At 70.5% G+C, this 56,618-nt stretch carries 47 protein-coding genes (2 of these 47 running past the window's edge); 21 read left to right on the top strand and 26 right to left on the bottom strand.

The annotated features are described in order from the left end of the window. The 10 genes from ABDW61_RS09515 to ribA all read right to left on the bottom strand — a co-directional run. On the bottom strand, positions 1-9 hold the beginning of the coding sequence (locus ABDW61_RS09515) for an FAD:protein FMN transferase (RefSeq protein WP_343638212.1). Its footprint begins 1,005 nt before the window's first position; only the first 9 of its 1,014 coding nucleotides appear in the window; it begins with the start codon at positions 7-9; its stop codon lies beyond the left edge, outside the window. Positions 10-18: 9 nt separating this feature from the next. After that, on the bottom strand, positions 19-1,182 hold the full coding sequence (locus ABDW61_RS09510; RefSeq protein WP_343638211.1) for a DUF3570 domain-containing protein: 1,164 nt from the start codon (positions 1,180-1,182) through the stop codon (positions 19-21). Beyond that, complete coding sequence (locus tag ABDW61_RS09505) at positions 1,169-1,420, bottom strand: DUF4266 domain-containing protein (protein WP_343638210.1); 252 nt, start codon at positions 1,418-1,420, stop codon at positions 1,169-1,171. The genes ABDW61_RS09510 and ABDW61_RS09505 overlap by 14 nt, the downstream gene beginning before the upstream one ends. Before the next feature lie 51 nt (positions 1,421-1,471). Beyond that, the gene (locus ABDW61_RS09500) at positions 1,472-2,029 is read right to left on the bottom strand and encodes a TlpA disulfide reductase family protein (RefSeq protein WP_343638209.1); all 558 of its coding nucleotides are present in this window, start codon (positions 2,027-2,029) and stop codon (positions 1,472-1,474) included. A 22-nt stretch (positions 2,030-2,051) separates the two neighbouring features. Next, entirely contained in the window at positions 2,052-4,124 is a 2,073-nt protein-coding gene (locus ABDW61_RS09495; protein ID WP_343638208.1) for a choice-of-anchor D domain-containing protein, read from the bottom strand. An 11-nt stretch (positions 4,125-4,135) separates the two neighbouring features. Further along, the gene (locus ABDW61_RS09490) at positions 4,136-4,537 is read right to left on the bottom strand and encodes a CPBP family glutamic-type intramembrane protease (RefSeq protein WP_343638207.1); all 402 of its coding nucleotides are present in this window, start codon (positions 4,535-4,537) and stop codon (positions 4,136-4,138) included. Between the two features lie 101 nt (positions 4,538-4,638). Continuing rightward, on the bottom strand, positions 4,639-5,889 hold the full coding sequence (gene yjjJ, locus ABDW61_RS09485) for a type II toxin-antitoxin system HipA family toxin YjjJ (protein WP_343638206.1): 1,251 nt from the start codon (positions 5,887-5,889) through the stop codon (positions 4,639-4,641). A gap of 5 nt (positions 5,890-5,894) precedes the next feature. Next, positions 5,895-6,383, bottom strand: coding sequence for a hypothetical protein (locus tag ABDW61_RS09480; RefSeq protein WP_343638205.1), 489 nt, complete (start codon positions 6,381-6,383; stop codon positions 5,895-5,897). Between the two features lie 42 nt (positions 6,384-6,425). Further along, positions 6,426-7,394 (bottom strand): XRE family transcriptional regulator, encoded by a 969-nt coding sequence (locus ABDW61_RS09475; RefSeq protein WP_343638204.1) that lies wholly within the window; start codon positions 7,392-7,394, stop codon positions 6,426-6,428. A gap of 161 nt (positions 7,395-7,555) precedes the next feature. Further along, positions 7,556-8,179 carry a GTP cyclohydrolase II gene (gene ribA / locus ABDW61_RS09470; RefSeq protein ID WP_343638203.1) on the bottom strand — a complete coding sequence of 208 codons (624 nt, stop codon included), beginning with the start codon at positions 8,177-8,179 and terminating at the stop codon, positions 7,556-7,558. A 216-nt stretch (positions 8,180-8,395) separates the two neighbouring features. Between ribA and ABDW61_RS09465 the strand changes: the two genes are divergently transcribed. Then, positions 8,396-10,132 (top strand): M14 family metallopeptidase, encoded by a 1,737-nt coding sequence (locus ABDW61_RS09465; RefSeq protein WP_343638202.1) that lies wholly within the window; start codon positions 8,396-8,398, stop codon positions 10,130-10,132. A gap of 70 nt (positions 10,133-10,202) precedes the next feature. Here ABDW61_RS09465 and ypfH read toward each other — a convergent pair whose 3' ends face one another. Genes ypfH through ABDW61_RS09445 form a run of 4 tightly spaced genes read right to left on the bottom strand, consistent with a single transcriptional unit; the run spans position 10,203 to position 14,181 of the window. Further along, positions 10,203-10,904 (bottom strand): esterase, encoded by a 702-nt coding sequence (ypfH, locus tag ABDW61_RS09460; protein ID WP_343638201.1) that lies wholly within the window; start codon positions 10,902-10,904, stop codon positions 10,203-10,205. Between the two features lie 16 nt (positions 10,905-10,920). After that, positions 10,921-11,259, bottom strand: a complete 339-nt coding sequence (locus ABDW61_RS09455; RefSeq protein ID WP_343638200.1) for a thioredoxin family protein — start codon at positions 11,257-11,259, stop codon at positions 10,921-10,923. A 35-nt stretch (positions 11,260-11,294) separates the two neighbouring features. Then, positions 11,295-13,460, bottom strand: a complete 2,166-nt coding sequence (locus tag ABDW61_RS09450; protein ID WP_343638199.1) for a HAMP domain-containing sensor histidine kinase — start codon at positions 13,458-13,460, stop codon at positions 11,295-11,297. Positions 13,461-13,470: 10 nt separating this feature from the next. Then, positions 13,471-14,181 carry a response regulator gene (locus tag ABDW61_RS09445; RefSeq protein ID WP_343638198.1) on the bottom strand — a complete coding sequence of 237 codons (711 nt, stop codon included), beginning with the start codon at positions 14,179-14,181 and terminating at the stop codon, positions 13,471-13,473. 166 nt (positions 14,182-14,347) lie between these two features. Between ABDW61_RS09445 and ABDW61_RS09440 the strand changes: the two genes are divergently transcribed. Both ABDW61_RS09440 and ABDW61_RS09435 read left to right on the top strand, forming a co-directional pair. Then, positions 14,348-15,658 carry an SPFH domain-containing protein gene (locus tag ABDW61_RS09440; RefSeq protein WP_343638197.1) on the top strand — a complete coding sequence of 437 codons (1,311 nt, stop codon included), beginning with the start codon at positions 14,348-14,350 and terminating at the stop codon, positions 15,656-15,658. Continuing rightward, complete coding sequence (locus ABDW61_RS09435) at positions 15,655-17,352, top strand: hypothetical protein (RefSeq protein ID WP_343638196.1); 1,698 nt, start codon at positions 15,655-15,657, stop codon at positions 17,350-17,352. Before ABDW61_RS09440 ends, ABDW61_RS09435 begins: the two co-directional genes overlap by 4 nt. 223 nt (positions 17,353-17,575) lie before the next feature. On the opposite strand, the gene ABDW61_RS09430 is transcribed toward ABDW61_RS09435, so the two are convergent. The 3 genes from ABDW61_RS09430 to pyrF all read right to left on the bottom strand — a co-directional run bounded on the left by ABDW61_RS09430 (position 17,576) and on the right by pyrF (position 23,860). Then, a complete protein-coding gene (locus ABDW61_RS09430; RefSeq protein ID WP_343638195.1) occupies positions 17,576-19,420 on the bottom strand; it encodes a HipA domain-containing protein in 1,845 nt (614 codons plus the stop codon). A gap of 129 nt (positions 19,421-19,549) precedes the next feature. After that, positions 19,550-22,801 (bottom strand): PAS domain S-box protein, encoded by a 3,252-nt coding sequence (locus tag ABDW61_RS09425; RefSeq protein WP_343638194.1) that lies wholly within the window; start codon positions 22,799-22,801, stop codon positions 19,550-19,552. Positions 22,802-23,011: 210 nt separating this feature from the next. After that, a complete protein-coding gene (gene pyrF / locus ABDW61_RS09420) occupies positions 23,012-23,860 on the bottom strand; it encodes an orotidine-5'-phosphate decarboxylase (protein ID WP_343638193.1) in 849 nt (282 codons plus the stop codon). 143 nt (positions 23,861-24,003) lie between these two features. Between pyrF and ABDW61_RS09415 the strand changes: the two genes are divergently transcribed. From ABDW61_RS09415 to ABDW61_RS09400, 4 genes are all read left to right on the top strand, one after another. Further along, positions 24,004-24,771, top strand: coding sequence for a GNAT family N-acetyltransferase (locus tag ABDW61_RS09415; RefSeq protein WP_343638192.1), 768 nt, complete (start codon positions 24,004-24,006; stop codon positions 24,769-24,771). A gap of 75 nt (positions 24,772-24,846) precedes the next feature. After that, positions 24,847-25,554 (top strand): response regulator transcription factor, encoded by a 708-nt coding sequence (locus ABDW61_RS09410; protein WP_343638191.1) that lies wholly within the window; start codon positions 24,847-24,849, stop codon positions 25,552-25,554. Then, entirely contained in the window at positions 25,554-26,870 is a 1,317-nt protein-coding gene (locus tag ABDW61_RS09405) for an ATP-binding protein (RefSeq protein WP_343638190.1), read from the top strand. The genes ABDW61_RS09410 and ABDW61_RS09405 overlap by 1 nt, the downstream gene beginning before the upstream one ends. Before the next feature lie 198 nt (positions 26,871-27,068). Further along, the gene (locus ABDW61_RS09400) at positions 27,069-27,644 is read left to right on the top strand and encodes a porin (protein ID WP_343638189.1); all 576 of its coding nucleotides are present in this window, start codon (positions 27,069-27,071) and stop codon (positions 27,642-27,644) included. 156 nt (positions 27,645-27,800) lie between these two features. On the opposite strand, the gene ABDW61_RS09395 is transcribed toward ABDW61_RS09400, so the two are convergent. The 3 genes from ABDW61_RS09395 to ABDW61_RS09385 form a co-directional block, all read right to left on the bottom strand. Next, the gene (locus ABDW61_RS09395; protein WP_343638188.1) at positions 27,801-29,273 is read right to left on the bottom strand and encodes an MFS transporter; all 1,473 of its coding nucleotides are present in this window, start codon (positions 29,271-29,273) and stop codon (positions 27,801-27,803) included. Positions 29,274-29,284: 11 nt separating this feature from the next. Next, a complete protein-coding gene (locus tag ABDW61_RS09390; RefSeq protein ID WP_343638187.1) occupies positions 29,285-30,388 on the bottom strand; it encodes a porin in 1,104 nt (367 codons plus the stop codon). A 168-nt stretch (positions 30,389-30,556) separates the two neighbouring features. Beyond that, positions 30,557-31,480 carry a dihydrodipicolinate synthase family protein gene (locus ABDW61_RS09385; RefSeq protein ID WP_343638186.1) on the bottom strand — a complete coding sequence of 308 codons (924 nt, stop codon included), beginning with the start codon at positions 31,478-31,480 and terminating at the stop codon, positions 30,557-30,559. A 188-nt stretch (positions 31,481-31,668) separates the two neighbouring features. On the opposite strand from ABDW61_RS09385, the gene ABDW61_RS09380 reads away from it, so the two are divergent. Together ABDW61_RS09380 and ABDW61_RS09375 are read left to right on the top strand one after the other, a co-directional pair. Next, positions 31,669-32,583 carry a LysR family transcriptional regulator gene (locus ABDW61_RS09380; protein ID WP_343638185.1) on the top strand — a complete coding sequence of 305 codons (915 nt, stop codon included), beginning with the start codon at positions 31,669-31,671 and terminating at the stop codon, positions 32,581-32,583. Positions 32,584-32,784: 201 nt separating this feature from the next. Then, a complete protein-coding gene (locus ABDW61_RS09375) occupies positions 32,785-33,057 on the top strand; it encodes a hypothetical protein (protein WP_343638184.1) in 273 nt (90 codons plus the stop codon). A 477-nt stretch (positions 33,058-33,534) separates the two neighbouring features. Here the strand turns inward: ABDW61_RS09375 and purB are convergent, their stop codons facing one another. After that, on the bottom strand, positions 33,535-34,902 hold the full coding sequence (gene purB / locus ABDW61_RS09370) for an adenylosuccinate lyase (RefSeq protein WP_343638183.1): 1,368 nt from the start codon (positions 34,900-34,902) through the stop codon (positions 33,535-33,537). Between the two features lie 146 nt (positions 34,903-35,048). On the opposite strand from purB, the gene ABDW61_RS09365 reads away from it, so the two are divergent. Then, on the top strand, positions 35,049-37,901 hold the full coding sequence (locus ABDW61_RS09365; RefSeq protein WP_343638182.1) for a polysaccharide deacetylase family protein: 2,853 nt from the start codon (positions 35,049-35,051) through the stop codon (positions 37,899-37,901). 125 nt (positions 37,902-38,026) lie between these two features. Then, positions 38,027-38,536: a GNAT family N-acetyltransferase gene (locus ABDW61_RS09360; protein WP_343638181.1), complete on the top strand. Its 510-nt coding sequence runs from the start codon at positions 38,027-38,029 to the stop codon at positions 38,534-38,536. Between the two features lie 46 nt (positions 38,537-38,582). On the opposite strand, the gene ABDW61_RS09355 is transcribed toward ABDW61_RS09360, so the two are convergent. From ABDW61_RS09355 to ABDW61_RS09345, 3 genes are read right to left on the bottom strand one after another with little or no spacing between them, the layout of a single operon-like run. Further along, positions 38,583-39,233 carry a glutathione S-transferase gene (locus tag ABDW61_RS09355; protein WP_343638180.1) on the bottom strand — a complete coding sequence of 217 codons (651 nt, stop codon included), beginning with the start codon at positions 39,231-39,233 and terminating at the stop codon, positions 38,583-38,585. A 43-nt stretch (positions 39,234-39,276) separates the two neighbouring features. Further along, positions 39,277-40,404: a M48 family metallopeptidase gene (locus tag ABDW61_RS09350; RefSeq protein WP_343638179.1), complete on the bottom strand. Its 1,128-nt coding sequence runs from the start codon at positions 40,402-40,404 to the stop codon at positions 39,277-39,279. Beyond that, the gene (locus tag ABDW61_RS09345) at positions 40,404-41,600 is read right to left on the bottom strand and encodes a YjgN family protein (RefSeq protein WP_343638178.1); all 1,197 of its coding nucleotides are present in this window, start codon (positions 41,598-41,600) and stop codon (positions 40,404-40,406) included. Before ABDW61_RS09345 ends, ABDW61_RS09350 begins: the two co-directional genes overlap by 1 nt. A gap of 247 nt (positions 41,601-41,847) precedes the next feature. On the opposite strand from ABDW61_RS09345, the gene ABDW61_RS09340 reads away from it, so the two are divergent. The 4 genes from ABDW61_RS09340 (at position 41,848) to metW (ending at position 46,408) form a co-directional block, all read left to right on the top strand. Continuing rightward, positions 41,848-42,480 (top strand): glutathione S-transferase C-terminal domain-containing protein, encoded by a 633-nt coding sequence (locus tag ABDW61_RS09340; RefSeq protein ID WP_343638177.1) that lies wholly within the window; start codon positions 41,848-41,850, stop codon positions 42,478-42,480. 99 nt (positions 42,481-42,579) lie between these two features. After that, positions 42,580-44,451 (top strand): signal peptide peptidase SppA, encoded by a 1,872-nt coding sequence (gene sppA, locus ABDW61_RS09335; RefSeq protein ID WP_343638176.1) that lies wholly within the window; start codon positions 42,580-42,582, stop codon positions 44,449-44,451. Positions 44,452-44,639: 188 nt separating this feature from the next. Further along, complete coding sequence (locus ABDW61_RS09330) at positions 44,640-45,827, top strand: homoserine O-acetyltransferase (RefSeq protein ID WP_343638175.1); 1,188 nt, start codon at positions 44,640-44,642, stop codon at positions 45,825-45,827. Next, on the top strand, positions 45,824-46,408 hold the full coding sequence (gene metW / locus ABDW61_RS09325) for a methionine biosynthesis protein MetW (RefSeq protein WP_343638174.1): 585 nt from the start codon (positions 45,824-45,826) through the stop codon (positions 46,406-46,408). The genes ABDW61_RS09330 and metW overlap by 4 nt, the downstream gene beginning before the upstream one ends. Positions 46,409-46,435: 27 nt before the next feature. Here the strand turns inward: metW and ABDW61_RS09320 are convergent, their stop codons facing one another. Next, positions 46,436-47,461: a succinylglutamate desuccinylase/aspartoacylase family protein gene (locus ABDW61_RS09320; protein WP_343638173.1), complete on the bottom strand. Its 1,026-nt coding sequence runs from the start codon at positions 47,459-47,461 to the stop codon at positions 46,436-46,438. Positions 47,462-47,487: 26 nt separating this feature from the next. Between ABDW61_RS09320 and ABDW61_RS09315 the strand changes: the two genes are divergently transcribed. From ABDW61_RS09315 to ABDW61_RS09305, 3 genes are all read left to right on the top strand, one after another. Next, positions 47,488-48,336, top strand: a complete 849-nt coding sequence (locus ABDW61_RS09315) for a lysophospholipase (RefSeq protein WP_343638172.1) — start codon at positions 47,488-47,490, stop codon at positions 48,334-48,336. 99 nt (positions 48,337-48,435) lie between these two features. Next, positions 48,436-49,911, top strand: coding sequence for a M20 family metallopeptidase (locus tag ABDW61_RS09310; RefSeq protein WP_343638171.1), 1,476 nt, complete (start codon positions 48,436-48,438; stop codon positions 49,909-49,911). Between the two features lie 82 nt (positions 49,912-49,993). Continuing rightward, positions 49,994-51,016, top strand: a complete 1,023-nt coding sequence (locus ABDW61_RS09305) for a LysR family transcriptional regulator (RefSeq protein WP_343638170.1) — start codon at positions 49,994-49,996, stop codon at positions 51,014-51,016. On the opposite strand, the gene ABDW61_RS09300 is transcribed toward ABDW61_RS09305, so the two are convergent. Then, a complete protein-coding gene (locus ABDW61_RS09300; protein ID WP_343638169.1) occupies positions 51,017-52,153 on the bottom strand; it encodes a phosphotransferase in 1,137 nt (378 codons plus the stop codon). 178 nt (positions 52,154-52,331) lie between these two features. Here ABDW61_RS09300 and lptD point away from each other — a divergent pair, with 178 nt between their 5' ends. The 3 genes in view from lptD to rsmA are tightly spaced (at most 18 nt apart) and all read left to right on the top strand, a layout consistent with a single transcriptional unit that may run on beyond the window. After that, the gene (gene lptD / locus ABDW61_RS09295; RefSeq protein ID WP_343638168.1) at positions 52,332-54,704 is read left to right on the top strand and encodes an LPS assembly protein LptD; all 2,373 of its coding nucleotides are present in this window, start codon (positions 52,332-52,334) and stop codon (positions 54,702-54,704) included. Positions 54,705-54,714: 10 nt separating this feature from the next. Continuing rightward, a complete protein-coding gene (locus ABDW61_RS09290) occupies positions 54,715-56,109 on the top strand; it encodes a peptidylprolyl isomerase (RefSeq protein ID WP_343638167.1) in 1,395 nt (464 codons plus the stop codon). A gap of 18 nt (positions 56,110-56,127) precedes the next feature. Continuing rightward, a protein-coding gene (gene rsmA, locus ABDW61_RS09285) for a 16S rRNA (adenine(1518)-N(6)/adenine(1519)-N(6))-dimethyltransferase RsmA (RefSeq protein WP_343638166.1) crosses the window boundary here: on the top strand, positions 56,128-56,618 show its 5' portion. Its footprint extends 277 nt past the window's final position; the window shows 491 of its 768 coding nt (coding positions 1-491); the start codon lies at positions 56,128-56,130; its stop codon lies off the right edge, out of view.

Raw genomic sequence — 56,618 nt, 5'->3', positions numbered from 1 at the left:
GCGCAGCATGGCCGTGGCTCAGAACTTGTGCGAGAGGCCGATCTGCAGCCAGTCGGCCTGGAAGCGATCCAGACCGGGTGAGCCGCTGCCGCCCAGGCGCCAGCCGGCGCGCTGTTCGTAGTGCTCGAGGCTGAAGTCGGCGGTCCAGCGCGGCGCGAACTCGTAGGCGACCTTCAGCCCGGCGGTGATCGCGCCGAAGGCCGACAGGCGCTGGTCGCCGGAGAGGTACTGCGGCGAGGTCGCGGTGTAGCCGGGTGGGAAGGGCGCGCCGAGCGCGGGGTCGTAGACCGGGTCGTAATAGAACTTGGCCGCGCGCTGCGTCGTGTAGCGCAGCATCGGCGTCAGCGTCCAGCCGCCGGAGAGCGGCTGCACCCACGCCGTCTCCAGCGTATTGGCGCGCACGCCGAAGCTGTCCGAGTAGTAGCGCCAGCTGCTGCGCAGCGTCGCCTTCCAGTCGCTGAAGTGGTGGTTCCAGCGCGCCATCACCGTGTACTGCTCGCGGCGGTCCGGCCGGCGGTCGGGGAACTTGTACGGGTCGGAGTACATGCCATGGCCCCAGCTCGCGCCGACGTTGAGCTGCACCAGGTCGTTCGCCGTCCAGGCCTGCGTCACGCCGGCGATCAGTTGCGTGGTGTTGCGGCCGCGGCTCAGCGTCGGGTCGTTCGACGAGCCGATCCAGTCGTCGCCGAAGGCGGCGCCGATGTTCCAGGTCGTGTTGTTGTCCTCGCTGGAGCGGCGGTAGTCGGCGGAGATCGTGCGCGAGCGGTAGTCGTGCTCGGTCGAGTAGGCGGCGCCGATGGACCACGCGTCGCGGTCGTTGTAGCGCGTGACGCGGACATCGCCGGCGGTGCGCTCCTCGTCGAGCCGCGAGGCGCCGGACACCGCGCTGTGATAACGCGGCGACGCGCCCGAGACGCTGTCACTGACCAGCGAGCCTTCGACCGACCAGCGGCCGGCGACCGGCACCATCAGGTAGACCGAGGGCGCGGTGACCTTGATGCGGTCGAAGCCCGGCTGGCGATCGCGGTAGGAGAGCACCTTGACGGCAATCTCGGCCTGCTCGGGCGCGGTCTCGGCCTGCACGGTCGCGTGCAGTCCGGGCAGCAGCAGCGCGGCGGCGAGCACGCCTCCCCAGCCGCCGGCCCTGGACGCGTCGGCGGTCTCGAACTCAGTTGCAGCCACAGCCGCCTCCTCCCACGCCGTTGCCGCCGGAGGCGTTCTCCTTGCTGGTGTAGATGTGCTGCGCGAAGCGGTCGCCGAGCACGTCGCCGCCCATGGTCATCTCGGGACGGGCGAGCGCGCCCTTCTCCCAGGGCTGGGGCGGCGTGATCGCGCAGCCGGTGGTGGCGAGCGCCGCCAGGGCGAGCGCCGTGGTCATCGCGGCGCGCGCGGCGCGGCGTGGCATCGGAGGTGTGGACATCGGGATTCCTCGATCGGAAGGGAAGTCGGGCGGGCCTGGCTCAGGGGGGCGTCAGGGCGTCTTCAGCGCGGCGGCGATGCGGGCTTCGAGCTCGGCCTCGTCCTCGGCGCGGAAGCCGGCGTGCTGCGCCAGCACGCGGCCATCCGGGCCGAGCAGCACCGAACTGGGCATCGCCCGCACGCCGACGCGGCGGGCGGAGTCGCCCTTGCCGTCGAAGGCCAGCGAGACCTTGGCTGGCACTTCCTTCAGGAAGTTCAGCGCGTCGTTGCGGTTGGCGTCGAGGTTGACGGCGACGATGCGCAGGCCCTGCGCGCCGTACTTCTCCTGCATGCGGTTCATCCAGGGGAAGGACTGGCGGCAGGGACCGCACCACGAGGCCCAGAAGTCGACGTAGGTGAGCTTGGCCTTGCCGTCGTACAGCGCGACCGGAGCGCCGTCCGCGCCGGGCACGCTCGCGACCGGCAAGGGCTGGCCGGCATCGGCGGCGCGGGCCGGCGACTGCGCCGCGAAGACGGCGGCGCCGATCGCGGCCATCGTGGCAAGCGTGCTCAGGACGTGGCGGCGTGTGCCGCGGCGGGCATCGGTGAGGGAGGAACGGAAGAGGGACATCGAAACTCCAGGACGTTGGGGGTCAGGCGGTGCGCACGCGCTCGGCGCGCGCGCGGCGGCGCCACAGGATCAGTCCGGACAGGCCGGCCATCAGCAGCAGCAGCGGGTCGGCCGCGCCGGTGCCCGCGCCGATCGAGCAACCGCCGCCGCCGCTGTTGGCGGGGGCGGTGGCGCCAGTGGCACCGCTCAGCGCCACGGCCGCCGTGGCGGGGGACATGTCGCCTTGCAGCGTGAGCGTGGCGGTGTCGGTGCCCGCGGCATCCGAGGCCGCGCCGTCCGCGCCAAGCCAGCGCACGGTGATCTGGCAGGTCGCGCCGGCGGCGACGGTGAACGGCGCCGTGCCGCAGCTGTTGGCCCCGCTCGTGTCGACCGCGAAGCGGGCCGAGCTGACCGTCATCGAGGCGATGCGCAACGTCGCGTTACCGCTGTTGGTCAGCGTCAGCGGACGGCCCGCGGCATCGGCCGAGCTGAGGTCGAGCGAGGTCGCGGACAGTTGCAGCGCCGGCTGCGGCGCGCCCTGGCCGGTGCCGCTCAGCGTGAGCGCCGCGGGCAGCGAGGCGTTGTCGGCGGCGACGTTGGCCGTCGCGGCGCGCGCGCCCGTGGCGCGCGGGCTGAAGCCGATGGCCAGGTCGCAACTCGCGCCCACCGCCAGCGACGCGCCGGCGACGCAGGTGGAGGCCGTGTCGACGCGGTAGTCGGCGGCCGCGTCGCCGGCCAGGCTGAAGCTGCCCAGCGTGGCCGCGGCGGTGCCGGTGTTGTTCAACGTGAAGTGCTTGAGGCCGCCATCCGCGCCGACGGTGACGGTGCCGAAGTCGGCGCCGGCCGCGGGGCTCCAGCTCAGGATTGCCGTGTTGGCGAGCGCGCCGGTACCGGCGAGCGGCACCGATTGCGGCGAGCCGGTGGCGTTGCTGGCCAGCGTCAGCGCGCCGGTGGCGGGGCCGGCGGCGGCCGGCGTGAAGCTGACCGACACGGTGCAGGTGCCGGACGCCGGCACGCTGGTGCCGCAGGTGTGGGTCGTGGAGAAGGGACCGGTGGCGGTGATCGCGCTGAAGCTCAGCGCGGCGCTGCCGGTGTTGGTCACGGTGAGCGTTTGAGCGGCCGTCGTGGTGCCGACCGTGGCCGTGCCGAACGACAGGCTGGTGGCGGACAGGCTGGAGACCGGCGTGGCGGCGATCTGGCCGGTGCCGCTCATCGCGATGCTGACGTTGGCCGCGGCGCCGCCCGCCGCGGGCGCGGTGGCCGCGACGGCGAGTGTCGCGGCGCGGCTGCCGGCGCCGGCGGGCGCGAAGGTGGCGGTCACGGTGCAGGTCGCGCCGACGGCCAGCGGCGTGCCGACGGCGCAGCTGCCGCCGCGCGTGAAGTCGCCCGCGTTGGCGCCGGTGATGGCGATGCTGCCGAAGTCCAGCGAGGCGGTCCCGCTGTTGGTCAGCGTGACGGTGCGCGCGGCGGAGGCCGTGCCCACCGACTGCGTGCCGAAGGCCAGCGTGGAGGCATCGGCGGACAGGCCGGCCTGGAGCGACGCGTTGGCGGTGCCGCTCAGCGCGATGGGGATCGGCGTCGAGATGCCGTTGTGGGAGAGGGTCAGCGCGCCGGTGCGCGAGCCCGCCGCGGTCGGCTGGAACACGACGCCGACGGTGCAGCTGGTGCCGGCGGGGACGCTGGCGCCGCAGGTGCCGCCCTGGATGGCGAAGTCGCCGCTCGCCGTGGCGGTGAGGCTGCCCAGCGCGGTGAGGCGGCTGGCGCTGATGGTGACGGTGGAGACGGCGCTCGACTGTCCGACCGAGGTCTGCGCGAAGCTGATGGAGCCCGGTGAGTTGCCGAGGTAGGCGGCGATGTCGGCGAGGTCGGACGCGCTGATGTTGCCCGACAGCGTGCCGGTCATCGCCGGGATCGTGTTGATCGCGTTCTGGATCATCGCGGGGTTGTTGCGGCCGCGGTCCACGACGGAGGTGGAGGCCACCGAGTGGCAGGCGGCGCAGGACTGCGAGAACTTGCTCTGTCCGGCGATCGGATCGGCGGCGAAGGCCGGAGCGGCCAAGGTGGCGGCGATCGCGGCGATCGCCACGGGCAGGGCGTGGCGGAAGGGAGGGGTCATGACGCGGGGCCTCATGGGGATGAAGAGAGAAGCGGGAGCAGCACTGGCGCGGCGAACAGCAGCCAGCAGGCGTTGAAGGCGGCGTGCCACGCGATGCAGCGCGGCAGCGAGCGATGGCGGCGATAGCCGCGGCCGATCCACCAGGCGGGCAGGGCGGTGGAGAGCGCGAGCAGCAGCATCGGCGCCGCGGGCATCGGACCGGGCCGCGTCGCGGCGATCAGCGCGGCCGCGTGCGCGGTGCCGAAGGCCAGGGCCGTCAGCGCGGCCGCATGACGCCGCATCGCGATGAAGCGCGAGCTCGACAGCAGGTCCTGCAGGCCGAGCCGGAAGAGGATCTCTTCGAGGCAGGGCGCGAGCAGGAGCTGCCGGAGCACGGCATCCCAGGAGGGCGCGATGAAGGCGAAAGGCGGCATGGGCGCGAGCGGAACTCAGGCAGTGGATGAGCGTGGGTTCCGGCGCGCATGGAAATGGTTGTGGGTCCGTCGCAATCTGTTGCGAAGACGTTGGGGGCGGCTCAGGCGAGGCTCGAGAGCCGTTTGTGGTTCAGCGCACAGAGGCGGCGGAAGGCGGCGCTGATGCGGGTGTCGTTGGCGGCGTCGCGCCAGAAGGCCGTGGCGGCGTTCAGGGCGCGGTGCCACTCGTTGGAATCGCCAGATGCGGCGCGGCTCGGGGCGAAGGGCGGGGCCGGCAGGTCGTGGCCCCGCCGCGGTGCATAGGCCATCGGAAGCATGTCGTAGATGGGCGCGAGCTCGAACGCCACGCCGCCATCGCTGCGAGCGACGGGGCGGAATGACAGGTTGCCGTCATGCATGTCGTTGTTGGCGATGAGGCGGCCGAAGTGCCAGATCCGCTCGATGAGAGAGAGCTCGCGCCGCGTGAGCCAGCAATCCTCGAGCAGGGCCTGCGCGGCGTGGTGCCAGGGCTTGCCCGCGGCGCCGACGAAGGCCGCGTTGATCGCGAACCACGATGCAAGCGGAGACCGGCCCAGCGCGCCATGACGGTCGAAGCGGTCGATTTCCAGGAAGGTGCGTCCCTGATGGTGATGAAGGCGTGTCGTCGCGGCGGAGATGCCCAGGTGCGAGGTCACCGCTTGGGCGGCGAGGTGCTCGCAGGCGAGCAGGTCGCGCCAGCGCTGGGTGGCGGGGGAGTCGTCGGCATGGGTGAACTTGACCAGCACGTGCTGCTGCGTGCCGCCGGGATGGAAGCGCAAGGCGGTGAACTTCGGGAACTCGCCGCCGGCCGATGAGCCGGGGATGCCCTCGGTGAGGATCAGCTTGGCGAGCGCGGGGAAGGCGCGGGGGATGTCGTCATTGGCGACGCCGCGCGCGGTGCGGCCGGCGGCCACCTGGCGGACGTGCTCACGCCAGAGGTCGCAGGCGTGCTCGCCGACGATGAGATCGCCGGGTGCCTCGGCGCCGAGCAGCGACATCGCATGCAGCGCGTCGTCGTCGGACCAGGTGTTGGGATCCTCGGAGGATTGCAGCAGCGGCGCGTAGTAGCGCGCGAAGTGGCGGCCGAGGAAGCCCTGCGGACGCATGTCCTGCAGCGGATAGGGCAGGCCGTCGAAGCGGCCGGCGCGCATGTCGGCGTCGAGCGGCCAGCCGAAAGGCTCGAGGAAATCCATCGACACGCCCTGCGGATGAAGCAGGCGCATCCAGGCGATCAGGCGCGGCTCGCCGCGCAGGTCGATGCGGTAGAGCGGGAGTGGCGAACCGGAACCGCGGAGGTGGCGGAACTGGCTGGAGGGGGGCGGAAGCTGCGTCATGGGGATCAAGCCGCCATTCGTTCCGCGAAGGACGCGAAGTTCATCTTGTAGCGCCTCGCCTCCAACTGCGACTTGAACGCATCCGCCTCGGGGATGGACACCAGACCTGCGTGTATGCAACGGTCGATCACGTCCTCTGTGCGGAGCAGCCGGCACTCGCCCAGCAATTGCTTGGCGATCCGCTCAGCTTGGCGCCGTTCATCGGTGGCGACCGAATGTCCTGCGGTGAACGCGATGGCGATGCAGGCGGCCTCACCAACGTCGATCCTCAGACACAGACGCGAGAACAGCTCGAAGGTCGCCCTCTCGCCTGTGTCGCAGCGATCGAGTTGACCATTGACCAGCGACTCGGAGAGTGCATTCGCCTGATCGGGACGAGTGACCTCATCCACAACCTGCTCGGGGACCGAGAAGCGGTGACGCGGAATGTGATTCAGCAGCGGGAGCCGTTCGAGGTGAATGAAGTTGATGAGAACGTTGGTGTCGGTGACCACTACGTGGTCGCGAGAAGTTGGCATCGTCCCTGTCATCGACCATCACCCCAGTCCCAATGCACGGATGACGCCCGCGACGGTGTCGCGCTCGATGCCGAAGGTGCGGCCGATCTCGAACAGTTTCCTTCGTGAGATCTCGTCCCGGCGGAACGCCTCGCACGCCAGGCTCAGCAGTCGCCCGAGGCTCGCGCTTCGGCCGTCGCTCTGCTGATGCCCCTCGCAGGGATCGGCATCATTGGCGGAGCCCCGGCCCCACGGCGTCAGGAACTCCGCAGCGAAGGCGTCCGCGCGCAACTCGGTCAGATCGCCCTCGCGTCGCATGGCGCTGAGCGAGCCCAACAGATGGCGGTCCATGAGCACATGCCCATACTCGTGCGCGAGCGAGAAGCGCCGCCGGGCCGGCGATTGCGCGGCGTTGAACAGCACGAAGGCGCCAATGCGCGGCTCGCAGAGCATCAGGCCCGACACGTCCTCGGGCAGATCGACGGCAACGCTGCCCACGCCCTGCGTTTCGAGCAGGTGTTGCATTCGATCGAACAGCAGGCCATGCCGGTCAAGCCGAGCCCGTTCGTCCGACGCGACGCCCCGTCCTTGCGCAACGGCCTCCTCGCGGTCCAGTGGCGCCGGCAGATCGACGGCCGCGGGCAGAGCCGCGGCGCGGTCGATGCCGAGCATGTTCTCCAGCGACGCGAATTGCAGTGCGAAGGCAATGCCCTGCTGGAGGGCCATCGTCAAGGCGCGCCGATCCCTGATCTGCGCATTCGCGAGAAAGAGCGCGGAGAGGGCGCCACTGTCGGCGAATCGTTCATCGAAGAACTCGCTGGCGTGCCGGCCGGTCGCGAAGGCGATTCGCAGCAGCTCGCGGGACTCTGCCCGGCGGGCGCCTTGCTCGATGGCTTCAATCGTCGACGCCGCCAGATCGACGAATTCCCCAAGCTCCTGTGGGGTCAGGTGGAAGCGTTCCCGCGCGATCCGGATGCGCTGCCCCAGTTGCTGTTCCGTCACGGTCATCACGGCTCCCCATCGAAGTGGAAAGCCGCAGATGCTGAACTTCGGCGGTCGCCTTGTGGATGGCTCGACATGGAGGTGCGCGCGCGCGCCTTCCACCTCTTTGAGGTGGCGACTGCGCAGCGCGGGTCAGCGCATGCCGGTGCAGCGGCCCGGCCTCCGCCTCACTCCAGGTAATGCCCCATGCGCTTGCGCTTGGTCTCGAGGTAGCGCTCGTTGTGCGGGTTCGCCGCGATGCGCAGCGGCACCAGCGCCTCGACCTCCACGCCGCCCTCGACCAGCGCGTCGCGCTTCTGCGGGTTGTTGGTGATCAGCCGCACGCTCTTCACGCCCAGCAGGCACAGGATGTCGATCGCGTCGGCGTAGTCGCGCTCGTCCTCGGCATGGCCCAGGCGCAGGTTGGCGTCGATCGTGTCCACGCCGGCCTCCTGCAGCGCGTAGGCGCGCAGCTTCTCGACCAGGCCGATGCCGCGCCCTTCATGCCCGCGCATGTAGATGACGATGCCGCCCTCGTCCTTGAGCAGATCCAGCGCGCCCTGCAGCTGCGGGCCGCAGTCGCAGCGCAGCGACTGGAACACATCGCCGGTCAGGCACTCGCTGTGGATGCGCAGCAGGCCGCCGCGCTCCTGAAGCGGACCCACCGACAACACCAGGTGTTCCGATCCGGTGGCCGGGCTGCGGAACGCCCGGGCCTGGAAATCCCCCAGCGACGACGGCAGGTGCACCACTTCCCACTCGGTCGCCCCTTGCGTCCCCAACGGGATCTTCTCGCAGTGATTCACAGCCATCTCTCCAGCTCACCTCGGCGACCTCGCGGGCGCCTTGTCGTTCAAGTCGTTCACGTCGTGCGAGCCGCGCCCGCCGGATCTCCGCCGCGCACGTCTCAAGGGACGCAATTTAACCGCTCTCAGGGTAAACGCGCTGTCGCGGGCTGGAGAGCCCTCTCGGACGCCGGGGCCGCCCCATGCAAAATCGCCCGCACCGCCACCGTCCCTGGGATGCCCATGACCGCTCTCCCGCCCGCCGCCGAGCCCGCGCCCACCCCCGCGCTGCCGAGTCCGCGCTTCGACGAGTTCCCCCGCTACGAGGCGCTGACCCAGCTGCTCTTCGGCTATGCGCAGGCCCGTCCCAACCTGGTGTCGGTGCGCTCGATCGGGCGCAGCTTCGAGGGGCGCGAGATCTGGGCCGTGATCCTGACCAACACCGCGACCGGCGCCGACGTCGACAAGCCCGCGTTCTGGGTCGACGGCAACATCCACGCCGCCGAGCTGACCGCCTGCACGACCTGCCTCTACTACCTGCACGAGCTGCTGAGCAAGTACGGCAGCGACGCGCAGGTCACGCAGCTGCTGGACACGCGCACGATCTATCTGGTCCCGCGCCTGAACCCCGATGGCGCCGAGCTCGCGCTGGCGGACCGGCCGCGCCACATCCGCTCCTCGACGCGGCCTTATCCGTTCGACGAGGAGCCGGTCGAGGGGCTCAGCGTCGAGGACATCGACGGCGACGGCCGCATCCTGACGATGCGGGTGCCCGATCCGCATGGCGGCTACAAGAAACACGCGTCCGATCCGCGGCTGATGGTGCCGCGCGAGCCCGGCGAATTCGGCGGCGAGTACTTCCGCCTGATGCCCGAGGGCCTGGTGATCAATCACGACGGGCTCAGCATCAAGGTCAACCGCGACAGCGAGGGCCTGGACCTGAACCGCAACTTCCCGGCGGGCTGGCGGCAGGAGTTCGAGCAGGTCGGCGCGGGGCCGTATCCGACCAGCGAGCCGGAGGTGCGCGCGATGGTGGACTTCATGGTCGGCCATCCCAACATCGGCGCGGCGATCAGCTTCCACACCCACAGCGGCGTGATCCTGCGCCCCTGCGGCACGCGCAGCGACGAGGACATGGCGCCCGAGGACCTGTGGACCTACCAGCGCTTCTCGAAGCTCGGCGAGCAGCACACCGGCTATCCGGCGGTGAGCATCTGGCACGAGTTCAAGTACCACCCCAAGGAAGTCATCACCGGGACGCAGGACTGGGTGTACGAGCACCTGGGCGCGCTGTTCTGGGTCGTGGAGCTGTGGTCGCCGAACAAGGAGGCGGGCATCGAGGGCTACAAGTGGATCGACTGGTTCCGCGACCATCCGGTCGAGGACGACCTCAAGCTGCTCAAGTGGAGCGACGAACACTGCGGCGGGCAGGCGCATGTCGAGTGGACGCCGTTCATGCATCCGCAGCTGGGACCGGTGGAGATCGGCGGCTGGGACAAGATGAACTACTGGCGCAATCCGCCGCCGCATCTGCGCGAGCGCGAGGCGGCGCGGTTTCCTGCGTGGATGAACCAGATCGCGCTGAGCCTGCCGAAGCTGGAGTTGCTGAGAACGGAAGTGCGCGCGCTCGGGCCGGATACCTGGCGGGTGAGGATGGCCGTGGGGAACAGCGGATGGCTGCCGGCTTACGTCACCAAGCAGGCGCTGGCGCGCAAGCAGACGCGCGGCGTGATGTTCGAGATCTTCCTGCCGGTGGATCCGGAGGTGGGGCTGGTCAGCGGGAAACCGCGGATGGAAGGGCCGCAGTTGGAAGGGCATGCGCCGAAGCAGACGCAGCTGGCGTTTCTTCCGGAGCGGAATATCACCGGGGATCGGGCCTATGGGGAGTGGGTCGTGCGCGCGCCGCAGGGGACGAGGCTCAGCCTCGTGGCATGGGCGGACCGGGCGGGCACGGTGAGGACCGAGGTCACGCTCGATTGAGTAAACCCCCTCTCCCCTGCCCTCTCCCCCCTCGCGGGGGGCGAGGGAGTTCTTGTCGAGGGAGAGCACGTCAGTGCTTGGGCTCGCCCTTGTCCTGTTCCGCCGCGGCCAGGACCGCCTCGCGCCACAGGCGCGCCGGGATGAAGGTGCGCAACTGCTCCATCGCGCGCTCGATGAGTTCCGGATGCAGCTCGTGGCCGACGCGCGGCAGCACGTCCGCCGTGATGTCCGCGCCCAGCGCCATCAACTCGCGCGCGGCGTTCAGCAGCGCCGGGTAGGGCAGCTCCGTGTCGTCCTTGCCATGCAGCAGATGGATCGACACGTCCTTCGGCGCATGCTGCGGCCAGTACGCATACGCGCCACCGAAGGCCAGCACCCGGCCCGCGAGCTGCGCCTCCTGCTGCAGCGCCTCCAGCGCCAGGATCGCCCCCTGCGAGAACCCGCCCAGCGCGACCCGCTCCCAGCTCAGCCCCAGCTTCTCCGCCCAGGCCCGCACCAGCGCGATCAGCCCCGGCACCGCCGCCGTCAGCCGCTGCGCCTTGAACGCGTCATCGCCCTGTTCGGAGTACCACTGGTGCCCCGCCCCGCCGCCCGGGATCGCGTCGAAGGGCTCGAAGCCCTCGGGCAGCACCAGCGCGGCGCGCGGGTACTGGCGGTGCAGCGCCTCGGCGAGCGGGCGCATCTGTTCGGCATCCCCGCCCGCGCCGTGCAGCAGCACGAACAGCAGGTCGGGCGCTCCGTCCTTGGGGAGCAGCACATGGGCTTCAGTCATGGCGCCGGATTGTCCGTCAGCCGCCATCGATCCGCGTCAGCGCCGCCCGGATGTCCTCAACCGACGTGGGCCTGACCAGGCGCTCCACCTCCTGCCCATCCTTCATGAAGATCAGCGTCGGCCACAGCTTCACCTTGAACGAGCGCCCCAGCGGCTGCCCCTTCCCGTCCTCGACCTTGATGTGCTGCACCCGCTCGTGCCCGCCGCCGAAGGCCTGCTCCAGCAGCGGCTGCGCGGCATTGCAGATCGGGCACCACGAGGCGCCGAACTCGACCAGCAGCGGGTGATCCTTGGACAAGGTGTCGACCGCGTCGCGGATCGGCTCGGTCAGCGCGTAATGGGGATTCATCGGCATGGAGACCTCCTGAAGCGAAAGGGGCGCGGCGCGCGTCAGGCCGCGGCGCGGCGCAGCGTCATCTCGAACACCACGCCTTCCGGCACGTTGAATGCCCGGATGCCGCCATCCATCTTCGCCAGATAGGTCTTGGCGACGAACAGCCCCTGTCCGCGGCGCTCGCCGGCCGCCTGCGGCGCGGTGTCGGACACACCGTACTCGAAGATCTTCTCCAGCATCGCCTCGTCGATCGCCGGCCCCTGGTTGCGGATGCGCAGCAGCAGCGTGCCGGGCTCGCCTGCCTCCAGCGTGAGGGCAATGGGCGTGCCGCGCGGCCGGTAGCGGTCGGCGTTGCGCAGCACGTGCGTGACGGCATCCTCCAGCGCATAGGCCTCGGCATGCACCGGCTGCGGGCCGGACAGCTCCGTCGCGAACGTCACGTCCTCGATGCCCGCGTAATGCGCATTGCCGGCCACCTCGCGGCAGAAGGCCGCCAGGTCCAGCACCTCCGGGTGGAGGTCGGCCGAGGCCAGCGCCTCGCTCGGCGGCGCGCTGCCGTAGAGCACCTTCACCGCCTGCTGCATCCGCTGCACGTAGCGGTGGCTGGGATCGTCCGGCGCGCCGTGCAGCAGCATCAGCGACTGCAGCGGCGACATGATCTCGTGGCCCACCGCGTGCCACATCTCGCGTTCGCGCTCGGCGCGCAGCTGCTCGCGGCGCAGCCCGTCCTTCACGCGGCTCAGCGCGTCGGCCAGGCTGCCGGCCAGGATGCCGAGCTCGTCCCGGCCGCGCAGGTCGGCCACGTCCAGCTCGCCGATGCGCTGGTCCGCCCGCGCGTCCTGCATGTTGTAGGAGACCGCCGCCGCGCGCCGGGTCAGCACCGCGATGCCGCGGATCAGCCCCAGCTCCACCATCAGCCAGGCCAGCGCCACCGCCGACAGCATCGCCGCCGCGAGCCAGGCCAGCGGCCGCGCCTCGAGCGCGAGCTGCCGGTCCAGGCTGCGCAGGTCGCCGCGCAGGTCGAGCCGGTAGCGCCCGCTCGGCGTCGCGACCTCGTCGGAGGCGGTCAGCCAGCGCACCTCGGCCGCATCGGTATCCGCGCCCACGCCCAGCACCTCGCCGCGCACCGGCAGCCGGCGCATCACGTGGATCAGCCACGGCAGCGCGCGCTCGGACAGCTCCGGCCCGCGCCGCTCGGCGATGGTCTGCGGCTGCCGGCCCTGGCGCTCGATGCGCAGCGTCTCGCCGGGCTGCAGCGAGGCGCCGATGCGGTCCAGCGACTGCGCCAGCGAGGCGCCCGGCCGGGCACTGTCGAACAGCACCGGTGGCGGTTCGCCATTCGCGGCGTTGGCCGGGCCGAGCAGTTCCACCCGCACCCGCGCCTGGTCGAGGTCGGCCGGCGGCCACACCGGCCGCGCGCGATGGCCGTCGCCATCGAACAGCGCCTCCTGGAAGGCCTCCACCGGCAGCCGGATCGAATAGAACGTGCGCCGTGCGCAGAACGGACCGCTGCTGCCTTCCGCGCAGGGACCCTCACGCCAGAGCCAGCCGCGGAACTCGCGCACCGGCCGGGCCTTGCCGGGCAACTGCGGCCCGGCGCCGATGAAGCCGGTCAGCCGCCCGCGCTGGGTGCCGTCGGCCGCGGCCGCGCCTTCGAACGGCGCGATCCAGGTTTGCGTCTGGCCGCGCAGCGTCAGCGTGACGCGGGCGCGATGCACGCCGGCCAGGTCCAGCGCGCCATGCTCGCGGCCGGTCAGCGGACCGCTCTCCAGGCTGCCGACCAGGTAGAGGAAACCGCCCGCATAGGCGCTGGCGCCGACGGCGGCGCACAGGCTCGCGCCATCGGGCCAGCGCAGACCGCAGCCGGCCATCTCCACGGCGCGCTGGGCCTTGTTCTGGTCGTCGAAGTCGATCGCCGAGAACGGCAGCAGCACCGGCGCCTGGCCGTCGCGGCCGCCGGCGCTCATCGTCGGATTGAGCAGCGCGAGCTGGCCGCTCGGATGGCGCAGCTGCAGCACGATCTCCGCCAGCGACTGCCGGAAGCCCTGCGCGTAGCGCTGGTAGGCGCGCTGCTTCTGGTCGATCAGCACCGTCAGCACCAGGCCGACCGTCGCCAGCGCCAGCAGCAGGAAGGCCAGGTGCACCACCGCGCGGCGCCGGAACGCCGCCGGGCCCAGGCGCGGCACGGCCAGCGCCGGCAGCTCGACCGGCCCGAGCTTCAAGGGGCCGCCTTCATCGCGGACCGTGCCACCTGAATCCCCGCATCGGCACGTTCTCGATCGCGTCGAAGGCCGGGTCGACCTCCTTGATCGCCTCGCGCAGCGTGGACACATGCTTGCGCACGTTGTCGCGGGTGCGGCCGCTCTTGACCACGTCGTAGAGCTCCTCGTACGACACCACCTCCGGTGCGCGCTGATGCAGCGTGGCGAGGATGCGCTGCGCCGTCAGCGGCAGGTTGATGCGCTGGCCCTTCCACAGCGGGCTGCGCTGCCAGAGCGGGTCCAGCTGCAGCGCGTGCGGCGCGGCGCCGGCCGGCTCGGCGCTGGCGCGGGCCCGCGCGGCGCGCAGGATGTCGAGGAAGGTGTCGATGAATTCGGCCTCGTCGAAGCTGGTCTTCTGCAGGTAGTCCCAGGCGTCGAGCGCCTTCATGATCCCGCGATAGATCGCCGCCGGCATCGCCGACACCACCAGCACCGGCGTGCCGGCGCCGAGCTTGTTGATCTCGTTGATCAGCGCGATGCCGGCGTTGCGTTCGCGGCCGAGCTCGATGTCGAGCACGACCATCTCGTAGCGCTCGCGGGCGAGCGCCGCCTCGGCGGCGTCGCGGTCGAACCATTGATCGACCTGCAGCTCGGGCCGCGCGGCGCGGATCCAGCCGGCCAGTTGCTCGCTGGTGGGGCGGTCGTCCTCGATGACGGCGACCTTGTTCCTGGGGATGACCATGGCGCCGGATTATGGACAGCCCCGGCCGGCCGCGCGCCGCCGGCCCGTGAAGGTTTCTTCCGGACCGTGAAGGGAGGCGCCACGCGCCCGCATTGAGGCTTCCGCGCCGTCTCCGGACCATGAGCGACATCCCAACAGCCCGTGAGCGGGCACCCCGGAGGACCTCATGAACGACCGCCTGCAATCGATCCGCAACGCCGCCGCACGGCTGAAGGCTCGGCTGCCCGGCTTCTCCCGCCGCCAGGACGGTGACGGCGGCAGTGATCTTGGCGACCTGGGCTCCGGCCACTCCGGCCAAGCGCTGAAGCGCGCCGGCGCCGGCCTGGTCCGCTGCCTGCCCTGGCTGGCCGGCCTCACGGCCGTCGCCGGCGCGGTGGCGCTGCTCGTGGCCCATCCACCGTTGCATGAAGTGCCGCGCGGCGCCGTGAGCCTGCGCACCAACCAGCTGACCGGCGGCGTGACCGAGGCGCGCTCGGGTTCGCTGCTGCGCATCCCCGGCCTGCACGATGTCCGCGACCTGCCGCTGCGCGACCGCAGCTATCACCCGACGCGCTTCGCCCGCGCCGATGGCGAGGCACCGCTGCAGTCGCTCGAAGGCCTGTCGCTGGGCCTGGACCTGACGGTGCGCTGGACCGTCGATCCGGCCCGGCTGGCGCAGCTCGCCGCCACGCTGCCCGACGACATCGAGGGCGACGTCATCGCCCCGGCGCTGCAGGGCATCGTCTATCGCCAGATCGCCACGCACACGGTGCGCGAGATCTTCTCGACCCAGCGCGGCCCGATCCAGGCGGCGCTCGAGGGTGAGCTGCGCCGCAAGCTGGCGCTGGACGGCATCGTGCTGCGCGGCCTGGAGATCGGCAACGTCGACCTGCCGCAGGAGTACCGCGCGGGGCTGGAGAACCTGCTGTCCGAGGGACTCGCGAGCGAGAAGATGCGCTACACGCTCGAGCTCAAGGAGAAGCAGGTCAAGCAGACCGAGCTCGAGGCCGCGGCGGAGAAGGTGCGCCGCGAGACGGCTGCCGAGGCCGCTGCGCGCGAGCAGGTCATCGCCGCCAAGGGCCAGGAAGAGGCGATGAAGCACGTGCTGCCCTTCAAGCAGCGCCAGGTGGAGCAGCGTCAGCTCGAAGCCGAGGCGGAGCGCGTCGCGCGGGTGCGCATGGCCGAGGGCAACGCGCAGGCGCGCGGCATCGAGGCCGACGGCGAGGCCAAGGCGCGCGAGAAACTGGCCGACGCCGAGGCCTATCGGCAGACGCGCATCGGCAAGGTTGCCGTCGACCAGATGGCCGCCGAGGGCGCGTTGCTGAGCCGCCATCCGCTGCTGATCCAGAAGGCGATGGCCGACAAGCTGTCCGACAAGGTGCAGGTGATCATCGCGCCGCCGCCGGCCGACGGCGGCTTCATCGGCAAGACGCTGCTGGGGGCGAAGACGGACGCCGCGCCGGCCACGTCCGCCGCCCAGGATCAGGCCGCGCAATGAAGGCTGGGATCAACGTCGTGATGAACGTCCTGATGAACGTCAAGGAACCCGTCAAGGAAATCGCCATGTGCCGCATGAAGCTCGTGATGGCTGCCGCCATCGCTGCCGTCGCCGTGCAACTGCTGTGTGTCCATGCCGCCGAGGCGGCCACCGACGACACCGCGCCCAAGCCGCCGATCAAGCGGGCCGGTGTCGCTGACGGCGCCGCGCCGGTGCGCACGGCGCTGGTGGTGCAGGACAACGTCGCGCTGCGCGCGGCGGCGAAGGAGGGCTCGCCCGCGCAGGCGCAGCTGTGGCGCGGCGAGGCGCTGGAGATCCGCGGCGAGCGCCCGGATCACTTCCAGGTCTACGACTACCGCCGCGAGCGCGGCGGCTTCGTGCGCAAGGCCGCGCTGCTGCCGCTGGCCGGCCCGGCCGCGCAGCCGCAGGCGCTGCTGGCCGCGCTGCGCGTCGTGCGTCAGCAGCCGGGCGCGGAGTCGCTCGGGCTGGGCCTGGCCGCCGCCTACGTGCAGGCGGCGAGCGCGGAGCAGATCAACGGCGCGGACGGCGCCGAGGCGCTCGACGCGATGGGCACGCTGGCCGAGCGGCTGGCCGATCGCGCCTCGCGCGTGCAGCCGAAGGCGGATGGCTCGACGACGGCGGCGGAGACGCAGGTGGCCGCGCAGCTCGACGTGGCGGCGCGCTATGGCCTGCGTTTCCGCTCGCTGGAGCGCGAGGCCGGCGCGATGCAGCTCTGCTACGACGGCGAGGCGTTCCGGCGCGTGCTGGCGATGCCGGCCTCGACGCCCGAGCAGAAGGCGCGCGCGGCGCTCGCGCTGACGCGTGTCGACTGCCTCGATCCGGCCGCAACGCCGGCGCGGCGCGAGCAGATGGACCAGTGGCGCGCGGACGTGCTGGACAAAGTCGACCTGCGCGATCCGGCGCTCGCGACGCACTGGCGCAATCGCGTGCTGATGCGCCAGTCGGGCGTGTGGAGCAGCCTGGCCTTCATCCGCGCGCGGCGTGCCGGCGCTGGCGAAGGCGAAACAACTGTGAGCCTTCAGGTTGATGCGTCGTCGGCGGCCTCGCGTCGCGCGCTGGAGGCGTTCGCGCGCATCGTGCCGGCCGAGCTGTCGGAGGACGACCAGCGCGACTACAACGACGCGGCGATGCGCGGCAACGCGATGCGCTGGGCGGCGCTGCCCACAGGGCCGTCGACGCAGACGCTGGCCGGTGTGACGTTGACGGTGCTCCCGGGCCAGCCGGGCGAGACCTGCCTGACGCTGGCCACGAATGGCGCGAAGGAGGGCAGTCCGGCGCTGCTGCGTCACTGCGCCTGGGGGCTGGTGATGACGGCCTCGGCGCGGATCAACCGGGAGGGCAATGCGATCGCGATCGCCTCGGTGCCGGCCGATGGCTGGCGCGAGCTCTGGCTGCTGCGCCGCACCGCGCAGGGCTGGCGGATGACGGTGCTGCCGCCGGTGGCAGCGCAGCCGGGCCTGGGCTACGCGGAGTTCGCCGGCTGGGTGCCGGGCGGCAAGGAGTTCCTGGTCGCGCGCGAATCCCGCGCCGAAGGCCGCTACAAGCGCAGCTACGAGCAGGTCGATCTCGACACGCTGGAGACGAGGCGCCAGGCCGGCGATGTCGCGATGCTGGGCGCGTTCCAGCGCTGGCAGGCGGCGGATTGGAAGGGGGCGACGCTCAGTCTGCGGTGATGGCGATGGGAGGGCCCGCGATGCGCGCTGCGTCAGGTGGCGCTTGCGGTTGCTCTGCTAGCATGCGCCCCATGCCAGTGACCAGGAGTATCTCCGGTCGTGATGCTGGCCTCTACGGCGTCTGATCTACCGAAAGGATTGTGTGGCGCTTCTCTGTGAAGAGGAGCACCACACAAGAGTAGAAAGCCCAGGCGTCATCGTGCGCCAAGCGCCGCCAAATCTTTCAATCGAAATCCCGCACCCGCTCCCGCGCGATCTGGAGCACCCGCTCCGTCAGCGCGCAAGCCGCGGCGCCAGCCTGGACGGCCGCAGGCAGGGCGAACCGGGCCAGCGCCGCCGTCATCGACGCCAGCATCTCGTCGATGGCGGCGTTCGCGTCGCCCGCTCGCAGATCGGCGATCGCGGCCAGCGCCAGGAAGTCGGCTCGGCGCAGCCGCTGGCTCTTGCCGTTCACCTTCAGCGCCATGGCGTCGTGCTGGAGCCCGGGGAAGGCGCGAGTCGTCAACGTGTCGTAGACCGGCGCGATCCGCACGTGGCGGAACGCGGCAGCGCCCTCCTCGGCGGTCTTGAGCAACGCCATGTTCTTGAGGTGCATGTCGCCGTCACCGATCAGCCAGGCGAAGAGCGCCCGGCACAGCAGCGTCGTCACGTCCTCGCCGGGCGACGTCGACAGCGCGCGCACCGCACGCGCCACCCGCTCCATCGTGCCGGTGTACTTGTCCCGGGGGTCGAGCGCGAGCACCGAGCACAAGTCCTCCATCGCCAGGAGACGGGTGTCGTCCAGCCGTAGGCGGATGTCGAAGCGCTCCACGATCAGCGCGACCGGCAGGCCGTCCGGCATCTCGGCCAGCGCGTGATCGGGGACTTCGAAGCCCACCGCGCGGGCCAGCGTCAGCCCGATCCATTCCGCCACCGGGAGCCCTTCGAAACCCGCGGCACCCGCCGGCTTGAGGATGTGGGTGAAGGGCAGATGCGTGGCGATCAGCAGCGTGCCGTCCGCCGTCAGGTGCATTGGCGCCTTGATCTGCACGCCCGACAGCCGCGGCGTCTGCTGATTCGCGAAGAGTTGTGCCAGGCGGTGGGTGAAATCGGCATCCAACGCGTCACGGCGCGGCCCGGCGTAGTGGCCGCTGAACATGCCATCCCGCGTGAAGCCGGCCAGCCGTGTCGTCAGCGTGTCCTGCGGCAAGGCGGCCAGTTCCGCGCTCCGCTCCGAAATCGTGATGTTGGACATGTAGCGCTTGCCGCGTCGCAGCACGTCGCGATCACTCGCCTCGCGCAGGACGGATTCGAGCCAGCCTTCCGGCAGCAGCGACACGATGAAGGGCGGCAGCCGTCCCGGCGTGGTCTGGCGGATCAGCGGCGGCAGCACCGGACCGGCGCTGTTGGCATTCCAGCGCCATTCGGTGCCGTCATGAGCCAGGTCTCCCAGCGGCAGGCCATGCCAGGCGACGGTCAGATCGAATGCGGCCTCATTGCGCAACTGGCCACCCGGCTGCTGCTGCTTCAGGAAACGCTCGGCACCTTCGCCCTCGCGATACCACTCGTTGTCTCGCGCCAGCGCCCACAGCGCGTCGGCGGCGCGTTGCGCGTCGCCATACTCCTGCACGAGCCGCGCGGCCAGCGCCTCGCGCATGGCCAGGTCCATCGACTGGGCGTGCTCGCTGCGCAGGCGAAAGGCCTCGAGGAAGCGCTGGCGCAGGGACGACACCGGGACCGGCAGTTCGCCCCGCCCATCGGCGATCACGGCGTCGATCGTGGAAGGGCGCGCCGGGGCGCGGTTCTGGACGATCTCCAAGCCGCGCAGCCGCGTTCGCTGGCTGCGCTGCCCCGAGATGTAGAGCCGGCCATCCCGGGTCGGCGCAAGCAGCACGGCGCTCGCGGCAGAAAGAAACGCCCGGGGATAGAGGTAGCGGGCGATGCGCACCGCATGCCGCATGACGAGATCGTCCGCGTCATCGCCGGCGTCCACGTAGATGCCGCGCATCAGCTGGACCAGCTCCCCCGCTTCCGCCATCCGATGGCCGCGGGTGGCATCCAGGTTGTCTCCGACGAGGTGCAGGGTCATGTAATTTTCTCGCACTTGAAGTACGCGAAAATTACCAGAGACATGCGGACGACTCAACGAGGGCCACGATTTACCGCAGATTCTGTAATTTTCCCGCACTTGAAGTGCGAGAAAATTACATCGCGACCCTCAATCCGCCGTCAGCCTCACCAGCACCTGCCGCAGCCGCTGCGCGTCGATGGGCTTGGTGAGGAACTCGTTCATCCCGGCGCCGAGGGCCTCGTCGCGCTCCTGCACCAGCGCCGCCGCGGTCAGCGCGACGATGGGCAGTTGCGCGGGATCGTAGCGCTGACGCAGTTGGCGCGTGGCCTCGTGGCCGCTCATGACCGGCATCTGCACGTCCATCAGCACCGCGTCGAACGGCTTGCCCATGCTGGCCGCCGCCGTCACCGCCTCCACCGCCTGGCTGCCGTCGCTGGCCTGCGAGACCTCCGCGCCCCACTGCTCCAGCATCGCCACCGCGATCATCATGTTCACCGGGTTGTCCTCGACCATCAGGATCCGCCGCCCCGCCAGCTCCGCGTCCTGCGCCGGCGCGCGGCGCTGCGTGCTCATCGGCGCCGGCGCCGCCGGCAGCGGCAGTTCGGCCCAGAAGGTCGCGCCCGCGCCCGGCTGGCTGTCCACGCCCACCGAGCCGCCCATCAGTCCCGCCAGCTCGCGGCAGATCGACAGGCCCAGGCCCGTGCCGCCGTAGCGGCGCGTCGTCGACTCGTCGGCCTGCGTGAAGGGCTGGAACAGCCGCTCATGCATCGCCTCGGCGATGCCCGGCCCGGTGTCGCTGACCTCGATGCGCAGCCGCCGGTCATCCAGCTGGCGCACCCGCACCGCGACGCTGCCCTGCTCGGTGAACTTCAGCGCATTGCTCAGGTAGTTGCTCAGGATCTGACGCGTGCGCACCGGATCGCCCACCACCCACGCCGGCACCGCGTCCTCGACGTCGATGCTGAAACCCAGCCCCCGCGCCTGCGCCAGCGTCAGGTAGCCCATGCGCATCGTCGCCAGCATGTCCCGCAGCGCGAAGGGCACCGTCTCCAGGGTCAGCCGGCCCGCCTCGATCTTGGACAGGTCCAGGATGTCCGACATCAGGCCGGACAGGCTCTCCGCGCTGTCCACCATCTGGTCGAGGTAGTGGCTGCGCGTGTCGCCGTTCAGGTCCGGCTGCTGCAGCAGCCGCGCCAGCCCGACCAGGCCGTTCAGCGGCGTGCGGATCTCGTGGCTGATGTTGGCCAGGAAGGCGCTCTTGGCCCGGTTGGCCGCCTGCGCCTCGTCCTTGGCCTGCGCCAGCGCGGCCTCGACGCGCCGGCGCTCGGTCACGTCCTCCAGGATCCAGATCGTGCCGCCACGGCTCGGATGGTTCGGGTCCACGGCCCGCGCCAGCAGACGGCAAAGGAAACGGCTGCCATCGCGCCGGCGCATCAGGCGCTCGGCCTCGACCTGCTCGCCCGCCGCCAGCCGCGGGCCCAGCTCGCGGCCGATCGCGTCGTACTCCTCCGCGCCCGGCCACACCACGCTGCCCGGCTGCCCGATCAGCCCGCCCGCGGGCCAGCCGAACATCTCCTCCACCAGCCGGTTGGCCTGCACGAAGCGCTGATCGCGCGTCAGCGCGATGCCGATCGACGCGTTCTCCAGGATCGCGGCGTGGACCAGCCGCGTGCGCTCGGTGTCGCTGACGTCGCGCCCGTTGACCACCAGGTAGGACACGCCATCCATCACGAAGGGCGCCGCCGACAGCAGCATCGGGATCGCCTGGCCGCGCCGGTTCACGAAGGTGGCCGACATCTCGCTGACGCGGCCCTGCTGGCGCAGCGCCTCGAGCAGCCGCTCGCGGTCGCCCGGGTCCTGCCAGATGCCGACCTCCTCGGCGGTGCGGCCCAGCACCTCGTCGGCGCTGTAGCCGCTCATCGACTCGTAGGTCTTGTTGACCATCACGTAGCGGCCGCTGACGGTCTCGGTCAGCGTGACCACGTCCGGGCTGGTCGCGAACAGGTGCGACAGCAACGCCTCCGAGCGCCGCAGCGCCTCCTGCGCGCGCGAGGTCTCGGTCTGGTCGATGAAGAAGGACAGCGTCGCCGGTCCGGTGGCCGCGTCCACGCGCACGCTGGTGGCCTGCACCTGCCGGCGGCGCCGCGACAGCGTGCGCAGGCGGAATTCCGTCATCGGCAGCATCGCGCCGACCGGCAGCGCCTCGATCTTGGCGGCGCGCTGGCGGGCGCGCTCCTCGTCGCCAGGCTCGTAATGCGAGAACAGGTCCTGGCCGATCATCGACGAGCGCTGCGTGTAGCCGAACATCGCCATCGCCGCCGGGTTGGCATCCATCACCCGGCCCCAGCGGTGCAGCACCAGCGGCGACGGCGAGCGCCGGAACAGCTCGCGGTAACGGGTCTCGGTGGCCACCATGGCCTGCTCGGTCTGGACCTCGTCGGTGACGTCGCGGCCCACGCCCCAATAGCCGCGGAAGTTTCCCTTGGCGTCGAAGCGCGGCTCGCCGCTGACCGAGACGTAGCGCAGCGTGCCGTCCTCGGCCGTGCGGCGCATCACCAGGCCGCGGAAGGGTCGGTGCGATTCGAGATCGGCGCGGTGGGCGTCGAGCTCCTCGTCGCTCAGGCCCAGGTGCTCGATCTCCCAGGGCGCGCGGCCCAGCCGCTCGCCCAGCGACAGGCCGGACGCGCCGGCGTTGTGCTCGGCCAGGTGGGTGAAGCGGAACTGGCGATCCATCTCCCAGTACCAGTCGGCCGCCATGTTGAGCAGGTGACGGAAGCGGGCGTGGCGCTCGTTGACCTCCTGCATCGCGCGCCGGATCAGCTTGGCGGTCCCCAGGCCCACGACCAGTCCGGCCACGAGCAGCAGCAGCTGCGTCAGCAGCCGCGCGGTGAGGCCGATGGGCTCCGCGCCGGCCTGGATCCAGCCGCCGAGTTCCGCCGACGCCAGTCCGCCCAGCACCGCCAGGCCCAGTCCGAACAGCGCCAGCCCGGCGCCCAGGCCGATCATCCCGGTGCCGAGCGCGACCATCAGGCCCATGATCCCGAGGCTCGCCGCGTTCAGCCCCAGTTGGCGCGAGACCGCCAGCGACAGCGCGGTGGCCATCGCCAGGCCCATCAGGATCACGGTGGCGGAGGGGCCGCGATGGGCGGGGAGCTTCCACAGCATCGCCAGGCTGGCGAAGGTGGTGAGCAGCGCCAGCACCGGCGGCACCAGGCCGCCCAGGGGCTCCGCCGCGTGGGCGCTGGCCAGCAGCAGCAGGCCGGCCAGCCCGGACAGCAGCACGCACGCGGCCATGAACAGCCGCGCGGCGCGCCATTGCAGCGTCGCGGGCAGGCTGTCGCCGCGCGACATTTCCTGCCCCACCAGACTGCTCAGATCGTCCTGGGAATCCTTGCTCACTCGACCCCGCCCCAACTCGTTGTTCGAGGACCCGCGAATCCGGGCCGCGTCAGCCGGCTTCGGCGCGCGGCGGCCCGGAGTGCAACGTCCGGTAACGGAGTCTCGGCGAGCAGGGGTGGTTCTGAAGAGTCGAGGAATCCCGAAACGCGCGCCTGCCGGTGCGCGTTCGGGGTTTCTGCCAATTAATTGGCGGCGCCGGGGGAACCGCTCTCAGGCGGCGGTGGACGGGCGCAGCGCCTCGCGTGTCGCCAGCGCCACACGGCGCGCGGCGGCGGCGAAATCCTCGCCAGCGGACGCGTACAGCACGGCGCGCGAGGAGTTCACGATCACCGTGCCACCGGTCGTGTCCGCGCTCGCGCCGCGGCGCCAGCCGGCCGCGACGGTGGCCGCCGCATCGCCGCCCTGGGCACCGACGCCCGGGATCAGCAGCGGCAGCGTCGGGGCGAGCTCGCGCACGCGCTCGATCTCCTTCGGGTAGGTCGCGCCGACCACCAGGCCGAGCTGACCGTTCGTGTTCCATTCGCCCTGCGCGATCGCGGCCAGGTGTTCGAACAGCCGGGGCTGACCCGGCACGTCGGCCAGGCGCTGCATCTGCCAGTCGTCGCCGCCCGGGTTGGAGGTGCGGCACAGCAGGAAGGCGCCGCGATCGGGGTAGCGCAGGTAGGGCTCGACGCTGTCGCGGCCCATGAACGGCGACAGCGTCACCGCGTCGGCCTGGTAGCGCTCGAAGGCCTCGCGGGCGTACTGCTCGGCGGTGGCGCCGATGTCGCCGCGCTTGGCGTCCAGGATCACCGGCACGTGCGGCGCGTTGCGCTTGATGTGGGCCATCAGCTGCTCGAGCTGGTCCTCGGCGCGGTGCGCGGCGAAGTAGGCGATCTGCGGCTTGAACGCGCTGACCAGGTCCTTGGTCGCGTCGACGATGGCGGCGCAGAAGTCGTAGATCCGGCCGGCGTCGCCCTTCCAGTGGGCGGGAAACTTGGCGGGATCGGGATCCAGGCCGACGCACAGCAGGGAGTCGTTCAGGCGCTCGGCGGCCTGCAGCTTCTGCATGAATTTCATGAGGTGTCCGGGAGAAAGTCGTTCGGGCGGCCGGGCGCGGCGGCGGGCGCCGGGGCCGGCGGGGTGCGGTATTGTCCCGCTTTTGCCGCCGGGCCTTCGCCGGGCCGGAGGGCATGGACGCTCACGAACGCTGGGAGGCGTGGATGGAAGTGTTGAGAACGGCGCGCCTGCGCCTGCGGTGGTTCCGGCAGTCGGACGCGGCCTTCGTGCTGGGGCTGCTCAACGAGCCGGCGTGGATCGAGCACATCTACGACGCGCAGGTCCGCACCGAGGAACAGGCCGCGGCCTGGATCCGCGAGCGCCTGGAAGCGCGCTACTGGCTGCTGGGCTTCGGCTTCTGGGCCGTGGAGCGGCTGGAGGACGGCGAACTGGTCGGCCTGGCCGGCGTGATCCAGCGCGAGGGCCTGCCGCATCCGGACATCGGCTACGGCTTTCCGGCGCGCTACTGGGGCCATGGCTATGCGCGGGAGGCGGCGTCGGGCACCTTCGACTACTGCCGCCAGGTGCTGGGCATGCGCCACTTGATGGGCACGACCTCGCCGGAGAACCATGCCTCCGGACGCGTGCTGCTGGCGATCGGCATGACCGACGAAGGCGAGCAGCAGACCGAGGCGCACGAAGGCCTGTCGCGCGTCTACACCTGGCACGACCCGGTCGAGCGCGGTGATGCCGAGGAGATCGCCGCGCTGCGCCTGCGCTGGCGCGCGGCGCTGCAGGGGCCGGCGCGGGCCGCGCTGATGGCCTGCGTGACGCCGCAGACGCTGGATCGCGTGATGGCCAGCCGCACCGATCTGTCGCCGCAGGCGCTGGACCATCTGGCACAGCGCTGGGCGCCGCTGGCGGACGATCCGGCGCTGCGCGCGGTGCGCACGCCCGTGGGTTGGCGGCTCGATGTGCCGGCGGACCGCTGAGCCGCTGCCTCGCCCGCGCGGGCCCTTAAGCGTGGCTGAAGGCAGGCGCGGATGGGCTCGCCTATGCTCGCGGCCATGGAAATCTCTGCTCCGCCCGCGGCCCGCATCCTGCTGATCGAGGATGACGAGCGCCTGGCGCAACTGGTGGCCGACGCGCTGCGCAAGGCCAACTACGCGGTGACCGTCTGCGGCGACGGCCTGGCTGGCGAGGCGCTGATGCGCCAGGAGCCCTTCGAGCTGGTGCTGCTGGACGGCCACCTGCCGGGCAAGGACGGCTTCGACGTGCTGCGCGACACGCGCCGCGATTTCCCCGGCCGCATCGTGATGCTGACCGCGCGCGACGACGACATCGACCAGGTGCTTGGCCTGGAAGGCGGCGCGGACGACTACATCGCCAAGCCGGTGGCGCCGCGGGTCCTGCTGGCGCGGCTGAAGGCGCTGCTGCGGCGTGACGCGCTGCCGGCGCTGCATCCGGCCGGCGAGGCGCTGCACTTCGGCCCGCTGACGCTGCTGCCGCAGTCGCGCGAACTGCGCCTGCATGGCGAGCCGGTCCCGCTGACCACGGCCGAGTACGAGCTGCTGAACTTCCTGGCCCAGCGCGCCGGGCAGGTGGTCAGCCGCGACGACATCATGCAAGGGCTGCGCGGGCTGGAGTTCGACGGCCTGGATCGCGCGATCGACGCGCGCATCTCGCGGCTGCGCAAGAAGATCGGCGACGACGCGCAGGCGCCGGCGCGGATCAAGACGGTGCGCGGGCAGGGCTACCTCTTCGCGATCGACTGATGGCCGAGATGACGCTGCGCGCCTCGCTGCTGCGGATGGCGCTCGGGCTGGGGCTGGCGGTGCTGGCGCTGATCCTGGCGGTCGAGGGGCTGGTGCTGATCGGCGCCTCCGAGGTCACGAACGACTACGTGCGCAACTTCATGCGCGGCACGGTGGATCTGCTGGTGCGCGATCTCTCGCCGCTGGATCCGCCGGCGCGCCAGGAGCGGGTGCGGCAGCTCGACGCGCAGTTCGACTATCCGGTGCGGCTGATCCGCACCGACCTGGCCCACCTGAGCGCGGAGCAGCGCCGCCGGCTCGGACGCGGCGAGGTGCTGGTCACTGGCTTCAACCGCCGCATCTACGCGGCCCTGCCGGGCGAGCCCGATCAACTGCTGCTGCTGGGGCCGCTCGATTCCAAGCGCGCGGGCGAGCTGCCGAAGGAGCTCGCCGCACAACTGGGCGTGGCGCTGGTGATCGCGCTGGCGGTGGCGGTGATCGCGTGGTGGCAGTTGCGGCCGCTGTGGCGCGACCTGCGCGGGCTGCAGCGCGCGGCCGAGCGGCTCAGCGCCGGCCGGCTCGACACCGAGTTGCCGCCGCTCAAGAGCCGGCTCTTCGCGCCCGTGGCGGCGGCGACGCGCGCGATGCTGGAGCGGCTCGCGGCCGCGATGGCGACGCAGCGCGAGCTGACGGGCGCGGTCTCGCATGAGCTGCGCACGCCGCTGGCGCGGCTGCGTTTCGCGGTGGACGCGCTGGTCGACGAGGACGATCGCGACGCGCGCGAGCAGGCGGTGATGGCCTGCGAGCGCGACATCGCCGAGCTGGACAGCCTGATCGATGCCAGCCTGATGCTGGCGCGGCTGGACATGGGGGCGCTGCAGCCGCATCTGGTCGATGGCGACCTGGGCGACATGCTGACGCGGGAGGCGGCGTCGCTGGCGCCGCTGCTCGACGGCAAGGCGCTGGACACCGACCTGCGGCTGCCGCAGGCCTTGCCCTTCGACGAGCGGCTGCTGCCCTATGCGATCCGCAACGGGCTGCGCAACGCGGCGCGCTACGCGAAGGGACGCATCCTGCTGACGGCCTGGGTCGAGGCGGGGCAGTTGTGGCTCGCCATCGACGATGACGGCGAGGGCGTGCCGCCGGCGCTGCGCGAGGCGGCCTTCGAGCCCTTCAAGCGGCTGGAGCGCAAGGGGCGCGGGACGCGCGGCTTCGGGCTGGGGCTGGCGATCGTGCGGCACGTCGCGCACGCGCACGGCGGCAATGCGCGCCTGGGCGAGGCGCCGCGGCTGGGCGGCGCTCGCCTGCTGCTGCACTGGCCGGCCGGCACCGCCTGACGGACCGCGGCGCGGGCGCGCATCGCCCGCGTGAAGCTTCGTCAAGGCGGCGGGCGCGGGTTGTCATAGACCGTCACAGAAGGGCCCCACTCGGTCCACAGACGGCGCGGCGGCGGATTCCCAGAATGAGCCCATGTCGAACGAGCCTGGGCTGGACCCCAGGGGCGACATCGATCAACCGCTCTGAAGGAGTTCCGAATGAACCGCGACAACAACAACATCCGCCCCTCGACCCACGGCAAGAAGGCCGGCCTGCTGGCCGCCGCCGCGATGGCGCTGACCCTGGGCGCGGGCGTGGCGCACGCCGACCCGGTGACCCCGTACTACATCGGTGGCGACGTGGGCAAGACCACGCAGCGCGTCGATGGCAACGCGCAGAAGCGCACGAGCGACAGCTACAGCATCTTCGGCGGCTACAAGTTCAATGAGAACTTCGCGGTCGAGGCGGCCTACACGGACCTGGGCAAGGTCGACTTCGGCGGCGTGAGCGCGAAGAACAAGGTGTACTCGCTGGACGGCATCGCGCGCGCGCCGCTGGGCGCGGGCTTCGGCGTCTACGGCAAGGTCGGCGTGGCGTACGCGCAGCGCGACTTCAACAACGGCCTGGGCGACAAGGACAAGACCGGCCTGAAGCTGGGCGTGGGCGTGGACTACGCGCTGACGAAGAATGTCTCGCTGCGCGCCGAGGCGACCCGCTTCAACAACATGCCGCAAGCCAATGGCTTCGACAAGAAGGATGACCGTCTGAGTCTGGGCGTGGCCTACCAGTTCTGACCGGCCGATCACGGTTGACCGATGCCGGTTCCCCCCGGCATCGGCGCCTTCCGGGCTGCTCCTGAGCGACACCCGAAACCCCCGATTCCCGGAAGGTGCAAGGGCAGTGCAGAAATGCGCTGCCCTTTTTTCCACGGGTATACGCGGCGCCGCCGCTCAGGGCGAAATTTCCTCGAGCGCCTTGTCGGTCGTCTCAACCATCTTTCTCGCGGCGAAGAGGCCCACCACAGTCGCGCAGGCAAACATCAGGAAGACGCTGGCCACGCCCTGGGCCGTGAGCATCATTCCCACCATCGCGGGTGCCGCCGCGGAGGCGGCTCGCAACCAGGAGGTCGCCAGCCCCGTGCCGATGGCCCGCATGCGCGTCGGATAGATCTCCGGCGTGTAGAGGTAGAGCAGCACGGTGGTCGTCCCCATCACCGCGTAAGCGGTGGAAGCGAAGATGGCCACGGCCCAGACGCTCTGCGCCCCCGTTGCGACCAGCGCCAGGAGCAGCGCGCCCGCGGCGATGAAGCTCCCGGTGGCCCAGCGGCGACGCCCCACCTTGTCGACCAGCATGGCGCAGGCGAAGACGGCGCACACGCTCAGGACGTTCGTGACCGAGGCCAGTCGCAGCGCGTCCTGCAGCGGCAGGTGATACACGGTCTTGTAGAGCGTGGGCAGCCAGTTGTTGATGCCGTTGGCGACGAAGTAGGAGGAGGCCCAAAGCACCCACACGATGAGCGTGCGCGGGCGATACAGCGGCGAGAAGAGCTCCTTCCAGCCGGCTTTCCGGGTGGACTTCAAGCCCGCCGCGAGGCTGCGTTCGCGCGCCTGGACCCGGTCCTGCTCGCGATGCACGTCCATCTGCCGGCGCGGCGTGGCCGCCTCCAGCGAAGCGATGACGCGGTCGGCGTCCTCCCAGCGTCCCTTTGAGGCCAGCCAGCGCGGCGACTCGGGCAGGCGGGTCATGAACATCAGGACCACCAGGCCGGGGATGCCGCCCACCAGGAACAGGCACTCCCAACCGTAGCGCGGCACCACGAACGCACCGACTTGCGCTGCGGCCATGAGACCCAGCGGGAAGATGAGCTCATACAGGACGAAGAAGCGTCCGCGGCCTTTGGACTGCGACATCTCGTTGATGTACGCCGCCGCGACGGGGACCTCTCCGCCCACGCCGATGCCCTGCAGGAAGCGCAGCAGGAACAGCATCTGCACGCTGCCGGCGAAAGCGCAGGCAACGCTCATGACGGACATCACCGCGACCGCGGTGGAGACAGCCGGAACGCGCCCCCACTTCTCGCCGAGCCAACCGAACAGCAGGGCGCCAATCACCTGGCCGATGTAGCCCGCCGCGATGAGCATGCCGGCCTGACCGGGGCTGAGATGCCAGAGGCCGACCAGCACCGGCAGCACGAAAGCGAGGCTGAGCGCATCGAAGGCATCCAGGAACGTGGCCGTCCCCATGACGACGCGAGTCTTTGTATGCCACCGGCAGAACGGCACGTTCTCGATGCGGAACAACAGCTTCGCCGCCTTGAGCGCCGCGGGGGGCGGCAGCTCGTCCGGCGCCGCCGGGGACGGCGCTTGCGCTGCCTCGCTCGTGGACCTCGCCCTGGCGGCGCGTGGGTTGATCGCTTCTTGCATGGGAACCAACCTCAGAAGTTATGTCGGATACCGCTTTCGAAGGCCGTCGAAGTCTGGCCCCGGAAATCGTTGGCCGCGGTGGCAACGCCACTCACCGCCGGACCGCCCGTGACGGAGAACGAGGCGCCGCCCGTGTTGGCGATGCGCGAGGCATGCGCGTACACCGCGGTGCGCTTGGACAGATGGTGCACGTAGCCGGCACCGATCAGCGTCGCATCGTTGGCGCTCTGGGCCGCTGTCGCACCCTTCTGGTCTGCTCGGACGACGGTGAACTTCAGTTCGCCGGCACCGACGGGCACCCCGGCAGCCAGGAGCGTGTTGGTGGTCTTGTCCGCGCCGTAGCGCCACTGCCGCTGTCCCACGCTCAGCTTCACGACCTTGAAGTCGTAGGAGGCGCCCCACACGCGGTCGGTGAAGTTGCGGCCGGCGTTGGCATTGCGCGTCGTGACCTGCGCGACACCGACCATCAGCCGCTCCCCCCGCCAGGCCAGGCGGCCACCGCCGGTCTTGGCCGAGCCCGCCCCGGCGGAGCCGCCTTCTCCCGCGCTCACCAGCAGCGAGCCGAATACACCGCCCAGCCCGGCCGGCAGGAAGTACTGGGCAGTGTTGGCGATGCGCAGCGTCGGGTTGAGCTGGTTGGCATCGCTGCTCACGCCGAAGGCCTGGCCGAGCGCCCGCGACGCGAAGACGGAGCGGAAGCTGTTCGCACCGGCGATGCCCAGCGTGATGAAGGGGTCCAGGTCGGACCACAGGATGTGGGTCGGCGCCCAGTCACGGCCGAGACGAATCTCGCCGAAGCGGTCATGCGCCAGGCTGACGGTCGCTCGGCGGTCCCAGAACGGCGTGTTCACCGCACCGGTGTCTCCGAGGAGGGTGCTGTCGAGATAGACGCCGGCGTTCAGGCCATCGCCGAGCGCTTCCCGTACCTGGACGACGAGCTTGCTGGTGCTGTTGGCGCCGCTCACCTCGGAGTCGATGCTGCCCAGCCGGCCATTCTTGACATGGCGGACGCCGACGTCGACCGTGCCGGACAGCGCGACCGAAGTCTGCGCCTGGCATTGCCCGCCGACCATCCCTGCCACGGCCGCGAGCGCGGCGGCGGAGAAACGGAACATGTCTTGTCTCCTATGCCGGCGTTCCTCGCCGGACGTGTAGGGGTGCCGGGTGACCGAAGTCTTCTTCGTGCCACGGGGCGCCGGCGCGCCACTGATGCCGGTTGTCGGCCACCGACGGCACTGCCGGAGGGCGGCTCGACCGTCTCCCGCAGTGCCCTGGCTTCTCGCTTACTTGGCCAGACCCGCGGAGCGCAAGGCCGCGGCGATTTCCTCGCCAGCGCCCTCCGCCAGCGGCAGCAGCGGGCTGCGCACGGTGGCGTGCTCCAGGATCCCGCGAGCCACCAGGCCGTGCTTGAGCGCGACGGTGCCTTCCATGTGGCTGCCGCGGTGGTACACGTTCCGGGTCACGGGCAAGAGGCGGTCGTGGATGGCACGGGCCTTGGCGTAGTCCTTGGCCTTGCCGGCGGCGATCAGCTCGATCAGCGGTTCCGGGGTCAGGCCTCCGTAGCCGACCAGCGCGCCATCCACGTCGAACATGGTGTGCAGCAGGTACTCGTCGTGGCAGGTCAGGATCTGCAGGTCCGGGCGTTCCTTGCGGATGACAGGGATCTCGGTGTCCCAGCGCTTCATGTTGCGCACGCCGTTCTTCATCGCGAAGACGCCCGGCAGCGCGGCGATGTCCAGCTGCGTCTTCAGGCTGTACGTGGCCTTGGTGGCGTCGGGGTACTGGAACAGGATGAGCGGAAGGCCGCTGGCCTCGTGGATGGCCTTGTAGCGGTCTTGCGGCGCTCCGTCCTGGTAGCCGAAGCGCAGCCAGCCGTGCGACGGATAAACGAGGCCCGCCGAAGCGCCCGCCTTGACCGCGCGCTTGGCTTCTTCGGCCGCGACCTGGGTGCCTTCCAGCGTGATGCCGGCAATGATGGGCAGGCGGTCGCCCACCGACTCGCGGAAGGCTTCGATGACGCGCAGTTGCTCGTCCCGCTCCAGGAAGGTGCCTTCGCCGGCGTGACCCAGAACGGTCAGGCCCTTGACGCCGTCGATACCGCCCAGCCAGCTGCCCAGGCGCTGGATGGCGGCGTAGTCGACGGCGCCGTCGCGGGTGAAGGGAGTGACGGGTGCGGGCACGAGGCCGCGGAGGTCGGGGGCTTGCATGGATGTCTCCTGATGTCGCAGTGCCGGGGATGGGTGGACAACCTGACCGTCTTCTCTCTGTCGCCGGCGTCGCGCCGGTTGCGGAGACGGGTCGGTTGGCGTGAATGTAGAAATCCGTCGACCATCCGCCTAGCCACACGTCAGATGAATCAGCCATGCCAGAATTGGCATATCTCACGGAGACACGCATGAACGTCGCGGCGGTGCGCCTGTTCCTCGAGGTCGTCGAGGCCGGCAGTCTGAGCAAGGTGGCAGCACATCGGCAGACCGCGCAGTCGCACGTCAGCCGCCAGATCACGGAGTTCGAGTCCGGATACGCAGGCCCGCTGTTCCGCCGGACCGGCCGCGGCGTCGTGGTCACCGAGCTCGGCGCGCGCGTGGCAGCCCGGCTGCGTCCCTGGCTTCAGGAGACCGAGCAAATGGCGCTCGAGCTGAAGTCCGATTCCGGACGCATCGTCGGCCGGGTGACGCTGGGCATCATCCCGACGGCGGCGCATCCGCTCACCACCCGCCTGTTCGAGCGGTTGCAAAGCGAGCATCCCGGCATCTCGCTTGACCTGGTGGAGGCGCAAGGGACCGAACTCGATGCGCTTCTGGACAGCCGTTCGTTGGACCTGGCGGTGTTGTTCCGTTTCAGCAAGCCGTCGGGACGAGACGAAAAGCTGCTGTGCAGCGTCAGCACCTACCTGGTCAGTGCCCCGGGGGACCCGCTCACGCGGCAGCCAACGCTGCCCTTCTCGCGACTGAAGGGGCTTCGCCTCGTGCTTCCGCGACGTCCCAGCCATTGGCGCAATGCGCTTGACGAGACCGCCAGGGGACTTGGCTTCCAGTTGGAGCCGGTGGCCGAGGCGGACTCGCTCACGGTGCAACGCACGCTGGCGGCCACCCAGCCCGGGCTGTACGCCATCCTCGGTCCCTACGCCTTCGCGCAGGACCTGCGCGCCGGGACGGTGCAGGCGACGAAGCTCGTGCGGCCGGACCTGATGCGTCACGTGACGCTGGCGACACCGCGGCACGGCAAGCTGACGCCGGCCTGCAAGGTGGCCGCGCAGACCATCCAGTCGCTTGTGAAGTCCTGGGGGAATCAGCTCTCGGAGCCTTGAGGGGACGGCGGCAGTGCGATGTCGCGCTGCCTTCCTGCGCGCAGCCAACTGGCAAGGACTGACCCCGGGTGTGTGTTTCCGCAATGAGGGCTTCACCTGAGCGTGCTCACTCATCGAGGTCATTTCCGCTGATCGGGCCGATCGATTGAATGGAACGCGTCACGACGTTGTGACGTTTCTCAACCTCATCAGGAGATGACCTTGAAGTCCATTCAAATGAGTGATTCCATGGGTATCTGTGAACTGACCGACGAGGTGATCGATCTCGTCCGCGGTGGAGACTCCTGGGCGGGCACGCCGGCGGGCCGCGCCACCGCTGACGGGACCGCCTGTGCCAACACGATCCTCGTGTGGAGCGGCGTCGGAGCAACCATCGGAGGAATCGGCGGCAGCTTCATCAGTGTTCTTGGCGGCTGGGCCATTGGCGGAGGGCTCGCAGCGAAATACTCCCGTGCCTGCAATGCCTCTGTGTGAAGGCCGAAGGTACCGTGTGGGCGGCGGGTGCGTACTTCGGGCGGTTGACCGCGAGGTCGATCTCGGCAGTCGTGCTCGTCCGCCTGTTGCTTCCTCTGCCCGCGTGCTGTTCGGCGTGGTCGTACCCGCTGTTGACGCTTGCCGTTGCCGGAGCGCTCCTCGCCACCGCTGCTATGCACGCCGTCACGACGCCGCTCGTGGCGGGCCTTATCGGAAAGCTCCAGAGACCGGTCCGTAGTCGGGAGGCGGTGATGCTGGGTCTCCTCACCGGATCTGCCGGGGCTGAATCCCTTTGGGCCATCTCTGCATACGCCACGGGACTGGCGCGAGTCTTTCAGACGATGGCGGTCGGATGGGCGCTGTACGCCGCCGTGCGGGTTTGGCAACTGCTGCGGAGGCGATGAGCAAGCCAGTCCCAACGACAAAGGCCCGGCAGAGCCGGGCCTTTGAACGTCATCGACCGCCGTCGCGGACGCGTCAGATCCGCTTGGCCAGCGCCTCGGCCTTGCCGGTGTAGTTGCCCGGCGTCATCGCCAGCAGGCGCTGCTTCTCGGCCTCGGGCAGTTCCAGGCCCTGGATGAACTGCTGGATCGACTCGCGCGTGATCGTCTTGCCGCGCGTCAGCTCCTTCAGCCGCTCGTACGGGTTGGGCAGCGCGTAGCGGCGCATCACCGTCTGGATCGGCTCGGCCAGCACTTCCCACGACGCGTCCAGATCCGCGTCCAGCGCGCCCTGGTTCAGCTCCAGCTTGTCCAGCCCCTTGCTCAGCGAGTCATAGCCCAGCAGCGCATACCCCAGCGCCACGCCCATGTTGCGCAGCACCGTCGAGTCCGTCAGGTCCCGCTGCCAGCGCGAGATCGGCAGCTTCTGGCTCAGGTGCGTCAGCACCGCGTTGGCCAGACCGAAGTTGCCCTCCGCGTTCTCGAAGTCGATCGGGTTGACCTTGTGCGGCATCGTCGACGAGCCGATCTCGCCCGCCTTCGTCTTCTGCTTGAAGTAGCCCAGCGACACATAGCCCCACACGTCGCGCGACCAGTCCACCAGGATGGTGTTGGCGCGCGTGACGGCATCGAACAGCTCGGCCATGTAGTCGTGCGGCTCGATCTGGATCGTGTACGGGTTGAAGGTCAGGCCCAGCTGCTGCTCGATCACCGATTGGCTGAAGGCCTCCCAGTCCGTCTCCGGATAGGCCGACAGATGCGCGTTGTAGTTGCCCACCGCGCCATTCATCTTCGCCAGCAGCTTCACTTCCGCAATCACTTCGCGCGCGCGGCGCAGGCGCGCCACCACGTTCGCGATCTCCTTGCCCACCGTCGTCGGGCTCGCCGTCTGGCCGTGCGTGCGGCTCAGCATCGGATTGGCCGCCATCGCCTGCGCCATCCCGGTCAGCTTGCCGATCACGCGGTCCAGCGCCGGCAGGATCACCTGCTCGCGCGCCGCCTTCAGCATCAGGCCATGGCTGGTGTTGTTGATGTCCTCGCTCGTGCAGGCGAAGTGCACGAACTCGCCCGCCGCCTCCAGCTCCGCCTTGCCGGCGAACTGCTGCTTGATCCAGTACTCCACCGCCTTGACGTCGTGGTTCGTCGTCTTCTCGATGTCCTTGATCGCCTGCGCGTCAGCCTCCGAGAAGTTCGCCACCAGCGCGCGCAGGAACTCGCGCGAACCCGCCGGCAGCGGCTTGAATTCCGCCAGCCCGGCGTCGGACAACGCGATGAACCACTCGATCTCGACCTGCACGCGACGGTGCATCAGGCCGAATTCCGACAGCAGCGGACGCAGCGCGGCCATGCGCGACGCATAGCGGCCATCCAGGGGCGACAGGGCGGTGAGGGCGGAGAGATTCATGGCGCGCGCCGGCCGGAACCGGCCGTTCAGGGGGTGGGACAAACCCGCGGATTCTACAGAGGGGGTCACAATAGCCCCCGCTCCGGGAACCCCGCCGACCGAGGGACGGCGTCCGGCCAGCATCACGCGCCAGTTCGAGGGAAGGCATGCAAGAGAGAAGTCAACGCAAGGGCGCGGTCTGGATGACCGCCTTGTCCGCCGTCGCGTCCGCCGCGGCGATCACGATGCTCGCCGGCTGCGGCAAGTCCGCCGACACGCCCAGGCCGCTGGCCCCGGCCGAGGCCGCGTCCGCCAGCCCCACCGTCAGCGCCACGCTGCGCCAGCAGAGCGACCAGCTGCTCGCCCGCTATCGCCAGATGATCGTGCTGATGGACGGCGAGTCCACGCTCAAGCCCGCCGAGCGCGAGGCCGTCCACGCCGTCGGCCTGCTGCTGTTCCACGACATGCAGGAGAGCATCCGCGCGCTCGAGGACACGGCGGCGAAAAGCACCGATGCCGCCGGCCTGGCCGCGCTGTCCGAGCTGCTTGATCGCGTCGAGCAGGAGCCCTCCTGGTTCGACGCCGACCGCCTGGCGTTCAAGGAGTTCCTGACCCAGTTGTCGCAGCAGCTCTCGACCTCGCAGAGCATCGCCGGCCTGAAGCTGGCCAAGCGCGCAGGCGAGGACCTGACGGTGCTGGCCGAGATCGAGAACACCTACGAGCAGGAATTGCGCGACACCTTCGGCCGCTTCGTGCAGCGCGGCATCGTGCCCAAGCGCGAGAAGTGGACCGACTACGTCGCCAAGCTCAAGGGCCTGTACACGCGCGAACGTATCCTCAAGGACTACGCGACCATCCTGCCCGACCTGCAGGCGCGCCCGAGCGTGACCGCGGACGGCCCCGACGCGGCCCCCGCCACGGCGCCCGCGCCGGCGGCGGCCACGCGCGGCCCCAGCAAGGAGGAGCGCGAGTACTTCGGCCGCCAGCTGCCGCCCAAGACCGTGCTGCTCACCTTCGACGACGGCCCGCATCCGCGCTACACCGACGAGATCCTGGAGATCCTCAAGCGCTATCAGGCGCCGGCCGTGTTCTTCGAGCTGGGCCGCAACCTGGGCAGCGTCGACGCGAACGGCAAGATCAAGCCCGGCCCGGGCAGCGAGGTCGCCAAGCGCGTGCTTGCCGCCGGCCATCCGATCGCGAACCACAGCTTCAGCCACGGCGTGATGTCCAAGTTCGAGCTGGACAAGGTCAAGCAGGAAGCCTCGTCGACCGAGGCGCTGCTCGACGCCGCCGGCCGCGATGGCCAGGCGCTGTTCCGCTTCCCCTACGGCGCGCGCAACGACGCGGCGCTCGGCGCCATCGAGGCGCTCAAGCTGCGCTCGATGATGTGGAACGTCGACTCGCTCGACTGGTCCGACCCGATCCCGAAGTCGATCGCGGCGCGCGTGCTGGGCGAGCTCGGCAAGCAGCAGCGCGGCATCGTGCTCTTCCATGACATCCACGCCCGCACCGTCGAGGCACTGCCGCTGGTGCTGGACCAGCTCAAGGCCGAGGGCTACAGATTCGCGGCCTGGAAGGACGGCAAGATCGTGCCGGTCGACGCGCCGGCCGCGGACGCCGCCGCGCCGGAACTGGCGGGCGCCAATCTCTATCGCGAGAGCTACGCGCTGGTGATCGGCATCGATCAATACAAGACCTGGCCGCGCCTGCAGCATGCGGTGCGCGACGCGCGCGCGATCCAGGAGACGCTGCAGACGCAGTTCGGCTTCAAGCCCGAGAACGTCACCACGCTGACCGATGGCGAGGCCACGCGCGCCAACATCCTGCGCACGCTCAACGGCATGGCGCGCAAGGGCGCGGATGGCAAGCTCAAGCGCGATGACCGCGTGTTCGTGTTCTTCGCCGGCCATGGCAGCACGCGCAAGCTGCCCAGCGGCCGCGACGTCGGCTACATCATCCCGGTCGACGCCGGCACCGACGACCTGCAGACCGACGCGATCGCGATGCCGCAGCTGCAGGAGCTCGGCGAGGCGCTGCCCGCCAAGCATGCGTTCTTCGTGATCGATGCCTGCTACTCGGGCCTGGGCCTGACGCGCGGCGGCGCGCCGGGCGGCAGCGCCAACTTCGTGCGCGACAACGCGCGCCGGCTCGGCCGCCAGATGATGACGGCCGGCGGCGCCGACCAGCAAGTCGCGGACGACGGCCCCGGCGGCCATTCGGTCTTCACCTGGACCCTGCTGCAGGCGCTGTCCGGCAAGGCCGACCTCAATGGCGACGGCCTGATCACCGCCACCGAGCTCGCCGCCTACGTGGCGCCGGCCGTGTCGTCGATCGCGCACCAGACGCCGGCCTTCGGCAGCCTGCCGGGCAGCGAAGGCGGCGAGTTCATCTTCGAGCTCGCCTCCGCGCAGGAGCAGGCGCTGAGCGGCGACAGCAACCAGCTCGATGCCAAGGCCAGCGCGCTGGCCAAGCAGGCCGACGCGGCGCGCGACGCGCAGCTGCAGCCGGTGGCGGCCTCGGCGCCGAGCGGCGCGGCACCCGCGAGCGCCACCGCGGTGCAGGTCACGCTGAAGAACCTGGACGGCACGGACACCGCCATCGCGACCAGCGCGGCGCCGGCCCCGGTGCCGGCGCGCGTGGCCGCGCAACGCGCCAACGACCGCGGCCTGCAGCTCTACAAGGAACGCCGCTACGACGAGGCCGAAGCCGCCTTCACCGAGGCGCTCAAACTGCAGCCCAAGTTCGCGCTGGCGGCCAACAACCTGGGCTTCATCTACTACAAGCGCGACAAGCCGGCCGAGGCCGCGCGCTGGTACCGCAAGGCCATCGAGATGGACGGCAGCCGCGCGCTGGCGCATCTGAACCTGGGCGACGCGCTGCTGCGCGCCGGCGACGACACGGGCGCGCAGGCCGCGTACCGCGCCTTCATCGAGCTGTCGCCCAAGCACGCGCGCAGCGCCGAGCTCAAGGCCTGGGTCGAGCACCCGGACAGCGCGAAGAAGCCGGAGCCGCCGCGCTGAACCGGCCCGGCCGCGGGCGGCCGCCAGGCCGGCGGCAAGCGGGTTGTCCCCGATGCAGGGGGCGCCCGCTTGCTGCTTAATCCGGCCTTTCCCGCTCGGTTCACGACTGGTTACCGCTTCGCCCGATGGTCTCCCTGGCTTCCGATGGCGCCGCACCGCGCCTGATCCGCGTGCATCAGATCGACCCCCTGGCCTGGGCCCCGCTGCTCGCGGCCAGCGAAGCCGAGGGCTGGCAGATGCTGCGCCGGCTGATGGATGAATGGCGCAGCGGCGCCAACCGCTATGAGCAACCCGGCGAATCGCTGTGGGCCTGGTTCGATGCGAACGGGCAGGCGATCGCCGTGGGCGGCCTCAATGTCGAGCCGGCGCCCGGGCGCCCCGGCACCGGCCGCATGCGGCGCTTCTACGTGCATCCCGCGTGGCGCGGGCATGGGCTGGCCAAGCGCCTCGTCAACGCGGTGCTGGCGAGCGCGCAAGGACACTTCAGCCGCCTGCACGTGAATTGCGAAAGCCCCGAATCGGCCACCTTCTGGAGCCGCTGCGGCTTCGCGCCGGTCGACGCGCTGGGCGAGGCGGCGGCGCGACCCGCGCGCTACACCCACGTGCGGCTGCTGCCGCGCTTCCAGGCGGCTTGAGCGAGCCCGGCCGGCGTCAACCGGCTTCTGTCCGCCTCAATCCGCTTCAAACGGCCTTCGGCGGCCAGTGCGCCGCGCACACCTCGGCAACCAGCGGCAGCGCCTCGATGCGCTGCAGCAGCGTGAAGAACGCCGGCCGCGCGGTCTCGAGGTGCTTCCTCGAGCCGGACCATTTCGAGACGATCACCGCCATCGCGTCGAGCGCGCCCGGTGCCGTGCCGCTGAGCCAGGGCCGGCCCGTGAACATGTCCGCGAAGAGCTCCCAATGCCGGTGCAGCCGGTCCTTGGTGCCCGCGATGATCGCGTCGTGATCGTCCTTTGCGGTCCGCGTCGTGTAGCGCCCGGGGTAGTCGATGATGCTGATGCAGCTGTAGCAGTTGGCCGCGATGTAGACCAGTCCGCGCAGGATCTGGTCGCGCTGCCGGTCGTCGTCGCCGAGCAGGCGCGCCGCCGGAAAGCGCAGGCCCAGGTGCATCAGGATCGCGCCGCTCTCGCTCAGCACCTCGCCTTCCGGGGTGCGCAGCGTGGGGATCTGCATCAGCGGATTGAGCGCGCGCAGCGCGGCCTGCTCCGAGCCGTTCTCCCACGACGAGGCATGCACGGTCCGGTAGGCCTGGCCGCACCAGCGCAATCCGATCTCGGCGATCGCCGAGCCCGAGCCCTGGGTGCCATAGAGAACGTAGCCGCTGTCGCTCATCTCGCGCTCCTTTGAAGGGGGAGCGGCGAGTGTAGGACCCGGGTCAGCGCTCGAAGAAGCGCATCCGTTCCTCGTCGGCCGGGTGCGAGCTGAACGCGATGCGCAGCATCTCGCCGGCGCCCGCCTTCGCGGCGTCGCGCATGTCGCGTGCGACGCCCTTGGGCTCGGAGGCCGCCGCCTGCTTCGCCTGCGCTTCGCGCTCGCGGCGCCAGTCGCCCAGGCGCTCGAACAGCAACAGCATCGACCGCGGCGAGCGGCCGCTGTCGATCAGCAACTGCCGCGCCTGCGCGTCCGCCGCGCGCTCGAAGTCGCGCGAGTAGCTGGCGTTCATCAGGATCGTCGGCGCGCCGGCCAGCACGCTGGAGAAGTCGCCGATCGCCACGCCCAGCAGCGCGCCCACCAGCGTCGCGCGCATCGTCAGCCGCATGCCGTGCTGCTCGCGCACATGGCCCAGCTCGTGCGCGAGCACGCCCAGCACCGCGTCGGGCTGATCGCCCAGCAGCTTCAGCAATTCGTCGGTGACGACGATGTGCCCGCCCGGCAGCGCGAACGCGTTCGGACCGAGCGCGCGCCCGGTGTCGCGGAAGTGCAGCTGATAGTTGGCCGGCAGGTCGGGCTGGCTCGCGACCATCATCGCGAAGCGCTGGCGCCATTCGCGCTGCTCGGCCTCGGGGATGCGGCTCGGCTTGAGCAGGAAGCCCTCGAGCTGCTCGAGCGCGTGATCGCCGATGGACTGCTCGATCGTCGCGGGCACGTGGCGCGCGACGGTGTCGGCCACCGCGGGCACGCCCCAGTGCCAGGTCGCCGCGGCCACGGCCACCACCGCCACCAGGGCGACGGCGGTGTGCCGCCAGCTGGAGAACCAGGTCGCCGCCAGCCCCGTGCCGAGCCCGCGGCCGTCCGTCGCGGCGAGGACCCAGTCATCCCAGGCGCCGGCGTCCTGCGTCGTCAGCACGCCGCCGTCAGGCAGCTGCGCCTGCCGCCGGCCGTGGCGCGTGCGCTCCGGCCACAGCACCTGCCGGACGGGGTAGCGGCGCTCGACGGTTGCCAGGTCCTGGTCATGGACGACCAACTGGTCCTGCTCCAGCCACAGCCGGACCGGCCGCGCGCGGGCGCTGCGGCCATCGAAGTAGTCCGCCCGCAGCGACGGCGCGGCCGTGTCCCCGCCCATCACAGACCCATGTCGATGCCGAAGAAGTCGCCGGCGAATTCGCCCGCGGCTCCCGGGTTCTCGCTGGCCTGGCCGGCGACCCAGGCGTCGGCGTCGCCGTCCATGGTCAGGCTGACGGCCTCCAGCCGCAGCCGCGTCGTGTGCACGACCGCGAAGGGGCGGTACAGGCCGAGCGTGACCGCCGTCAGCAGCCAGTTCTTCAGCGTCAGGCCCACCAGCGGTCCGAGCGGCAACTGGCTCGTGAACGCCAGGTCCTGCGAGGTGGTGGCGTTCCACAGCAGGTTCTGGAAGCGCGCGGTGAAGAACGGGCCGATCACCGCGAAGTACACGAGGTAGCCGGCCGCGCCCAGCACGAAGGCGAGGATCAGGCCGACGAACTTGGATTTCACGACGACCGCGCTCGCGCCCAGGACCAGCGCCATCACCAGACCGGTGGCGAAGGCCACGAGCAGCGACAGGCCGAAGGCCTTCAGGCACAGCCAGTACACCGAGCCGGTCGACATCGACAGCTCGCCCTGCTGGCCGGCGATGCGGTAGCCGCGGTGCTGGTAGCGCTTGATCATCGTGAGGATCCACGGCGTGCACAGGCCGGCCAGCAGCATCGCGCCCAGCACGGTCATCTCGATCACGCCGAAGCGCGGTCTGCCGTCGGCGGCGATGCCGGCGGGGCCGCCGATGGCCTGCGCCGCCAGGATCACGCCGGAGCCGATCCACAGCGGCAGGAAGGCCGCGTACGCGCCCTTGAGCGAACCGTTGAAGCCCAGTCTCAGTCCGCGCCAGGCCGTGTTGCCCAGGCGGAACTGCAGCCCGGCGCGCCACAGCGCCGGCCAGATCAGGGCCAGGATGCCGAAGGCCACCAGCCCGGCCACCGGCGAGAAGTGCCCCGCCGCCGAGTAGGCGCCCATGAGCACCATCAGAAGCACGTGGCCGCGGAACATCTTCCAGGGATCGCCGTGGAAGGTCAGCGCGTGGCCGTCGACCAGCGTGTTGGCATAGAAGTAGCGGATCCTGCGCGCCTTGGCGAATGGCCAATACAAGGTCGCGGTGACGATCGTCAGGAGCAGGTTGACGATCCAGATGCGGAAGTACTCGCTGCCCGACCCGGTGAAGCGGATGTCGAGCTTGCGTTTGCGGAACTCCGATTGCGGCCACCCGGTCAAACCGCCGGTAGCCGCACTTTCCTGGTGCTGTGACATGGATTCCCTCTCTCTGTGCTGTGCACGCGGTGGTGCTCTGTTGCCCGTTGGCGGGCTCTTGTGTGTCCATGGCGGCTTCGCTGTTCGACTTGACGTCGCCGCAAGGCCGCCGGCCCGCTCCTCCGCGGGGCGGGCGAGAGTGTGCGTCACCGGCGCAGGGGACGGCAATACACCCAAATGAGGGCGGCGGCACCGTTGCATCCGGGAGTCAGCCGAGGGAAGCGACTCGCTAGAATCCGCCGACACCATGAAGCTCATCGGATCCCTCACCAGCCCCTACGTCCGCAAGGTCCGCATCGTCATGGCGGAGAAGAAGCTCGACTACCAGTTCGAGCTGGAAGACGTCTGGGGCAGCGACAACATCCTCAAGATGAACCCGCTCGGCAAGGTGCCGTGCCTGGTCATGGAGGGACAGGATTCGATCACCGGCGCGATGTTCGATTCGCGCGTCATCGTCGAATACGTGGACACGCTCTCCCCAGTGGGCCGTCTGATCCCGGACCGCGGCCGCGAGCGCTGCGAGGTCCGCACCTGGGAAGCGCTGGCCGATGGCCTGATCGACGCCTGCGTCGCGGCGCGCCTGGAGCACACCTGGTCCGGCCGCGCGCCGGGCGAGCGCAGCGAGGCCTGGGTCAAGCGCCAGATGACCAAGGTGCATGCGTCGCTGCAGGCGATGGGCCTGGGACTGGGCGAGAAGACCTGGTGCTCCGGCAACCACTTCACGCTGGCCGACGTCGCGCTCGGCTGCGCGCTGGGCTATCTGGACTTCCGCTTCGCGCAGATCGACTGGCGCGCCGCGCACCCGAACCTGGCCAGGCACTTCGACAAGCTCATGACGCGCCAGAGCTTCCAGGACACGCTCCCGCCGGCCGGCGCCTGATACTTTCCGCCGCGGTTGTCGACTGGGCCCACAATCGCCCGATCCGGCTCGAGATCCGAGCCGGTCTGACATTCCGTTGACGGACCCTGGGAGGACTGGATGGGTGTGAAGCGAGCGTTGGCGCCGATCGGGCGTCTCTTCGGCCGGCTGTGGTGGTTCCTGGACGGGACCCGGCGCGTGGTGTTCACGCTGCTGTTCTGGCTGATCGTGATCGGCCTGATCTGGGCCTCCACGCGCGGCGCCAAGCCGCTGCAGGACAAGACCACGCTGGTGCTGGACATCCAGGGCGAGGTCGTCGAGCAGTTCTCCGGCTCTCCGCGCGATCAGGCGATCGCGCAGATCAAGGGCGAGAACCGCGCCCAGACCCGGCTGCGCGACATCGTGCGCGCGCTCGACGCGGCCGCCAAGGACGACAAGATCGCGCAGGTGCTGGTCGACCTGGACCAGATGGGCTCGGCCACGCCGGCCGCGCTGCACGAGATCGAGGCGGCGATGACCCGCTTCAAGGCCAGCAGGAAGCCGCTGGTGGCGTACGGCAACGCCTATGACCAGCGCGCGTATTACGTGGCCGCGCAGGCCTCCGAGGTCTATGTCCATCCGATGGGCGGCGTCCTGATCGAGGGCTACGGCCGCTACCGCAACTACTACAAGGACGCGCTGGACCGCCTGGGCATCGCGCCCAACGTGATGCGGGTGGGCACCTACAAGAACGCGGTCGAACCCTATTTCGCCAACGGTCCGTCGAAGGCGACGCTGGAGGCCGAGGGCTACCTCTACGACGAGCTGTGGGCCCGCTATCAGGCCGGTGTCGAGGCGGCGCGCAAGCTGCCCAAGGGCGCGATCCAGCGCGCGATCGACGAGTTGCCGCAGCGCCTGGCGGCGGTCAACGGCGATCCGGGCAAGTTCGTGCTGGCCGAGAAGCTGGTCGACGGCCTGAAGACGCAGGACGAGATCGATGCGCTGCTCGAGAAGCGCGGCGCCAAGGACGACAAGCACCTGCGCAGCATCCATCTCGGCGCCTATGTGGCGCAGCTGCCGCCGAAGCTGCCGGCGGCCGAGGGCCAGGTCGGCATCATCGTGGCCGAGGGCGAGATCGTCGACGGCAATGCCGGTCCGGGCAAGATCGGCGGGGAGTCGATGTCCAAGCTGATCCGCCAGGCGCGCGAGGACGACAAGATCAAGGCCATCGTGCTGCGCGTGAATTCGCCGGGCGGCAGCGCCTTCGCGTCGGAGCTGGTGCGGCGCGAACTCGAGGTGACGCGCGCGGTCGGCAAGCCGGTGGTGATCTCGATGGGCGGTGTCGCGGCCTCGGGCGGCTACTGGATCTCGATGGCGTCCGACGAGGTCATCGCCGATCCGTCGACGATCACCGGCTCGATCGGCGTGTTCGGCATGCTGCCCACCGGCGAGAAGCTGCTGGACAAGCTGTCGATCCACACCGGCGGCTACACGACCACCTGGCTGGCGAGCGGTTATGACCCGCGGCGGCCGCTGGATCCGCGGCTGGCGCAGGTGGTGCAGTCGTCGATCGAGCACATCTATGCCGAGTTCACCGGCAAGGCGGCGCAGGCGCGCAAGAAGACGCCGCAGCAGATCGATGCCGTGGGTCAGGGCCGGGTGTGGACGGGCGCGCAGGCGCTCGAGCGCGGGCTGGTCGATCGCAACGGCCTGCTGGCCGACGCGGTGGCGAGCGCCGCCAGGCGCGCCAAGCTGGGAGACGATCCCACGGTGCGCTACGTCGAGCCCGAGCGCAGCACGGTCGATCGCATCCTGACCAGCGTCGGCGACGCGGCCGCGCCCTCGCTGCGCGGCATGGTGATGCATGCGCTGGGCGGTCTGCCCGCGATGCCCGCGCCGCTGCAGGAGGCTCAGGCCGACATGAGCTGGCTGGCCGAGCAGGCGCAGGCGGGCCCGGCGGGCAGCAAGCCGCCGGTGCGAGCGATCGTGCATTGCCTCTGCACGGCGCCCTGAGCGCGCGGCGGGTGGCTCCGGGGCCGGCGGGACCTGGAGCCGTGGCTATACTCCCGCCCCATGGCGCCGATTTGTCCGGCTTGCGGGCGCCCAAGAAATGCAGCTAAAGAGGGACACCCGATCCACGGATCGAGACCCGGTGTTCCGCTTCAAGCAGCGGCGCCGGGTTTTGCTTTTTGAGGTGTTCCATGGGATCTGTCGGTGACGTCACACCGCAGCGCTTGTTGTTCGATGAGCCGCTGACCCTGCGCAGCGGGGCCCGGCTGGGCGGCTACGAACTGATGGTCGAGACCTACGGCCGTCTGAACGAGGACAAGTCCAATGCGGTGCTGGTGTGCCATGCGCTGAATGCGAGCCACCACGTGGCCGGCACGCATGCCGGCGTCGAGAAGAGCGAGGGCTGGTGGGACAACCTGGTCGGGCCGGGCAAGCCGCTCGACACGGACCGCTTCTTCGTCATCGGCATCAACAACCTGGGCTCGTGCTTCGGCTCGACGGGCCCGATGCATCTGAATCCGGCCACCGGCCGCGTCTACGGCGCGGATTTCCCGGTGGTGACGGTGCATGACTGGGTCGACGCGCAGGCGCGGGTGCTGGATCGCTTCGGCATCCGCCAGCTGGCGGCGGTGCTGGGCGGCTCGCTGGGCGGGATGCAGGCGCTGGACTGGTCGCTGCGCTATCCGGACCGGATGCGCCACTGCATCGCGGTCGCGACGGCGCCCAACCTGTCGGCGCAGAACATCGCGTTCAACGAGGTCGCGCGGCGCGCGATCATCACCGACCCCGAATTCCACGATGGCTTTTTCTACGAGCATGGCGTCGTGCCGCGCCGAGGCCTGCGGGTGGCGCGGATGATCGGCCACATCACCTACCTGAGCGACGACGTGATGGAAGAGAAGTTCGGCCGCCAGATGCGGGCGGCGGAGCTGGGTTACTCGACCTCGGACATCGAGTTCCAGATCGAGAGTTACCTGCGCTATCAAGGCGACAAATTCAGCGAGTACTTCGACGCCAACACCTATCTGCTGATCACGCGGGCGCTGGACTACTTCGACCCGGCGCGCGAGCACGGCGGCGACCTGAGCCGCACCTTCGCGAGCGCGCTGTGCAAGTACCTGGTGGTGAGCTTCACGACGGACTGGCGCTTCTCGCCGGCGCGCTCGCGGGAGATCGTCAAGGCGCTGCTGGACAACAAGCGCGACGTCTCCTATGCCGAGATCGATGCGCCGCACGGCCACGACGCCTTCCTGCTGGAGGATCCGCGCTACCACGGTGTGCTGCGCGCCTACTTCGACCGGATCGCGAAGGAGCACGAACGTACGGTGCCAGGCGCGACGGCGCAGGTCTCGCATCGGCTGGCGGGAGTGGCGGTATGAGCGATCGGGCCGTGATGGACATGATCGCCGAGCTGGTCCCGGCGGGCTCGCGCGTGCTGGACCTGGGCTGCGGCACCGGCGAGCTGCTGGCCCATCTGCAGGAGACCAAGGGCTGCACGGGCTATGGCGTGGAGCTCGACGATGCGAATGTGCTGGCCTGCGCGCAGCGCGGCGTCAACGTGATCCAGCTCAACCTGGAGGAGGGGCTGGCGATCTTCGAGGACCAGAGCTTCGACGTCGTGCTGCAGCTGGAGACGCTGCAGAACCTGCGCAACACCGAGGCGATGCTGCGCGAGACCGCGCGGGTCGGGCGCATCGGCGTGGTGAGCTTCCCGAACTTCGCGCACTGGCCCAACCGGCTGCAGGTGCTGCAAGGCCGGATGCCGGTCACGCGGGTGCTGCCGTACCAGTGGTACGACACGCCCAACATCCGCGTCGGCACCTACGCCGACTTCCAGATCCTGGCGCGCAAGTGCGGGCTGCGGGTGCTGGACAGTTTCGGCGTGCAGGCGGGCCGCCAGGTGCGCATGCTGCCCAACCTGATGGCCAGCATGGCGGTGTTCAAGTTCGATCGGGATTGAGGGGCAGGGCCGAGCGCCTCTCTCGCGTTACTCCTCGTAGCGCCCCAGCCTCACCATCGTCTGCCCCGCCTGGCCGGCGCGCCGCGACGGCATGATCAGCACGCACGCGTCGTGCGGCGTGATCCAGCGCCGCGCGCCGTCCTCGGCCAGCGGCGTCCCCGCCTCCGGGATCACCATCAGGTGATGCGTCGGCATCAGGAAGCGGAAGTCCGCGCTCGCCGCCGTCACGGCCTCGCCGACACGCACCAGCCGCTGCCGCGCCGGCGCCGGCGCGCGCAGCCGCCCGCGCGTCCAGGCCTCATCGGCCATCCCCAGATGGCGCAGGAAGCGCGCCGTCACGTCGATCGCCAGGTCCGCGCTCGCGGGCTCCCAGTGGGCGCCGCATTCGACCAGCACCGCCTGCCGCCCGCTCGCCGGATCGGCGAAGCCGCCCCGGTCGATCATCCGCAGTCCGGCCGCATGGCCCGTGTCCACCAGCAGCGTCTGCGGCTGGCCCAGCGCCCGCGCCAGCGGCACGCTCTTGTCCGTCATGCCGCAGATCGTCAGCGCCGGCGCGCCGGGCTCCTGCATCGAGTGCAGGTCCAGCAGCACGTCCGCCGCGTCGACGAAGGGCGCGAGCTCGCGAGCCCGCCGCAGCTCCGCCGAGTCGCGCGATCCGCGCAGCACCGCGTCGTCCCAGACGCGGTTCATGTCCTCGTCGACGCAGCGCGAGGCGAAGGGCTCCAGCGGATCGAAGCGTCCGAAAGCCTCGACGTTCGCGAACGCCAGCACCAGCCGGCCGCGCGCGGGCCTGAACGCCTCGCGCAGCAGGCCATCCAGCGCGATCGCGCCGCACAGCTCGTTGCCATGCGTCAGTGCCACCACCATCGCCGACGGCCCCGGCCGCCCCGAGTCGAGCACGTGCACGAACTCGGCGTCCGTCCCCGTGCCGCGCCGCCAGCGCTCGATCGGCGGCGGCTGCAGCCGGACCTCCGGGTGGAAGGGCGGGAAGGGCTCGAGCAGGGCAGGCGTCATCGGCGTCGAAACGTGGGGGTGTCCACGGCGATCAGGCATGGCGGGCGATCCTACACTCCGGGCCCATGAAGACCTTGACCGGCCATGACGGCCTCCCGCTGCACTGGCGGGAATGGGGCGCCGACCTGTCGCTCCCCACCCGCGGCTCCGTGCTGATCGTCCACGGGCTCGGCGAGCACATCGGCCGCTACGAAGCCCTCGCCCAGCGGCTCAATGACTGGGGCTGGCATGCCGCCGGCTTCGACCAGCGCGGTCATGGCGCTTCCGGCGGCCCGCGCGGCGACGTTCCGCGCCACGACAGCCTGCTGCTCGACCTCGCCGCCGCCATCGACAGCCTGCGCGCCGACCAGCGCAAGGGCCGCGGTCCGCTGATCCTGCTGGGCCACAGCATGGGCGGCGCGGTGGCGGCGCGCTTCGTCGCGGGCGCGCTCGAGCAGGCGCCCTGGTCACGCCCCGTCGACGGCCTGGTCCTGAGCTCCCCGGCGCTGGACGCCGGCCTGTCCGCCTTCCAGCGCGGCCTGCTCGGCGCCACGCTGCCGCTGGTGCCGCACCTGGCGGTGGGCAACGGGCTCAACCCGGGCTGGGTCTCGCGCAGCGCCGACGTCGTCCAGGCCTACAAGGACGATCCGCTGGTCCATGACCGCATCACGCCGACGCTGGCGAAGATGATCGCGTCCTTCGGCCCCGAGACGCTGCCGCTGGCCCCGCGCTGGGCCACGCGCACGCTGCTGATGTGGGCCGGCGCCGACCGCTGCGTCGCGCCGGCCGGCAGCGCCGCGTTCGCCGCGGCGGCCGCCGCCACGGGCCGGGTGCAGGCGGTGCCCTTCCCGGGCCTGGCACACGAGATCTTCAACGAGCCTGAGCGCGAGCAGGTCTTCGCCCGGCTGCGCGCCTGGCTGGACGCACGCTCCTAGAATCGCCCGATCCACCCCCAACCCGTCCGGAATCGCCGGCGCGATTCCGCGCGGCGCCCGGGCCCGCCAGGCGGCCGACCGGCCGCGCAGGAGATCCGCATGAACGCACGTGATCCGTCGTTGCCGCTGCAAGCCGATGAAATCAGCGCCCTGGGCGCCTTCGCCGAAAAGGTGTGGGACCAGGAGATCGTCCCCGCGCTCAGCGACTACATCGCCATTCCCGCCAAGAGCCCGATGTTCGACGCGGACTGGCAGTCCCACGGCTACATCGAGCGCGTCGTGCGCGACGCCGCGCAGTGGGTGGAGAGCAAGAAGATCCCCGGCCTCAAGCTGGAAGTCATCCGCCTGGAGGGCCGCACGCCGGTCATCTTCTTCGAGCTGCCCGCGACCAAGGCGGGCGGCGACGACACCGTCGTGCTGTATGGCCACCTCGACAAGCAGCCCGAATTCAATGGCTGGCGCGCCGACCTCGGCCCCTGGACGCCGAAGTACGAGGACGGCAAGCTCTACGGCCGCGGCGGCGCCGACGACGGCTACGCGATCTACGCCTCGATCACCGCGCTGATGGCGCTGGACCAGCAGGGCGTGCCGCGCCCGCGCTGCGTCGGCCTGATCGAGACCTGCGAGGAATCGGGCTCCTACGACCTGCCGGCCTACATCGACGTGCTCAAGCCGCGCCTGGGCAATGTCTCGCTGGTGGTGTGCCTGGACTCCGGCGCCGGCGACTACGACCGCCTCTGGATGACGACCTCGCTGCGCGGCATGGTCTCGGGCGTGCTCAAGGTCGAGGTGCTGACCGAGGGCATCCACTCCGGCGACGCCTCGGGCGTGGTGCCGTCCTCGTTCCGCATCCTGCGCCAGGTGCTGGACCGGCTGGAGGATTCCAGGACCGGCCGCCTGCTGCCCGAGTCCTTCCACTGCGAGATCCCCGGCGTGCGCGTCGAGCAGGCGCAGGCGACCGCCGCGATCCTCAAGGAGGAGGTCTACAAGCGACTGCCCTGGGCCTGCGGCGCGGACGGCGGCCCGGTGCTGCCGGTGACCTCGGACCCGGTCGAGGTGCTGCTGAACCGCACCTGGCGGCCGACGCTGTCGGTGACCGGCGTGGATGGATTCCCCGAGCTCAAGAACGCCGGCAACGTGCTGCGCCCGTACACCGCGTTCAAGCTGTCGCTGCGCCTGCCGCCGCTGATCGACGGCAACGAGGCCGCGCTGCGGCTCAAGGCGCTGCTCGAGGACAACGCCCCCTACAACGCCAAGGTCAGCTTCGTGCCCGACGGCCGCGCCGGCGCCTATGGCGCCACCGGCTGGAACACGCCCGAGCTGTCCTCGTGGCTGAGCCAGGCGCTGGACGACGCCAGCCAGGCGCATTTCGGCCAGCCGGTCGGCTACATCGGGCAGGGCGGCACGATCCCCTTGATGAGCATGCTGCAGAAGGGCTTCCCGGCGGCGCAGATGATGGTCTGCGGCGTGCTGGGTCCCAAGAGCAATGCCCATGGCCCCAACGAGTTCCTGCACGTGCCCTATGGCAAGCGCCTGACCGCCGCGGTGGCGCAGGTGATCGCCGCGCACCCCTGACGGCGCCGGGCCGCGGCCCGCTCGCCGACCGACGTTGAAAGAGGCGGCCCGCCACGCGCGGCGCCCGCCCGAAGGAGACGGGATGGATCAGGTCAAGGCCATGCGGGTGTTCACCCGCGTGATCGACGAGGGCAGCCTCGCCGGCGCCGCGCGGGCGCTGGACCTGGCGCCGGCCGTGGTGACGCGGCTGGTGGCCGACCTCGAGGAGCACCTCGGCGCGCGGCTGCTCAACCGCACGACGCGGCGCCTGTCGCTGACCGATGTCGGCGAGGGCTACCTGGAGCGCTGCCGCCGCATCCTCAGCGACATCGAGGAAGCCGAGGCGCTGGCCTCCGCCGCCGTCAACGAGCCGCGCGGCAACCTGCGCGTGCTGATGCCGCCGGCGATCGCGATCCACCAGCTGGCGCGGCACATGGCCCGCTTCCATGCGCTGTATCCGCTGGTCAGCGTCGAACTGGTCGCGCCGGGGCCGGTGGACACGATCGACGAGAGCTTCGACGTCACCATCATCTCGACGCGCAGCCCGCTGCAGGGCGACTTCATCGCCCGCAAGCTGGCCAACACCGAGGTCATCATGTGCGCCTCGCCCGAATACCTCGGGCGGCGCGGCCGGCCGCAGCATCCCTCCGAGCTCAAGCAACACGACGTGCTGCTGCCGCCGATCCACGAGCTGGCGCGTGGCGTGACCTTCGAGCGCTGCGGCGCCGACGGATTGACCGCCGAGAGCTATTTCGCGATCCCGTCGCGGCCGGTGATGACGACCTCCTCGGTCGACACCAAGTACGCCTGCGCGCTGCACGGGCTGGGCGTGGCGGGGCTGCCGTCCTTCGTCGTCGGCGACGCGCTGATGGAGGGGGCGCTGGAGCGCGTGCTCTCGCAATGGCGCATCTACAACTACCAGCTGTGGGCGGCGATGCCCACGCGCAAGTTCGTCCCGGCGCGCACTCGCGCGTTCATGGACTTCCTGATCGAGATCTTCGGCGGCCGGGACGAGGATCCGTGGCTGGCCGCCGCGGGCTGCCCGACTTACCTGGCGGCGCAGGAGCTGCTCGCCGCGCGGGCGGCCAAGGAAGCCAGGACGGCCGCGCCCGCCGCTGGCGACTGATCAGCGCAGGCTGAAACCGGTCTGCGTGTACTGCGGCTGCAGGTCCTCGATGAGGCGCAGCAGCGGCGACAGCTCGACATAGCGCGTCGCCGTCTTCACGACGTAGGCGTAGAAGCGCGGCAGGTCCTCGGCGTAATGCGGCTTGCCGTCGCGGTGCTTGAGGCGGCAGAAGATGCCCATGATCTTGAGCTGGCGTTGCAGCACGGTCCATTCCAGGCGGCGCCAGAACAGGCCGAAGTCGAGCGCCATTTCATGCGGGTCCTCGCCGGACGGATCGGCCGGATCCGGGCCGAACAGGCCGGCCTGACGCGCGCCTTCCCAGTAGCGGACGGCCCAGTCGAGCTCCTCGGCTTCCTCCCAGGAAATGAAGGCGTCGCGCAGCAGCGAGGCGATGTCATAGGTGATGGGGCCCATCACCGCGTCCTGGAAGTCCAGGATGCCCGGCGTGCCGGCATCAGCCGGGCAGACCATCAGATTGCGCGGCATGTAGTCGCGGTGCATCGGCACCCGCGGCTGCGCCGCGATGTTGGCCGCCAGCAGCGTCACCGTGCGGTCCCAGTAGCCGCGCTGCTTCTCGTCCCACTGCCGGCCGTGGTGGGCCTGGACGCACCAGTCGACGAAGATCTGCAGCTCGCGGCGCACGAAGGCCTCGTCGAAGGGCGGCAGGGCGCCGTCGGCGCGCGCGGCCTCGCAGGACTGCCAGCGCAGCAGCGCCGCGGTCGCGTCGCGCATCAGCGCCTGCGGCCGGGTCATGTCGCCGTCGCGCTGGGCCTGCAGCAGGGCGTCGATGTAGGAGCCGGTGCCCAGGTCCTCCATCAGCGCGAAGCCCAGCGCCGCGTCATGCGCCAGCAGCGCCGGCACGTGCAGGCCGCAGCCGGCCATGAGCTGACCGACCTCGACGAAGCGCGTCAGCTGGTTCGGCTGCGCGGGATCGTCCATCACGATCAGGGTGCGGCCGTCCGCGGTGGCGATGCGCAGGTAGCGCCGGAATCCCGCGTCGCTGCTGGCGGCGGCCAGCGTCCCGGGCAGCAGGCCATGCGTGGCCACCAGCGGCGCCAGCCAGAGTTGGAAGCGGCCGGCGCGATCGGCATCGGGCCAGAGCGCCGTGGCGGCGGGGAAAGCGGGAGCGGTCGTCATCGGGCGCGGGGCGTAGAAGCGGAAGGGGCCGCTGCGGCAGCGGCCCCGGGGTCGGTGACAAGGCGTTCGGGCGGTCCGGCCAGCCGGCGAGCCTCGTGGATAATGATTCTACAAACCCCGGGCAGCGCGGCGCGACCGACGCGCGGCCGCCTGACCTCTGCAAGACGCTGCCCGCCTGATGCGCCCTTCGGTTCCCCGTCCCCGTCCGATCTCCCTGGCCGCCGCATTGGCGGTGACGCTGCCCGCGCTGGCGGCGCAGGCCCAGGAGTCCGCCGGCCAGCCGCTGGTGCTCAAGGCCGTCAAGCAACTGCACCAGACCAAGCGCAAGGACGTCCGTCCGGCGATGGCGCTGAGCGCCGACCGCATCACCAGCGAGCTCGACCAGACCTCCACCGCCGAAGGCGACGTTCAGCTGCGCTACGGCGGCATGCTGCTCAAGTCCAAGACGCTGCGCTACGACTATCCGCAGGATCTGGCCACCGCCGAGGGCGAGGTCGAACTCAGCCAGAACGGCGCCGTGCTGCGCGGTCCGAAGCTGGAGCTCTACGTCGACCGGTTCGAGGGCCAGCTCGACAGCCCGACCTATTTCTTCGCCTCGACGGGCGGCAGCGGCAGCGCCAAGGCGCTGTACTTCCTCGGCGACCAGCGCATGCGCGCCGACGAGGCGACCTACTCGACCTGCCCGGTCTCGGAACAGGGCGAACGCAAGCGCGACTGGGAGCTGGTCACCAGCAGCCTGAAGCTGGACTTCGACACCGGCGAGGGCGTGGCCACCAACGCGGTGGTGCGCTTCCTCGGCGTGCCGATCCTGGCGGCGCCGTCGCTGAGCTTCCCGCTCGGCGACCAGCCCAAGTCCGGCCTGCTGCCGCCCAACGTCAACATCGACAACCGCAGCGGCTTCGAATACGGCCAGCCGTTCTACTGGAGCATCGCCCCCAACCGCGACGCGACGATCACGCCCTTCGTGATGACGCGCCGCGGGCCGGGCGTGGACAGCCAGTTCCGCTATCTGGAACCGGGCCACCGCGGCCAGATCGACTACGCGCTGCTCCCGCACGACCGCGTCACCGGCCGCTCGCGCTGGGACCTGCGCCTGAATGGCGACGGCGACATCACGCCCAACTGGACCTACAACGTCCACACCGAGCGCGTCTCCGACGACGACTACTGGAAGGACCTGCGCAGCCGCATGCTGTCGCAGACGCCGCGCCTGCTGTCGACCGATCTGCGCACCCAGCGCGACTTCAATTTCAACTGGGGCGAGGTGCAGACCTACGCGCGGGTGCAGAAGTGGCAGCCGCTGCAGGTCGCGGACGCGCAGGACCGCTTCGCCTCCCCCTACCAGCGCTCGCCGCAGATCGGCGTGCGGCTGCAGACTGGCGCCGACGAGTCGGTGCTGGCCGGTTATCTGCCGACGGGCCGCCGCGCGCGGCTGGAAGGCGGTCTCGAGCTCGAGTACAACCGCTTCGACCTGCCCGGCGGCGCGCTGGACACGCAGTTGCAGACCGGCGAGCGGTTGCACCTGCTGGGCCACGTGAGCGTGCCCTTCAGCGGCGCGGCCTGGTGGGTGATCCCCAAGCTGTCGCTGAACGCGGCGAGCTACAACGTCGACCGGCCGCTGGACGCGACCGGCCGGCGCTCGATCAGCCGCACGATCCCGACCTTCAGCATCGACCACGGCTGGATCCTGGAGCGCAACACCTCGCTGTTCGGCCAGAACATGCGCCAGACGCTGGAACCGCGCCTGCTGTACGTGAACACGCCGTTCCGCGACCAGAGCGAGATCCCCAACTTCGACGCCGCGCCGCGCGACTACAACTTCGATTCGGTGTTCGCCGAGAACCAGTTCTCCGGCGTGGACCGCGTCAACGACGCCAACATGCTGGCCTTCGGCGCGACCACGCGCTGGATCGAGGACGAACGCGGCGAGGAACAGCTGCGCCTGGGCATGGTCCAGCGCTATCTGTTCCGCAATCAGCAGATCACGCCGGACGGCACGCCGCAGACGCACCGCCTGTCCGACGTCGTGCTGCTGGCCTCCGCCCACCTCAACCAGGCCTGGTGGACCGACAGCACGCTGCAGCTCAACTCCTCCGACGGCAAGGTCGAGCGCACCGTGCTGCGGCTGCGCTATTCGCCGGGGCCGTTCCGCACCGTCAGCGCCTCGTACCGCCTGGCCCGCGGCCAGAGCGAGCAGGTCGAGCTGGCCTGGCAGTGGCCGCTGTTCGGGCCGGACCGCAAGGCGGTCGCCGGCGGACCGGGCTGCGCCGGCGCCTGGTACGGCGCGGGCCGTCTGCAGTACAGCATGCGCGACAAGCGCTTCACCGATTCGGTGATCGGCGCCGAATACGACTCCGGCTGCTGGATCCTGCGCGTGGGCGCGGAGCGGCAGGCCACCGGCCGCGCGGAAACGAACACGCGCCTGATCCTGCAACTGGAGCTGGTCGGCCTGTCGCCGCTCGGCTCCAATGCCCTGAAAGTGTTGAGAGACAATATTCCGGGTTACCGTTCGCTGAGCTCCGAGCGCTCGGCCTTTGGCACTTATGACTGAACTGCGTTCGATGCGACATCTCAAGCCTGTGGCGGCCACGCTCCTGTCCCTGACCGCCGCCCTGGCCGGCACGGCATCCTCGGCGCAGACCCAGCCCTCGGCGGCTGCGGCCGCGGCGGCTGCGAAGCCCGCCGCGACCGCGCCGGCCCGCCCTCCCGTCGAACAGCGCCAGCTCAAGCCCGGCGACTACATCGCGGCCATCGTCAACAGCGACATCGTGGCCGCGTCGGAAGTGATCCAGCGCACCGCGCGCATGCGTGACGAGGCCCGCCAGCGCGGCCAGACCGTCACCGACGAGCAACTGCACAAGCAGGCGCTGGACAGCCTGATCGACGAACGCGCGATCGTGACCTACGCCCGCGAGAACGGCCCCCGCGTCGACGAACCGGAACTGGACCGGGTCGTCGCCAACGTCGCCACGCAGAACAAGCTGTCGATGACCGAACTGCGCCAGCGGCTGTCGGCCGAAGGCATCGACTTCAAGCGCTTCCGCGAGAACCTGCGGGATCAGATGCTGAGCGAGCGCGTGCGCGAACGCGAGGTGCAGGGCCGCATCCGCATCACCGACGGCGACATCGACAAGTACCTCGACGAACGCCAGGCCTCGCTGCAGAAGGGCAGCCTGCAGTTGAACGTCGCGCAGATCCTGGTGCCGGTGCCGGAAGGCGCGGGCCCGACCGTCGTGGCCGAGCGCAAGGCGCGCGCCGAAGCGGCGCTCGCGCGCATCCAGGGCGGCGAGGACTTCGCCAAGGTGGCCCGGGAGGTGTCGGAAGACGCGAACAAGGAGCGCGGCGGCGAGATCGGCCTGCGCGGCGCGGACAAGCTGCCGGACGTGTTCGTCGAGGCCGTCAAGGACCTGAAGAACGGCCAGACCCGCCCGGAGCTGCTGCGCTCGGAGGCCGGTTTCCACGTGCTGAAGCTGGTCGAGCGCCAGACCGGCAAGGCATCGATCAACGTGGTCGTGCAGACCCATGCGCGCCACATCCTGCTGCGTCCGTCCGAGCAGTTGAGCCCGGAGCAGGCCACACGCCGGCTGGTCGAGTTCAAGCGCGCCATCGAAGCCAAGCGCGCCACCTTCGAGATGCTGGCCCGCGCCAACTCGGAAGACGGCAGCGCGCAGGAAGGCGGCGACCTGGGCTGGGTCTCGCCGGGCGGCTTCGTGCCCGAGTTCGAGCAGGCGATGGACGCGCTGCCGCTGATGGGCATTTCGGATCCGGTGCCGTCGCGCTTCGGCATCCACCTGATCCAGGTGCTGGAGCGCCGCGATGTGGTGCTCGACAACAAGCAGCTGCGCGAGCAGGCCCGCAACGCGCTGCGCGAGCGCAAGTACGAAGAGGCCTACAACGACTGGATGAAGGAACTGCGCGCGCGCGCCTTCATCGAGACGCGCGAGTGGCTGGACTGAGCGGCCGGGACTGAGTTCATGGGACATGTCGCGCGCAAGCGCTTCGGCCAGCACTTCCTGACCGACAAGGCCGTCATCGACGCGATCATCGATGCCATCGGCCCGGGCGAGGACCAGGCCATGGTCGAGATCGGCCCGGGCCTGGGCGCGATGACGCTGCCGCTGCTGCAGCGGCTGCCGGCCTCGAGCCAGCCGCTGACCGTCATCGAACTGGACCGCGACTTGGCCGCCCGCATGCGCAGGCGCGGCGATGTCACGGTCATCGAATCCGACGTGCTGAAGGTCGACTTCGCGGCGCTGGCCGCCGAGCGCGGCCGCAAGCTGAAGGTCGTGGGCAACCTTCCCTACAACATCTCATCGCCCATCCTCTTCCATCTGCTGGGGGCGGTCGAGCATGTCGTCGACCAGACCTTCATGCTGCAGAAGGAGGTCGTCGACCGCATGGCCGCCGGCCCGGGCAGCAAGGATTACGGCCGCCTCAGCGTCATGCTGCAGTGGCGTTATGACGT

The sequence above is a fragment of the Roseateles sp. genome, assembly GCF_039595595.1.
In the GTDB taxonomy this organism is placed as follows: domain Bacteria; phylum Pseudomonadota; class Gammaproteobacteria; order Burkholderiales; family Burkholderiaceae_C; genus Roseateles.
Note: the sequence above shows the minus strand (reverse complement) of the source record. Positions and strands in the feature narration are given on the sequence as shown.

Excerpts from the sequence above, each read along its gene's own strand:
- ABDW61_RS09505 (WP_343638210.1), bottom strand. The coding sequence starts at position 1,420 with ATGTCCACACCTCCGATGCCACGCCGCGCCGCGCGCGCCGCGATGACC.
- ABDW61_RS09500 (WP_343638209.1), bottom strand. The coding sequence starts at position 2,029 with ATGTCCCTCTTCCGTTCCTCCCTCACCGATGCCCGCCGCGGCACACGC.
- ABDW61_RS09495 (WP_343638208.1), bottom strand. The coding sequence starts at position 4,124 with ATGACCCCTCCCTTCCGCCACGCCCTGCCCGTGGCGATCGCCGCGATC.
- ABDW61_RS09490 (WP_343638207.1), bottom strand. The coding sequence starts at position 4,537 with ATGCCGCCTTTCGCCTTCATCGCGCCCTCCTGGGATGCCGTGCTCCGG.
- yjjJ (WP_343638206.1), bottom strand. The coding sequence starts at position 5,889 with ATGACGCAGCTTCCGCCCCCCTCCAGCCAGTTCCGCCACCTCCGCGGT.
- ABDW61_RS09475 (WP_343638204.1), bottom strand. The coding sequence starts at position 7,394 with ATGACCGTGACGGAACAGCAACTGGGGCAGCGCATCCGGATCGCGCGG.
- ribA (WP_343638203.1), bottom strand. The coding sequence starts at position 8,179 with ATGGCTGTGAATCACTGCGAGAAGATCCCGTTGGGGACGCAAGGGGCG.
- ABDW61_RS09465 (WP_343638202.1), top strand. The coding sequence starts at position 8,396 with ATGACCGCTCTCCCGCCCGCCGCCGAGCCCGCGCCCACCCCCGCGCTG.
- ypfH (WP_343638201.1), bottom strand. The coding sequence starts at position 10,904 with ATGACTGAAGCCCATGTGCTGCTCCCCAAGGACGGAGCGCCCGACCTG.
- ABDW61_RS09455 (WP_343638200.1), bottom strand. The coding sequence starts at position 11,259 with ATGCCGATGAATCCCCATTACGCGCTGACCGAGCCGATCCGCGACGCG.
- ABDW61_RS09445 (WP_343638198.1), bottom strand. The coding sequence starts at position 14,181 with ATGGTCATCCCCAGGAACAAGGTCGCCGTCATCGAGGACGACCGCCCC.
- ABDW61_RS09440 (WP_343638197.1), top strand. The coding sequence starts at position 14,348 with ATGAACGACCGCCTGCAATCGATCCGCAACGCCGCCGCACGGCTGAAG.
- ABDW61_RS09435 (WP_343638196.1), top strand. The coding sequence starts at position 15,655 with ATGAAGGCTGGGATCAACGTCGTGATGAACGTCCTGATGAACGTCAAG.
- ABDW61_RS09430 (WP_343638195.1), bottom strand. The coding sequence starts at position 19,420 with ATGACCCTGCACCTCGTCGGAGACAACCTGGATGCCACCCGCGGCCAT.
- pyrF (WP_343638193.1), bottom strand. The coding sequence starts at position 23,860 with ATGAAATTCATGCAGAAGCTGCAGGCCGCCGAGCGCCTGAACGACTCC.
- ABDW61_RS09415 (WP_343638192.1), top strand. The coding sequence starts at position 24,004 with ATGGAAGTGTTGAGAACGGCGCGCCTGCGCCTGCGGTGGTTCCGGCAG.
- ABDW61_RS09410 (WP_343638191.1), top strand. The coding sequence starts at position 24,847 with ATGGAAATCTCTGCTCCGCCCGCGGCCCGCATCCTGCTGATCGAGGAT.
- ABDW61_RS09405 (WP_343638190.1), top strand. The coding sequence starts at position 25,554 with ATGGCCGAGATGACGCTGCGCGCCTCGCTGCTGCGGATGGCGCTCGGG.
- ABDW61_RS09400 (WP_343638189.1), top strand. The coding sequence starts at position 27,069 with ATGAACCGCGACAACAACAACATCCGCCCCTCGACCCACGGCAAGAAG.
- ABDW61_RS09395 (WP_343638188.1), bottom strand. The coding sequence starts at position 29,273 with ATGCAAGAAGCGATCAACCCACGCGCCGCCAGGGCGAGGTCCACGAGC.
- ABDW61_RS09390 (WP_343638187.1), bottom strand. The coding sequence starts at position 30,388 with ATGTTCCGTTTCTCCGCCGCCGCGCTCGCGGCCGTGGCAGGGATGGTC.
- ABDW61_RS09385 (WP_343638186.1), bottom strand. The coding sequence starts at position 31,480 with ATGCAAGCCCCCGACCTCCGCGGCCTCGTGCCCGCACCCGTCACTCCC.
- ABDW61_RS09380 (WP_343638185.1), top strand. The coding sequence starts at position 31,669 with ATGAACGTCGCGGCGGTGCGCCTGTTCCTCGAGGTCGTCGAGGCCGGC.
- purB (WP_343638183.1), bottom strand. The coding sequence starts at position 34,902 with ATGAATCTCTCCGCCCTCACCGCCCTGTCGCCCCTGGATGGCCGCTAT.
- ABDW61_RS09365 (WP_343638182.1), top strand. The coding sequence starts at position 35,049 with ATGCAAGAGAGAAGTCAACGCAAGGGCGCGGTCTGGATGACCGCCTTG.
- ABDW61_RS09360 (WP_343638181.1), top strand. The coding sequence starts at position 38,027 with ATGGTCTCCCTGGCTTCCGATGGCGCCGCACCGCGCCTGATCCGCGTG.
- ABDW61_RS09355 (WP_343638180.1), bottom strand. The coding sequence starts at position 39,233 with ATGAGCGACAGCGGCTACGTTCTCTATGGCACCCAGGGCTCGGGCTCG.
- ABDW61_RS09350 (WP_343638179.1), bottom strand. The coding sequence starts at position 40,404 with ATGGGCGGGGACACGGCCGCGCCGTCGCTGCGGGCGGACTACTTCGAT.
- ABDW61_RS09345 (WP_343638178.1), bottom strand. The coding sequence starts at position 41,600 with ATGTCACAGCACCAGGAAAGTGCGGCTACCGGCGGTTTGACCGGGTGG.
- ABDW61_RS09340 (WP_343638177.1), top strand. The coding sequence starts at position 41,848 with ATGAAGCTCATCGGATCCCTCACCAGCCCCTACGTCCGCAAGGTCCGC.
- sppA (WP_343638176.1), top strand. The coding sequence starts at position 42,580 with ATGGGTGTGAAGCGAGCGTTGGCGCCGATCGGGCGTCTCTTCGGCCGG.
- ABDW61_RS09330 (WP_343638175.1), top strand. The coding sequence starts at position 44,640 with ATGGGATCTGTCGGTGACGTCACACCGCAGCGCTTGTTGTTCGATGAG.
- metW (WP_343638174.1), top strand. The coding sequence starts at position 45,824 with ATGAGCGATCGGGCCGTGATGGACATGATCGCCGAGCTGGTCCCGGCG.
- ABDW61_RS09320 (WP_343638173.1), bottom strand. The coding sequence starts at position 47,461 with ATGCCTGATCGCCGTGGACACCCCCACGTTTCGACGCCGATGACGCCT.
- ABDW61_RS09315 (WP_343638172.1), top strand. The coding sequence starts at position 47,488 with ATGAAGACCTTGACCGGCCATGACGGCCTCCCGCTGCACTGGCGGGAA.
- ABDW61_RS09310 (WP_343638171.1), top strand. The coding sequence starts at position 48,436 with ATGAACGCACGTGATCCGTCGTTGCCGCTGCAAGCCGATGAAATCAGC.
- ABDW61_RS09305 (WP_343638170.1), top strand. The coding sequence starts at position 49,994 with ATGGATCAGGTCAAGGCCATGCGGGTGTTCACCCGCGTGATCGACGAG.
- ABDW61_RS09300 (WP_343638169.1), bottom strand. The coding sequence starts at position 52,153 with ATGACGACCGCTCCCGCTTTCCCCGCCGCCACGGCGCTCTGGCCCGAT.
- lptD (WP_343638168.1), top strand. The coding sequence starts at position 52,332 with ATGCGCCCTTCGGTTCCCCGTCCCCGTCCGATCTCCCTGGCCGCCGCA.
- ABDW61_RS09290 (WP_343638167.1), top strand. The coding sequence starts at position 54,715 with ATGCGACATCTCAAGCCTGTGGCGGCCACGCTCCTGTCCCTGACCGCC.